This window comes from Cupriavidus oxalaticus, from assembly GCF_004768545.1.
In the GTDB taxonomy this organism is placed as follows: Bacteria; Pseudomonadota; Gammaproteobacteria; order Burkholderiales; family Burkholderiaceae; genus Cupriavidus; species Cupriavidus oxalaticus_A.
In genome coordinates this window covers 171520-228195 of sequence record NZ_CP038636.1, presented here as the reverse complement: position 1 = coordinate 228195, position 56676 = coordinate 171520, and the positions used below count along the sequence as shown (strand labels likewise).

Sequence of the window (56676 nt, the reverse complement as noted above, 5' to 3'; positions counted from 1 at the left end):
GAATGACAGGGGTCGGAAGGGCGCACTACGGTAAAGGCCCCCCCGCCACTAATGGCAGCAATACTGTTCAAAGGTGTACTTTGCGTGCCAGCAAAGGCCAATATCGAGAGGCAACAGAGATGAAAAATGCGACGAGCAAATCCAAACCGACGGCAAAGCGCGCGCCCTGCGGCCCCTTGTTAGGGGTGAAAGTCCTCGATATATCGACAGTCGTGGCAGCGCCATTTGCTGCCGGACTACTGGCCGACTATGGGGCCGACGTCATCAAGGTTGAAGTGCCCGGCGCAGGAGACCATATCCGCCACATGCCACCTCACAAGGAAGGCATCTCGTTGTGGTCGAAGGTCACTAACCGGAATAAAAAGGGAATCACACTTGACCTTCGCACTGAAGAAGGCAAGGAAATTTTCGAACACTTGCTGGCAAGTCAGGATGTCCTGGTGGAGAACTTTCGACCTGACACGCTCGAGCGCTGGGGTTTTGGCAAAGACCGCCTTTTCGAAATCAATCCACATCTGATAATTCTCCGCATCACTGGATTCGGCCAGACGGGCCCATATCGCGGCCGACCGGGTTTCGCGCGAATCTTTGAGTCGATGTCTGGTTTCGCCTATCTCTGTGGGCGGCCGGATGGACCGCCTATGTTCTCCGGATATCCCGTTTCAGATGCGCTAGCTGGTGTGTTTGGAGCGCTTTCGGTCTCGGCTGCTCTAGTACACCGAAATGCAGCACCTGGGCGACCGGGCCAGGAAATCGATCTATCGGCAACAGAAGCAATGTTTCGAGCACTGGATTTTCTGGCAGTTGAGTACGACCAACTCGGTGTCGTCCGCGAACGTACCGGCAACCTCAATGCCTACTCATCGCCGAGCGATGTGTATTCCACGCGGGATGGAAAGTGGATTGCGCTCGCAGTCAGCGCGCCACCGGTGTTTGCCAGGTTTGCAAAGGCGCTGAATCGACAAGACCTCCTTGTAGACCCACGGTTCAATACGAACGTAGCGCGTTTGGAGAATCGCGGAGAAATTGAAACGATCGTTCGCCAATGGTTTATTGAGCGAACTGAAGTAGAGATTTCTTCCATCCTAACGGAGCATGACGTGAGCTTTAGTCGAGTGAATTCCATAGAAGATGTCTTTAACGACGTGCATTTCAAGGCTAGGGAAGCCATCGTGTCTGTCGAAGACTCGGATTTTGGAAGTATTCATATGCAAAATGTAGTGCCGCGCTTCTCAGCTACGCCCGGATGTGTCTGGCGAAGCGGCCCGGGTCAAGGCGAGCACAATGATGAAATCCTCACTCAACAGGTAGGCTTGACGCCCGACAAAATTGCAGAATTGAAGATGAAAAATGTGATTTAGGGCAATGCTGATTAAGTCCTCCAGTTCGTGAGAGTAAGCGTTATCTGAAGAATCACGAGCGCGAAGAGATGAACATGAAGCAGATGACGTTGGCGGCGGGTGCAGATCAAGGGGCAGGATTCGAGCAATACCGCAAGCCAACGCGACGCGAGGCCTTTCTGGCGACGATGGAGACGATCGTGCCGTGGGCAGCATTGTGCGCCGTGATCGAGCCGTACTATCCGAAGGCGGGCAACGGCCGGCCGCCTATTGGCCTGGAACGGATGCTGCGCATCCACTTTTTGCAGCACTGGTTCAACTTGGCGGATCTGGCCTGCGAGGAGGCGCTATATGACAGCGCCAGCCTGCGCCGCTTCGTCGGGATTGACTTGGGTCGTGAACCGGTGCCGGATGCCACCACGCTGCTGAAGTTTCGCCGCCTGCTGGAGAAGCACCAGCTTGCCGAGAGGCTGTTTGCTGAGGTTGGCCGAGTCCTGCAGGCAAGTGGCGTGAAGCTGAAGACCGGCACCATTGTGGATGCCACGATCATCGGCGCACCCAGCTCGACGAAGAACAAGGAGAAGGCACGCGACCCCGAGATGCATCAGACCCGGAAAGGACAGCAGTGGTTTTTTGGAATGAAGCTGCACATCGGCGTGGACAGCCAGAGTGGGTTGGCCCATTCGGCAGTCGTGACGCCGGCTAATGTCCACGACAAACATGCGCTGCCCCGGCTATTACATGGGCAGGAGCAGCGAGTCTATGGCGATAGCGCCTACGCCAGTCAGCAGGCGCTGATCGCGTCCAAGGCGCCCCGCGCCAAGGACTTCACCAATCAGCGTACCCGCAAGAACGGGCAGATTGACGAAGTGCAACGTGGGAAGAACCGCAACAAATCGAAGATCCGTGCTCGGGTCGAGCATGTCTTCGCCGTAGTCAAACGCCTGTGGGGCTTCACCAAAGTACGCTACCGTGGCTTGAAGAAGAATGCGGGCCGGGCCTTCACGGCCCTGGCGCTGGCCAATCTGTACCTCAGCCGAGGGCATTTGATGGGAGCAGTCCGTCCGTAAAGGGCGAATGTGGGGCAAGTGCTCCGCCAACACGCCCCATTTGGGGATGCGGTAGGAAAATTCTCGTCATCAGAGCCGAGTTTTTCGCCCGCACACGTTCTTATCAGTCTGAACGCACCAATTCACGCGGCTTGTTCAGCATAGCCTTAGGTGCCAGGAACCAGCGAGATGTCTGAGGAAAGCCGAATAGTATGAATAGACCACAGTGGCAAAGGAGTGGCGCAGAACCGGACTATCGATTTACCCTTGCAAACGAACGCACGTTTCTCGCTTGGGTTCGCACCGCCCTCGCTGTCTTGGCCGGGGGCATTGTACTCGACCAGTTCTCCGCTCACATGGAGCCGAAACCCGTCTTAGGAGTAGTCGCGATCGCGCTGTCGTTGTTGGCGGCTGGAATGGGAGGATTTGCATACTTCCGCTGGCAGGGGAACGAAATTGCGATGCGTCATCGCAGTCCGCTTCCTTCTTCTGTAGGCATTCCTCTGCTTAGCGTAGCGATTAGCTGCGTCGCGATTTTGCTCACCGTCGGACTGCTGGCGAAGCTACAGTGAACGGCGATCCTGGAGTTCAACCGGAGCGCACAGGACTGGCATGGAGGCGTACAGCGCTTTCCATGTTGCTAAATGGCGCCCTGCTCGTACGTTCTGCGGTGCAAGCCCAATCAGTGGCACTACGGTGTGTGTCTGCGCTGGTGGTTATGGGTGCATTGTTTATGTATGCGGTGAGCTGGTATCGCGATCGCTCGCTCATGCGTGTGGCGGTCCCACGTTCACCGCATGCCGCGGTCATGCTCACCGTCATCAGCACTGTCTTGCTTGCTTGCTTCGCAGCCGTCATCACCATCGAAAGCCGATAGTTGAATCTCACGTAATTCCGGGGACGCTTTAGGCGGGATAGTGCATCGCCCGCTTTCACTGTGGCAATCGCTTGAAGTTCGCAAAAGGCTTAGCTGTGCTGCACATCGAAGCCGGGAAGATGAAGCCGATCGCCGCGGCCACACACAAGCGCGTGTTCGCGCGCATCATCCGGCAGGATTTCGCCAGATCGAGAAAGGTCGTCACCGAGTCGGCGTGCGGATCGACTGAGGTCACTGAGAAGTTTCTGCAACTGCTGCGCGTGACCACCCGCGCAGCGGCTTGTGTTCCCATTTGCAGGATCACTGGGAACCGCGCCGTTTTCACCTGCAATCACCGGATGACAACCACATTGATTGGCGTGCCAGTCGAGACGACGGCGCATGAAACCCGTGTGCGCCTTACCCCGGATTATCCAGGGATCCTGTGAAGCAAGGAAAGATCGTCGTCCAGTCCGCAGCCAAGGTTGATTGAGACCCCGGGCATTCTGGCCTCTCATGGAGAGCATTTACCTTCAAACGGAGACAACAATGCGGAACGAATCGTTGGTTAACAGACTCCCCCTCGACGTCAGCGCACTCGCGCGTTGCATAGCAACCACAGCATTGCTAACGGCTTGCGGAGGTGGCGACAACGCACCGAGCGGGACAGAGCAGGACGCAGCAGCACGTGTTCGAGTCCAACCGCTTCTAACCTACACGCGGGCGGACTCCTACGAGTCCATCGCACAGCCGGACATTCTTGTGCCCATGCGTGACGGCTTTCAACTTACATGCGACCTGTACCGCCCTGGCGCAAATGGCGTGCCGGCGCTAGGCCGCTTTCCGGGCCTGCTTATCAACTTCACCGCCTACGGACGCAAGCTCGCGAGTGCGGGTAACGATCTCCGTGATTTTGCACGGAAGGGTTATGCCAGTTCTATGGTGCAACACTCGTGGCGCCCAAGGAACTAACGGGGGCAGCCCGACCGGTCCTGAGAGCAAGGCGGACGTGGATATGTTCTCGACACAGGAGGCACGAGATGGGTACGACGTGATCGAGTGGATTGCTGCGCAGAACTGGTCAACCGGGAAGGTGGGACAGATCGGATCGAGCTATGGAGGCATCATGTCTTTGGCTGTGGCCGGTCAAATGCCACCACATCTGGCCGCTTCGATTCCTGTCATGGGGGTTCGCGATCAATACCAATGGGCTTATCCGGGGGGTATCCAGGACGTCCGCGGTGGCTCTACTCTTCCCGTTATCGCTAATTGCTCTTCCGCAGCGGGCGAACCGACTTGCTCTGCGCGAATGACCGCAGCGTTTACCTCGCACCCGAATTTTGATGACTACTGGGCAGCTCGCGCGGTAGATGTTGCCTCCATCAAGGTCCCGATGCTGTTCGTACAGGGACTGCAAGACTTTATGATGGCCTACTATGACAACCGCAATGCGGTAATCGGGGATAGATCAAATGTTGCTACAGTGATCGGACCCTGGCCACATAGCGTCCCTGAACAGACGTCCCCGGAACTCAAGAACGTGTATTTGGCTTGGTTCGATCGCTGGGTTGCCGACATGCCGAACGTGCCGGAGACACCTAAGGTGGCATTGAAAGGGTTGCAGGGTCAAGATTGGGATGGCTTCGCTGCCTGGCCCCCAAAATCGAGTGAGCCGAAGACTTTCTACCTTACCAATAGTGGTCTTGAGCAGAACGCTCCATCGGCTGGCACGCTCCAATATGCGATTGATACGAGCGGAAACACCACTGGGTTGACGCTTGCCACAACGTTTTCCAGCGCTACAACCCTTGCAGGGCCCGTTGAGATCAGCTTGCCGCTCAGTTTTACTGCTTCAGATGCAAATGTGATCGCCAACATTTACGCGCGTCGCAATGGAGAGCAAATAAACCTCGGTTGGGCGGCGTACAAGAAGGCAAGTCACCTTGAATCTGACGCGGGCCCATCTCCTCGCGTGCCAGGTCGAACATACCTTTATAAGATCAGCGTTCCTAGCAAGTTTTACGCTTTTCAGCCAGGCGATAGCATGGTTCTTTCAGTCGTAAGCTCGGACAAGATTGTCGCCTCGGACTCACCCGCCGGCACAGTCACTGTGACGCTCGGTAAAGACGCATATGTTCGTGCCCCAATGGTTGTAGCGCGTTAGGTAGAGCCTTCCGGGCCGGCTAAGGTGATGCGCGAACGTCAAGTCTAATTGTATGGACGCACTACCCGAAACGACATTGATGTGACCTTGCCCTGTTTGACGAATCCCAGAGCCGCGGACGTGACGCAGCCTTGCCTTGTTGAGCGGCGGCCCAGTTCTCAAACGGCATAGCCTTGCTAAAGGTTCAGTGGGCGCTCAGCTTCGGGCAGAGCCTTCAGCCCTAATCCCGTGAGGGATGCGTACGCCAGCCGAGGCTGCATACTCAGAATAAACGCTTTGTACCACTGTTATGCCGTACCCACCTGGGCCGGACAGGTGATGATCGCCGGCCTCGGCCACCAACAGAGCAGCCACGTTGACAATTCGCCGCACCGTAGCGGATTCAGTAAGTACGTGCACCGGCTTGGCTGCGCCAAGCAGGATGGGACCGATGGCAACATTGTTGCCGGCAGCGGCCTTTAGGAAATTGTATGAAATGTTAGCCGCGTCGATGTTCGGCAGGATGAGTACGACCTCCAGGTTGATGCCGCCAAACGTCGGCTCCAGTGCGGCGATCACTTCCACCAGCTTTTCAGGGTCACTCTCGTTGAGCTCGATGTCAAAGACATCGACTCTCCGGGGGTTGCTTGCCCTTGTGAGGAGATCGAGAGTAGGCAAGGGATAGGTCGCGTTGGTTCAGCAATTGCTTCGTCGGCGAGACGGTCAGTTTGCCCGGCGAAGGATACTCGTGATATTCAAGCGCGGCTTCGCGCAAGCTCGGTGCAGCAGTCCTGGTGTTCATGTGGAGTTCCGGCAGTGCTTCGTTCCGGCGGCGTTGGCGGCCGGGACCCAGCTACTAGTGGTTGGTACGTGGTGCAGTGCGGGCTCGTTGACCTCACCTGGAGGGTCGCACGGGGCCCTATGGCAGCTCCAGTACATCGGAGCCGCGTGGCGATCAAGAATGTTGGAAAAGGACGGGACGGCACCAGACCAGGTGCCCCGGCCGGTGGGGAGCGCAATGCAGTCACTCCGGCTGAATGCCAGCGTCCGTGATGACTTTCGTCCACCGATTAACTTCTTCGTTGAAGAACTTCTTATGGCCTGCCGGTGAGAGACGGTCGTCGGTGACAACCGTGATGCCCAATGCCTCTTCACGTTTGATTAACGCCGGATCCTTCAGCGCTGCGCGCAGGGCCTTGTTGATTTTCTCGAGTACGGCTGCCGGGGTACCGCGAGGCGCATACAAACCGTGCCAGACGGTGAAGTTGAATCCCGGCAAGCCGGCTTCGTTGAGGGGCGGAATGCCCGCCAACGCCGGCACCGTCGAGCGTTGGGCACTTGTCACCCCAAACGCCTTGACCTTCTTGGCTTCGATCTGTGGCGTACTGTTGGTGGCCTGCTCGCACATCAGATCGATTTGCCCACCCATGATGTCGGACATCGCGGGCGCCGTTCCCTTGTACGGGACAAAGGTCATGTCGCTTTTCAGCGTGCTTTGCAGCAGCAGGCTACAGAGGTGCGACGCAGAGCCCACGCCCGCGTTGGCCAGGTTCAGCTTTCCGCCATTCGCCGCAATAAACTTCTTGAGTTCGGGCATGTTGTTCGGCGGCAGGGCGTTCTTGCCGATCAGTGTCGACGGAGCCTCGTTGATCAGCCCCAGGAATTCCAGGTCCGAGGTCTTGTAGCCGAGCTTCTTGTACAACGCGGGAGCTGTCGCCAGGCCGATATGGTGGACCAGCAGCGTATAGCCATCCGGGGTCGCCCGGGCGACACGAGCCGTACCGATGGTACCGCCTGCACCAGCGGTATTCTCGACGACAACCGTGGTGCCGAGTGTTTTCCGCAGCGATTCGGCGACGTCTCGTGCGATCTTGTCGCTCGGGCCTCCAGCCACGAACGGGACAACCAAGGTGACAGGCTTCTCCGGATATTCGGCACGGGCGTAGCCGGACGTGACGAAGAGGCCGCTGAAAATGCATAGGGTTGCGGCGCGGGCGGCCGCTTGCTTGATCCACATGGTTGTCTCCGTTTATGTTTTTGAATTGCTGCGGCTTAAGCCGACAGCTGCCGCATCACGCTATACAGGTCTGACTTGCCTTCGAAGCCAATACCGGGCAGGTCGGGCATCGTGAGGTAGCCCTTCTCGACCTTGACGCCATCGGGGAAGCCGCCAAACGGCTGGAACAGGTCGGGATAGCTTTCATTGCCCCCCAGGCCCAAGCCCGCTGCGATATTCAGTGACATCTGGTGGCCGCCATGCGGAATGCAGCGGGTGGCCGACCAGCCGTGCTGCTTGAGCATGTCAAGCGTGCGCAGGTATTCGACCAGGCCATAGCTGAGCGCGCAGTCAAATTGCAGGTAGTCGCGATCCGGGCGCATGCCGCCGTAGCGAATCAGGTTGCGGGCGTCCTGCATCGAGAACAGGTCTTCGCCGGTGGCCATCGGCTTGTCATAGTAGTTGCGCAGCGTCGCTTGCAGCTCGAAGTCCAACGGATCGCCCGGCTCCTCGTACCAGAACAGATCGTATTGGGAAAGCGCCTTGGCGTACTGGATGGCGGTGTCGAGGTCGAAGCGCCCATTGGCATCGACGGCGAGCTTCTGACCATCCTGCAGCACGCTCAGAATCGAGTCGATGCGTCGCAGATCCTCGTCCAGCGACGCGCCGCCGATCTTCTTCTTGACCACGGTGTAGCCGCGGTCGATGTAGCTGCGCATCTCGTCCTTCAGCTTGCCGTGATCCTGGCCGGGATAGTAGTAACCGCCGGCGGCGTAGACGAACACCTTGCGGTCCGCCTGCCCGTTGCCATAGCGGTCGGCCAGCAACTGGAACAAGGGCTTGCCTTCGATCTTGGCGACAGCATCCCAGACCGCCATGTCGATGGTGCCGATGGCCACCGATCGCTCGCCATGGCCGCCCGGCTTCTCGTTCTTGAACATGGTGTCCCAGATCTTGTGCGGATCCAGGTTGTTGCCGGTGGCGTCGACCAGCGACTCCGGATCGGCTTCCAGGATGCGCGGAATGAACCGCTCACGCATCAGGGTGCCTTGGCCATAGCGACCGTTGGAGTTGAAGCCGTAGCCGACCACGGGCTTGCCGTCGCGGATCACGTCGGTGACCACGGCGACGAGGCTCAGCGTCATCTTGCTGAAATCGATGTAGGCATTGCGGATGGGCGAGTTGATCGGGAAGGTCTTCTCGCGGATTTCTACGACTCTCACAGTGTGTCTCCTGACTCACATTACTTGAACGCTGGGCGCGTCGGAGTACGTAGCTTAGGTGCGGAATGGTGTACTACAATTGAATCACTTTCATTTCATTATTCGCTCAAAGTGAAGACTGAAATCGCGTCCGAACTGGAGTTCTTCGTCCTGATCGCCCGGCACGGCTCGTTAGCGGCCGCAGCGCGCGAACTGGATCTGACGCCCCCCGCAGCGACAAAGCGGCTGGCACTGATGGAAAGCCGCCTTGGTGTCCGTCTGGTGAATCGCACCACGCGGCGCATCAGCCTGACGAACGAAGGCGAGACCTACCTGGCATATGCCCAGAGGATCCTGGCGGACCTCCGGGAGATGGAGAGCGTTGTGGCAAGCAGCGGAGCCGAACCGCGCGGACTGCTCCGCGTCAATGCAACACTCGGCTTCGGACGGACCACCATTGCTCCTCTGGTGTCCGAGTTTGCAAAGCGCTATTCACAGGTGGAGGTGCAACTCGAAGTCACGGATCGCCCCGTAGACCTGGTTGACAGTGGTGTCGACCTGGCGATCCGGTTCGGAACGCTGCCGGATAACCGGCTGAGCGCAAGGCGGATCATGTCGAACCGTCGTTTCCTATGCGCTTCGCCGGTCTACCTGGACAAATTCGGGTCACCGCAGTCATTGTCCGAGCTTCACAAGCATCGCTGCATCATTCACCGACAGAACGACGAAGCCCACACCATCTGGCGCTTCGAGCAGGCGGGGCATCACGAAAGCGTTAAGGTCACCGGGGCGCTATCCAGCAACGACGGGGATATCGTTCTCGGCTGGGCGCTCGACGGGCACGGCATCCTGATCCGTTCCGAGTGGGACTTGGCAAAGTATCTGGAGAGCGGCCGATTGCGAGTCGTCTTACCGCAATTCAAACTGCCATCTGCGGATCTCTTTGTCTACTACTCGCAGCGCCGCAATCAGACAGCACGCGCGCGTGCCTTCATTGACTTTTTAGTAGAGACGTTTCAGAAGTCGCTTGAAAAGAAGGGATAGGGGCGACAGAAGGCGGCCGCCCAGAATTCTGCGGCCGCTACCGGCCGTACTGCAGACACTCGGAGTACGCCCGCCCGACGACCGTTACGGGTCGTCTAGAGACAGCAGGCGTAATTTCGAGATCGTGAAACTATTGATGGAGACTCATGCGCCGCTGTCACCTGCGAAGTCCAGCCTCCATCCCCTTCCCTTGGATTTTCCCGTGGGCTAAGAAACGTCTTTCGCGCACAGCGGCCGTCGCTTACCTGAGGTCCGGCCGGGATTCGCAGAAATTCCGCCACATCTCTGGCAACCCTTTGATTTATCGAGAGAATGCACCCTTCCCTGCGCCCCGGATAACCTCGTGACTCCGCCCCCGGCCAGAGAGAGAGCTCAAATTTCTATGTGCGCCATGCAGCACGAATCAGCAAAGATGAGGTTGAAGTCGGGAGCGCTTGGCCTGTCGATCTGTCATCAAAGGCGGGCAAATTCCACATCCTGGGGTAATCGTCCTTTTGCAGCAGAATGATACGGTCAGGCTTAAAAAGACGTTCTAGAACAATGACTTAGCGATTCTTCGTTTCGCGCTGCACCGTCCTTTCTTTGCCGATTGGTACGCGGTTGGCAGCCAGTATGCCTGGCCAGCCTGCGAAACTGCTGTCGTAGCTGCCGCTGCGAAGGTGCTGCCGTATTTCGGTCTCGAGACACTGCTGTGTGCCAATCTGTGGCAGATTTTGCTCTGCGGCGTTCGATGGCAGTTATGCCATAGCCTGTCGGGTTGTTGCGCCACTGCCTTGGATCAGCGAGTCAATGTAGCGCTCGACACCGAAGCTGAGGATCCCCCGGAAGTTGATGTGCCCGGAATGCCCCGGCCCCATGCGGCGCAGCCAAGCGTCCTCGATATTCGTGCCCCCCTTGCGAAGTCGCTCGACGACATCGTTCATGCGGTTGGTATTCCACGCCAGAACGATGTTGGTCAGAAGCGCGTGCGCCCCCGAGATCGCCGTCATCTCATCGCCTCGCCGGCCGCGTTCGTGTGGCACCCGGCCAGCATGGATCGCGCGCTGCAACTGGTGCACCGACTCCCCTTGGCTGAGCAACGTATGGATTTCGCGGCGGAAGTCTTCAATGGTCACGTAGTCGCACAGGAAGATGCTACGCAACAGCCGGCCGAGATGCTCGGCAGCTTTGTGTGCCTTGTTGGTCCGGGCAGCGCCGCCCAACCGTTGCATGGCGAGCTCAGCGCTAATGCGGCCGATACGGATCGATGCCAGCACCCGTAGGAAATTGTCCCAACCCAGGCGTATGGCTCTCAAGGACAATCGCTTCGTGGTGACACGCTCGATACCTTCTGGCACTTTAAACTCTGCCGGCAGATACAGTTTGCGCTCCGACAGATCGCGCAGCCGCGGGCATAGATCGAAACTCAAGCCCTTGGCCCAGGCCATCGCGGCGTTCGTGTAGCCGTGCGTGTCCACTGCCAGTAACGACAGGCGGATACGGTCCTCGCTGCGGTTGTGCTGCTCTACGCCCTCGATGGCCACCCCAGCCTGACGCTCGTTCAAGACAATCGGTTGGTCATAGACGATGCCCCACTTGTCGAGCACGTGGGTGTAGATGCCGGTCGCGTAGGTGCGTCGACGTGGATCAACACGGGCGATCCACAGATGTCGTGAAACGTCTAGTGACATCATGTCGGCCGATGCCTTCTTTCCGGTGCCCCAGTGCGTGGCTAATGGGATCTTTCCTTGAAATTCAGCCACCACCTCGTTGGCCCGGCGCAAACGACCATGGGTCTCCAGCGCCCGCATGGCAAGTGACACCTGGGCGGTGTCGATACCGGGAATCATCGCAGCAATGCCCATGGCATCGATCTCGGTGCCATGGGCGAGCAAGGCCGCGTAGGTCGACAGCAGTTCGGCCACGGACTTCGCCCGGTGCCCAAGCAGCACCTCGCTGAAATTGGTCGAGGCGTCGACCTCCAGCAATAGGTCTGGGAACTGCACTTCGCCGATTGTCTTGTAGATCAAGTCGCGCGTGCGGCGCGGCTCATCGTCCTGCTCCAGCGCCACAATCGCCGGCAGGTGAAGCATGCCATCGTCTCCAATTTCGATCTTGCCTTTAGCGGAGGCCTCGGCCACCGCAGCCACACCAGCACGAAGCGTATCCAGTAGCTGTTCGATGAAGGTATCAGCCGCGGCTGGCAGGCCCAATAGCCCGAGATACTTGACACGGTCGCGCTCCCACTCCTTGGCAGGGATGAGCATTTGGTCGGCATCACGAAAGCGCATCGAGTGGTCAATCCATACGCTGCCCCGACGCAGGCTATTTCGTAGCGACATCATCGTGCAGGCAGAGAAGGCCTGATAGCGGCGCTTTGGGTCAGGATCATGGACGAGGTCATGCCACGCTGTGCCAACGCCGGTCTCCGTAAAGTCTTCTGGAAGAGCATTGAGCTTCCTGGTCTGCAGGTCGCGCCACGCCTTGAGGTTCGCAAAGCCGGCATCGTCCTCCCTGCTGCCGAATTCCAGGCCTTCCAGTCCCGACAGCAGAGCGTGAATCCGCTGATGGTCACCGGTCAGCGCCGCGCGCACGTGTGACGCAAAGCTCGAATGCGCCGCGTCGGTGACGATGGCCAGGTGCTCCAGGGCTTCATCCACTCGCTGCTCGGTCGGCTTGCTCTTGTCTTGCAGGACGGCCTTGGCCTTGAGCGCCTGCTGCCTGTCTTCCACAGCGGAACGGGTGTGCGTCGACTGCGCCGTGCTGGCCGCGCGTCGGAACAGATCCTGGCTGCGTCGGCTGACCACTGCGAGCATTTGCGCCTCGTAGGCGGAAAATGCATGCTGTGCCATGTCGGTGATCTGGCGCTGGCCGGGAATGAGGCGGCAGCGATCGTAGAGCCATCGCTGAGCGGTGGTGACAAGCTCATCCACGTCTGCCGCAGCGGCAGCTTGTACGCGGAGCATCTCTTGCAAAGCGGTCTGGCTGGTGACATCAAACGGCTTGATGCCAAGGTGCTCCTTGACCCATTGCTGATGCTCGTACAACGTCGGACGTCGTTGGTACAGTGACTTCAGGCTGGCAATCGACAGCAACGGCGCGGAGAAAGCTTCGCACACGTACTGAAGGAGATTGCGCGGAACGACAGCAAACCGGTCCAACGGCCGACCGAAGGCCCGGAGGCAAACGAGCTGCAGGCCGACGGCGGCGAATCTGTCGGCCCGAAACCGCTCCCATATTGCCGCGATGTCAGCACTGGTGAGCTGAAAGAACTGCTGCAGGTCAAACTCTGTCAAGCGGGCAGGCAACTCTTCCCTGCCAACGTAGCGATACGCAAATGCCGACATCTACCACTTTTCGGGGTGTCGTTCGGGTCAAAACTGTACGACAAGTGCTCGGATGGCCGCAATAACGTCAACGAATGGGCAGGGGACTCGGGGCTGATTGTGATAACCGTATCAATCGGCAAGAAAAGGACGATTCCCCCCTTCCGCCCTGCGTCAACAGACTTAGTAGTGGCCAAAAATGCCGGACGCGCCTTGTCGCAAACAGCCCGGCTTCACTCGGGGACGGCGCTTGTCGGCCAGCAAGCGACTTTGGTCATCGCGCACCGAGTCATTCGAATGTCCGCTCCTCTAGTGACAAGGGACTTTGGCCCGCCAACGACGCACCTCACTTTCATCGGCCGAGCGGCTGTCCCGGCTTATCTGATTGAGAATGGTGAGCAGCGTCCTTTCTAGGCAGCACAGATCTTTGCCACCTTCGTTAGAAGGGCGGAAGCACTCTCGCTTCACCTTGGGCTGGCCGGCCCGCCTGGGGAGCACGTTCGCGTCCTTCAGCCCTTTAATGGAGGCCACCGGGCATTCAGCAGGCAGCACGGGGATCTTGTGAGTCGGCAACCCAATCCCTTGCGCACGGCACTCCGGACCACGGTTATGGACTAGGTGAAGGCGCTGAAGTCCGGCGTCGTGATTGACGATGTCGCCCACCAAAATCTCACTTCATCGGGACCGTCTGGTACGGCCCAACGTAGAGACAGCGTCTGTTGGTTTCCCACCCACATCACGGTAGTCGAATCGTCGCCTATCGCTCCCTGTGGGCCCAATCCGGTGGCGACGTACGCACACCAAGACACTGGCACGCGCCATGCAATACGACTAGTGAGCAAGGGACACGGCAACCGCGACATCCAATGCTCACTAACTCGACCTGAGCAAAGGAGCTTCATCATGACTACCCAAACCAATGAACGCGCGACCATTGTCATTCATGACCTGCCGGCCATCGAAGTCCTAGATTGCGTCGAAATGTCCGCCATCAAGGGCGGCCAGATCGACCAGCGCCTCGCAGACTACATCCAGAACGTCTATCAGTACACGCATGACTGGGCAGGTGGGGCCCGCCCAGTCCCGAAGTACTGACGGCAGCGCCTTGCCGGCCGACTTCTTGCCATCGTGCGTTGGTCGACCGGCATCCTATTGGCGATGTCGGCGCCGGCAGCGCCTATCAGCAAATGTGCATCAGCCCGGCGGGGTGATGCCGCCGTAGCCCATGCGCGGTCCTTCGGCGGCTATTCCGTAACTTTTTGTTTTCGAGTCGCCCCTGGCGACCGGCCTGGTTTCTGGCGGCTCCTATCCTGTCAACGGACATTAATCTCAGCGCTGTCAAATGACAGAGAAGGGTCGTAAACAGCCCTGCGACACTAATCGATGCAGCTTGTGTGGCGAGACGCCAACGAAGAACTCGGACTCTCATAGCCCTCCTCCCATACCGTTCGGCCCCTCACTCCAGCCGATCAATCAACGCCTGGGTGCCACCGGAGAAAGCGGATATCCCTTGCGAAACGTCACCCCAAAGTTCCGCACAAGCGTAGCTGCCAGTAGCAGCATCTTCCCTCCACTGGCACGCAACGCCGCGAAACAAAAAAAGCTTCCCTCCCGCTTTGCCCAATAGATCTGCTTCGAGTTAGCGAACCAGACTTTGACGTCCTCCACCAAAGTGGCCCGCTTGCCCCAAGCCGGACCTCGCCGCCAGTAGCGCGGCCTCGACTGCACCCCCGTGTGCTCCATGTGCGCGAAAATGCATGTCGTGAAACCATAGTTTCACACTGAATTTTGTTTGACACCAAAGTTTCATTCTCCTATATTTCTGAAACCAAAGTTTCATCCGGACCCAATCATGACCTCATCGTTGCATGACAAGATCCTCGTGCTGCATGACCAACTCACCGAAAGCGAGCGCCGCCTGGCCGCCGTCACCCTCGAGTGCATCGGCAACCTTGCGGCCTACTCGGCGACCGAGTTGGCGCAAAAGGCTGGCGTTTCCAAGGCGACGGCCGGTCGGTTCTTTCGCCGCCTTGGCTACGAGAATTTCAACGAGGTCCGGTCCCTCCAGCGCGACGAAGCCGACCGCGGCTCACCGCTGTATGAATTAGCCGGCGTCCAAGCACCAGCGGACGAGCAGGCGCCGCTGGCGCGCCACCTCGCCAACGACATGCAGAACCTTGCCCACACATTTGACCGCCTGAATCCGGCCGACGTCGAGCGCGCCGTCGCGATATTCGCCAACGCGCGGCGGGTCTTCATCGCCGGCTTCCGCAACGGCCGCGTGCTCGCGCAATACGCGTGGGCTCTACTAACGCAGTTGCGGCCAGGCGTGACACTAGCGCCGGGCGCTGGCCTGAACCTCGCCGAAGACTTGGCCGACCTGGGCCCTGGCGACGTACTGCTGGTGATGGACTTCCGCCGACGTGTGACGTTGCTGTGGCCGATGGTCGCCCACGCCAACCGTGTCGGCGCCAAGGTCGTGATCCTGACCGACCCCAGCGCGACGGATCTGCCGGCGCGCTCCGACGTCGTGCTCCGCTGCGTCAACCACGGCGCGGCGGTATTCGACTCCTACGTCGCCGCTGTCAGCCTGATCAACCACCTTTGCACAACCCTCGCGCTGGTCCTCGGCGACACGGCGCGCGAGAGGCTCGAAGAAATCGAGTCACTCCATGACCACTACGGCGACCTCCATCGCTAGATCCCAACCAAGGAACCAAGGAGACTGTCTTGAATCATCCACTGCCCAACTTGAAGCTGCAGAGCATCCTGAATCCGGCCGCCACGCCCAGCGCGACCTACGGGGCCCGCCAGCAAGCCGTGCTCGGCGGTGAAGCCTTCGCCCGCGCCGCCGTGCAGATCCGCCGCTGGCCGGGCTACGCGCCGACGCCACTGGTCGCGCTGGACGGCCTCGCGGGTGCCGCCGGGGTCGCCCAAATCCTCTACAAGGACGAAGGCGGCCGCTTCGGGCTGGGCAGCTTCAAGGCACTGGGCGGTGCCTACGCTGTCAGCCGCCTGCTGGTGCGCGAGATCGCCAGCCGCCTAGGCGTGAGCGACGTGTCGGTAGACGATCTCCTGTCGGGCCGCTATGCCGACGTGGTGCGCGACATTACCGTGACCTGCGCCACCGACGGCAACCACGGCCGCTCGGTCGCCTGGGGCGCGCAGCGCTTCGGTTGCCAGTGCGTGATCTATATTCACGCCACCGTAAGCGAAGGCCGCAAGGCGGCCATCGAGCAATACGGCGCGCTGGTGGTCCGCACCGCCGGCAACTACGACGACTCGGTGCGCCAGGCGGCCGACGACGCGGCGCGGCTGGGCCGCTTCGTGGTGTCCGACACTTCCTACGAAGGCTATATGGAGGTCCCGAAGGACGTGATGCAGGGCTACGCGGTGATGGCCGACGAGGCGCTGCATCAGTTGCCGGACGGCCAGCTTCCGACCCACGTCTTCCTGCAGGGCGGCGTGGGTGGGCTCGCCGCCGCCGTGTGCGCGCACTTCTGGGAAGTGCTCGGCGACAAGCGTCCGCGCTTCATCGTGGTCGAGCCGGACAAGGCCGCCTGCCTGTATGAAAGTGCGCGCGCCGGCAAGCCGGTGGCGGTCCACGGCGACCTCGACACGGTGATGGCCGGCCTCGCCTGCGGCGAAGTCTCGCTGCTGGCGTGGGAAGTCCTGCATCCCGGCGCGCATGCCTTCCTGACCATCGATGATGCCTCCGCGCTCGACAGCGTGCGCCTCCTGGCCGACAGCCGCTATGGCGATACGCCCATCGTGGCCGGCGAATCGGCAGTCGCGGGGCTGGCCGGCTGCCTCGGTGCGATGGCCGATCCCGCCGTGCGCGAACAACTCGGCCTGACTGCTGCCAGCCGGGTGCTGGTGTTCGGCAGCGAAGGCGCGACCGACGTGGCACTGTACGAGCGCATCGTCGGCCGCCTGCCGGAAGACGTGAGGAAAGCAGCGTGAATGCTACCCTCGACCTTGAACAGACGGCGCGCATCGACCTGCCCCGCCTGCTGCGCCGGATCGCCGCACTCGGCGAAGTGGGTGCCATCGACGGCGGCGGCGTCTGCAGGCTCGCTCTGACCGACGAGGACGGTGCCGGGCGCGATCTCGTGGTGTCGTGGATGCGCGAGCTGGGCTTGTCGGTCAGCATCGACGGCATCGGCAACGTGGTCGGCGTACGTGCCGGCCGCGAAGACCTCCCGCCCGTGATGACCGGCTCGCACATCGACACCGTCCGCACCGGCGGCCGCTACGACGGCAATCTCGGTGTGCTCGCTGGCCTGGAGGTCATGGCGGCGCTCGGCGACGCCGGCATTGTCACGCGTCGTCCGCTGGCAGTGGCCTTTTTCACCAATGAGGAAGGCGCGCGCTTCGCCCCCGACATGATGGGCAGCCTGGTGTTCCAGGGCGACCTTCCGCTGCGGCAGGCGCTGGATACGCGCGGCATCGACGGCACCACGGTCGGCGAGAACCTCGCCCGGATCGGCTATGCCGGACCGGCGCCGGTGGGCCGCAACCGCGTCCATGCCTTCGTGGAACTGCACGTGGAGCAGGGACCGGTGCTGGAGCATGAGGACATCACCATCGGCGCGGTCACCGGCGTGCAAGGCATCCACTGGACCGAGTTCACCGTCGAAGGCACGTCCAACCATGCCGGCACCACGCCAATGCGGCTGCGCCACGACGCCGGCCTCGTCGCCGCGCGGATCGCCTGCTTCGTGCGGGACCTGTCGCGCGAGCTTGGCAGCGCGCAGCTCGCGACGGTCGGACAGGTGCAGTTTTTCCCGAATCTGGTCAATGTGATTCCGAATCGCGCGGTGTTCACCGTCGACCTGCGCAATACCGACGGCGCGTCGCTCGCCGACGCCGTGCAGCGCACGCAGGCCTACGCGCAGGACACGGCGAAGGCCGAGGGCGTGCGCCTCACCCACCGCACGCTGGCTGACTTCGCGCCGGTGGCGTTCGACGAGGGCATGGTCGCCCGCGTCGAGGCCATCGCGCGCCGCCGCGGCCACAGCGTGCGGCGCATGCCGAGCGGCGCCGGCCATGACGCACAGATGCTCGCCCGCATGTGCCCCGCCGGCATGATATTCGTGCCGAGCGTGGGCGGCCTGTCGCACAACGTCGCCGAACTGACCTACGACCACGACATCCAGGCCGGCGCCAACGTGCTCCTCGACCTGATGCTCGAGCTGGCCGCATGACACTTACCGCATAATTGGAGACACCCTATCATGTCCCGCTTCGTCCACGTCGCCGCAGCCCAGCTCGGCCCCATCCAGCGCAGCGATTCGCGCCGCGACGTCGTCGCCCGCTTGCTCGCCCACCTGCACCACGGCCACGAGATGGGCTGCCACCTCGTGGTGTTCCCCGAGCTGGCGCTGACCACGTTCTTCCCGCGCTGGTACATGGAAGATCCCGAGGAACTCAACGCGTTCTACGAGCGCGAGATGCCCGGCCCCGAGACCCGCGTCCTGTTCGAGACCGCCGCGCGGCTCGGCATCGGCTTCTACCTCGGCTACGCGGAACTGGCAGTCGAGGGCGGCGTCGAGCGCCGCTACAACACCGCCATCCTCGTCGGCCGCGACGGCAAGATCGCCGGCAAATACCGCAAGGTGCATCTGCCCGGCCACGACCAGCATGAGCCGTGGCGCGCCTTCCAGCACCTCGAGAAGCGCTACTTCGAGCCGGGCGACGACTTCGGCGTCTGGCAGGCGTTTGGCGGCGTGATGGGCATGGCGCTGTGCAACGACCGCCGCTGGTCCGAGACCTACCGCGTGATGGGCCTGCAGGGCGCCGAAATGATCCTGCTCGGCTACAACACGCCCGTGCACAACCCGCCCGCGCCGGAGCACGACGACCTGTCGATGTTCCACAACCACCTGGTGATGCAGGCCGGCGCCTACCAGAACGGCACCTGGGTGGTCGGCGTGGCGAAGGCCGGCAAGGAGGAAGGCTGCGAGATGATCGGCGGCACCTGCATCATCGCGCCGTCCGGCGAGATCGTCGCGGCCTGCTCGACCAAGGGCGACGAGCTGGCCATCGCGCGCTGCGACCTTGACCTGTGCCAGTCGTACAAGACCACGACGTTCAACTTCGACCGGCACCGCCGGCCGGAGGCCTACGGCCGCATCACCAGCCAGCGGGGCGCCACGCCGCCGCAAGCCGTGGCCGCGTAGCCGGCACCTTTCCCGCCCCCTTCCCGAATCCATAAAAAATAACGTGATGCAGGCGCTTCCGGGCGCCGGCAGGGGGCGTTGTTGTCTCACCAAATCCAAAGGAGGAACATAGTGAGCGATTCCCTGCACTCTGCGCAGCCGCTGCGCACCCCGGCCACAATCCCGAACACCGGGACGTCGGACACGATGGAAGCGCACGACCACGCGCTGTACCGCAAGGTGGCCTGGCGACTGCTGCCTTTCCTGATGGCCTGCTACGTGGCAGCCTTCCTTGACCGCGTCAACGTCGGCTTCGCCAAGCTCCAGATGCTGGACCAGTTGAAGTTCAGCGATACCGTGTACGGTCTCGGCGCCGGCATCTTCTTCATCGGCTACTTCCTGTTCGAAGTCCCGAGCAACGTTCTCATGCACCGCATCGGGGCGAAGAAGACGCTGGCGCGCATCATGATCTTGTGGGCCTGCATCTCGGCCTGCATGGCGCTGACGAAAACGCCGACGCAGTTCTACATTCTGCGCTTCCTGCTCGGCGCCGCCGAGGCCGGCTTCTATCCCGGCATCATCCTGTACCTCACCTACTGGTTCCCTTCGCACCGTCGCGGGGCGGTCATTGCGGTATTCATGACCGCGGTGCCAATGGCCGGCATCCTCGGCGGGCCCCTGTCCGGCTGGATCATGGAGAGCATGCACAACCACTACGGCTTTGCCGGCTGGCAATGGATGTTCCTGCTCGAGGCGATTCCATCGATCGTGCTAGGGCTTGCCGTGGTGTGGTATCTCGACGACCGCATCGCCGACGCGCAGTGGCTGAGCGCGGCCGAGAAAAACCGCCTTGCGCAAAACGTTGCGGCAGAAAAAGCGGCCAAGGTCGAGCACGTGTCGCTACTGAAGCTGTTCCGGGATCGCCGCGTGATCCACATGGCGCTGATCTGCTACTGCACGGTCTCCAGCCTGTCGGGCCTGGCGTTCTGGATTCCGTCGGTGATCCGCTCGACGGGCGTTGTCTCGCTGCTGGACGTGGGACTGCTGACGGCGATCCCGAACGCGTTCGCGGTGGTGTCGATGATCCTGGTGTGCCGTCATTCGGACCGGACGCGCGAGCGGCGCTGGCACATGGTGGTGCCGTTCCTCGTCGGCGGCACCGGGCTGGCGCTCAGCACGCTGTTCAGCCACAACCCCATGCTCGCGGTGGCGATGCTGTCGGTGGCAGCGGCGGGCTGCATGGTCTGCTCGCCGTTGTTCTGGAGCCTGCCGACCGCATTTCTCGAAGGCCGCAGCGCGGCAGCCGGCATCGCGGCGATCAACTCCTTCGCCGGCCTCGCTGCCTTCGCCAGCCCCTACGCGATCGGCTGGATCAAGGACCTGACCGGCTCGACCGACTGGGGTATGTACTTCCTCGCCTCCTTCACCGTGATCGGCGCAATGCTGGTGCTTCGTGTGCCGGCCACGCTGGTCAACCGCTGACGACAAGAGAAATTCGACATGATTGATCAAGCAAGCAATCTCAGTGACGTCGCCGCGCTGGCGCGCGAAATGGTACGCATTCCCAGCCTCTCGGGTCAGGAGGGTGACCTCGCCGCCCTGCTGATGCGCCGCATGTCCGAAGCCGGCTTCACATCGGTAACGATGGATCGCAACGGCAGCGTGCTCGGGCTGATCGGCCCCGACGACGCAGACGTGATGCTGCTGTTCGACGGCCATATGGACGTCGTGCCGGTCACAGGCCAGTGGCACTTCGACCCGTTCAGCGGCACCATCCACGACGGTCGCCTGCACGGGCGCGGAAGCACCGATATGAAGGGCGGCATCGCCGCGGCAATCTGCGGCGTCGCGGCGGCAGCGCGAGAACGGCCGCTGCGCAAGCGCATCGCGGTTTCCGCGAGCGTGCTGGAGGAAGTCATCGAAGGGCATGCGCTGGCATCGGTGCTAGGCCGGTGCAATCCCGCGGCGGTGGTCATCTGCGAACCGTCGAAACTGCAGGTCAAGACGGGACAAAAGGGCCGGCTTGAGATCCAGTTGACCTTCCACGGCAAACCGGCGCATGCGGCGACGCCCCACCTCGGTGTCAATCCGCTGAATACCGCCGCGCGCGCGCTAACCGTGCTGGAAGGACTGCAACTGCCGACCGACCCGGTGCTTGGCGCTGCGCTGCTCGTGCCGACGGACATCGTCTCGTCGCCCTATCCGTCGATCTCGATGATCCCGACGTCCACCACCATTCGCTTCGACCGCCGGACTCTCGACGGCGAGACGCGGGAAGACGTCCTCGGTCAGATCGACGCCTGCCTGCGTGCCGCCGGTCTGCACAACTTCTCGCTGGCCGTGTCAGACGATGAGGTGCGAACCTTTACCGGCGAATCGGCGCGACCGAACCGCTGGCTACCGGCATGGCAGCAGCCGGACAGCGCCCCGCTCGTGCAAGCCGCCGTCCGCGCAATCGCGCAGGCCGGCCGCTCACCGCAGGTCGGGAGCTGGGCATTCTGCACGAACGGCTCCGAATCCGCCGGCCGCCGCCATATTCCGACCATCGGCCTAGGGCCGGGATGCGAGGAGGATGCGCATACCATCGATGAATCGATCGCCCTGGAACAACTGGAGGGGGCGCGGGAGATCTATCGCAACCTGGTGTTGGAAATGGCCTGACGAGACAACGCCGGCCAGGTACGTCGACTGGCCGGTCAGTCCCATGGCTTAGTGGTCGTGGAAGTACGCAGACGTCGCGCCCCATTTTCCCGGCGATGGGATCCCGGACCGCATGACGTCCTGAGCCAAATCCTTGCCGCCTGCAAGGCCGAACGCGCGGTGACGGCAAGGCTTCCGGCTCCACGCGCCTCATTGCCGCGCGGCACCCCGGGGGCGTTGGCAGGCATGGAAACCATCGCCTGGGCATTCTCCGCGCCGGCCAGTACGCCGCACGCGATCAATCAGCGGCAAAGTGCCGCCATTGAGCAGGCCCTGGCTTTGCCCAACATCAGAGAGCACATTGCCCGCCTGGGGAGCGAGCCAGCATATGTGCCTCCGCAGCAAGCCACGGAGTTCGTGCGGGCTCAGCTGGAGCTATAAACAGCGAAAATTCGTGACGCGGGCATCGGTCCGGGCAGGTCGCTGCCCTCGCCACCGTTGAGCGTCCCCCCCCACGCCGCTGACTCGGACATGCACTGTCGCCACTTCTTCGTCATGCCTGCAATCTGCGGTGTCCGAGCGGGTGCGGAGTTACGATCCTGATCCCTGATCGGCACGCCGCTGCTCGACAGATCCCTGCGCACGGGATTTGTAGTGCGCTTGCAGGCCAGCATCGGCCCGTCGCCCTATCAAGAGTCCGGCAGACTCGGCCCGCTGAGGCGCTGGCCAATTCGATTTGGCCCTCGCACCATTACTTCACTTCTCGTCGGGGCTCTTGTATGGCTGACGTTTCCCAAACACTTGCGCGACCAACGGCACTGTAGTGATGACCGCTACAGCGAGCAGCGTCCAGCCGATGGCGCGGCGTTGTTCCGGATTCATTCGGTCGCTGAGCAACAGTGCGAGGCCCGCACCGCCTGCCGCCCGTGTTCCGGCAATCAATCCAATTTCTGGAATGGTTAGTGATACTTGTTTCATCCGTGCCTCCTGGCGGGTTGGACAGATTCGAAGTAGTTTTGCGGCGCGTGCGGCAGGCGTTCTGTGCGCAAGCCGACACAGAAGGCATCCTGGCGGTTGCGCAACTCGGCGGTCGCGTTCAGTTGGAAGCCAAGTGGGCCCACCTTCTAGAACTTCAGGGACAGCTTTCTGAAGCCACGGACGACCGAAATGGCATCGGTCAGCGATTACCCAACGAAGTGCAGACTTGAGCTACCTTCGCAAGAAAGGAGATCACCATGGCATCACTGCACTCCCCCCACAAGGCGGGAAGCTACGTGCTGGAAGAATGAAGAACTTGGACCTCTCGATGCTAGACGTTCTACGCAAGGTAGATAGAACCTTCGAGATTCGGGATGATCAACGCTTTACCGCAGTGAACGCAAAAGGCTTTGAGGTGAACATCCTGCGCCGTGAGGCCGCAGATGTTGGCCCCAACGCCGGTCCACGCGATGCAGGTTGGAGGGCGCTAGGTGGTGTCGGGGTAAGAGCAGACGGTCGACGGCCCGACACGACGACTGGCGTGGAAGGGGCGCGCCAGGTAGAACCTGTGCCTCCGGCGCGACCGCAGCTGGCTCGGAAGTGAAGGGACTATCTCCGAATTCTATGGGTCAGGTTCGTCGCCCGGTAGTTAGCGCCCGGCGGGCGCTAGCGATCGCTTAGCGTGCAAAATTTTCCGTTTTCTGAAGCGACCCCATGACCTGCGTATCGCTGGCCTGTCGTGCCGTTCATCAAGCTGGTTCGACGGGGTGCCGCTCGTGCACGTCGGCAAGCACCGCCTTGAAGACGATCTCAATAAGCTGCTCCGGAAAGGCCAGCCTCGATACACCGATCAGATTGCTGGCGCACTGAGGCCGCGCCATGGCGTAGGCTTCTTTGCGCACCTTGCCCGCTACTGCAAACGCCTCATCGACATCGAGGACATAGAGCGTCTCTTCCACCACGTGGTCGAGCGTGGCTCCGAACTGTGCGAGGATCGTTGCAGCGTTTGCATAGGTCACCCGCATCTGCTCCGCCATCATCGAGAAGTCGGCTGGCTTGCCGGTTCCATCGAGCGCAGCAGGCGCGATCATGACGCCCTTGTCGTCGTGGCTGAGCTGGCCGGACACATAGATCATGTTTCCGATCTTGATTGCCTGTGCATAGCCGTAGTCGTCTTCCGCCGGCACACCGTGATAGGCAGCCTCTTTGCCATTCAACGCCGTCGTGTTGGTCATATCTGATCTCCTGTTGAATAAGCCGGCCCGGATGTCCGGGCCATTTGTTCACCTCATGACTTCTGAGCGTTGGGCCATGAGCCCTGGACAGATGCCAGAAGGAGAGAAAGCGATGCAGCCAGCAGAACGAGATCCTTAAGAAGGAACTGGCCAGGCATAGCTGAAATGGCCGGAAATCCACCCGCCGTCGCTTCTGCTACGCCGGGGGTAGTCAAGAAAAACGTGAGCGTGATCAGATAGGTCGCAGCCGACATCGCCGCTCCCAATGCGGAGAAAATGGGCTGGAAGGCTCCGAGAATCAGAGCCGCTGCGGTCGACAGCTCAAGTACACCTAGAACGTAACTTGTCCCTTGAACTCCGAATAGGGCGTGCAACCAGCTCATGATGGGGCTGTTGGCGATGAACGGAGCGATGCCGTTGGCTTCGTAAGCGGTGAATTTCATTCCACCGAACCAAAGAAAGATGACGACCAGCGCCCATCTGAGTAGGGCCTGAAGAGAGAGCGATCCAACGCTCTTTTCAGCGATTTGTAGACGAAACTGATTTGCACGAGTGGTCATTGGGGTTTCCCATTCAAGTTGTTCATCGGGTGGTTAGGAGCCTCCACTGTAGGCCCACCAGATATCGATCTCGAGACTACCTTTGCTCAATAAAATGCCCACAAGGATCAAAATAACGAGGCAATCCATCCCAAAAACGGCGGCACAGCGCAGCACGCCGCAAATCGTCTCGTCGAGATCGAGGTTCAGGTACTTGCAGATATAGGCAAGCGCTTCGTGGATTGTCTGCCCGAACGAAACGCAACGACAACGACATTCCAGTTCGCCACGGCTCTGGGATAGTCGCTACTGTGCGTGCATGTCGGACCGCGCGTCATTGCTAAAGCCAGACGCGAACGAGCTCCGCTCGAAGGAATGGCCTGCCTTGCGCCGGCGCGTCTAGCGCCTCATCGAAGCTGCACACGGAAAGCGAAGCGCATTACTCGGCTTCGCGCGCCAGGCGGCGCCATTGCCCCGGCGTCATCCCCATCTTGTCGGTGAACACACGCCGGAATGCCGATACGGATCGATACCCGACTAAGTCGGCCACGGCCTCAGTGGTCATCGCCGGCTTCTTCAGCTCGTTGGCGGCCAGGCTCATCCGGATATCGGTCAGCAGTTCGTTGGCCGAGCGCCCCAGATTGGCCTGAAAGTGCCGCATGAAGGTGGCGCGTGACATGCTGCACAAGTCGGCCAGATCAGACAGGTTCCAGGGTCGCGCCGGATCGGCGAACATGGCTGAAATGGCCGGGGCCAGTCGTGGATGGCCGGCAAGCGCCAACAAGCCTGCCGGGGCCTGTTCGGATTCGCTCGCCGCGCGCAGTACCAGTGTGAACAGCGCGAAGCTAAGCGCGTTGAGCATGGCGTATCCGCCCGGTTTGTCGCCGGTGGACTCCATGCGCATCAGACCCACGAGACTGGCCAGGTGGTTCGAAGCGGACACGATGCCCTCTTCACCACGGCGGTCCATGGCCTGTACCACGAGAGTCGTGGGTAGATAATCGCGAATCAGCCGATCATGGGGCGGCCCGATGAAAAATCGCCCGCACAACATGTCCAGATGCTCGCCCTGGCCATCATTCTCGCTGAGCGTCCATCCTGCAGAACCTTGACGATTGTAGGTAAGACTCGGCGCATGTCCGCTGCCATCGTGCAGCACGTGCGCCGACCCGTGAGGCAACAGCACGATATCTCCACCCACTAGCTCCCTGACCTTCCCCGTCTCCGGATCCTCAATAATGGCCCGGCCCTTGAGCACGACGTGGTAGGGAATCTCGTGCGCCGCGGACTGATCCCAGGCCACACGCCATGGCGCACCGTAGACGCAGCGGACCTCCAGCCGGCCAGTGATGTTGATCATTTGCAGGAGATGGCTCAGCCAATCGACTTGGGACATAGGACCTCGGGAACTTGAAACGCTCAAGCGTCTTATTGCGGTTGCACACCGGTTGTACGCACCACATGGCCCCAGTGCAAGAGCTGATCGGACACGTTGCGCACCGGCCGGGCTGCTCGATTGCAACCATCTATCGCGACCTAGCCCGGATCACGAACGATATCGATGCGCCGAACGATACCTGAGGACAGTACCCGCTCAGCGGGTTAGGCTAATAGCTTTCGGTACTGGATGAAACCGGAGCGATCAGCGATGCGGTCGTAAAGCTGCATGCCGTTATGGTTGGATTCGTGTGTCAGCCAGTGCACACAGGACGCCCCGCGACGTTTCGCTTCCGCATAGACATGCTCGATCAGCGAGCGACCGATGCCGCCGCCACGCGCATTGTCAGCAACAAACAGGTCTTGAAGATAGCAGTAGTCGCCCGTCGTCCAGGCAGATCGATGGTAGATCGAATGCACCAGCCCCAATGGTTGTTCGCCCACCATGGCAAGCGCTGCATGCATCGGTTCGCCTGGGTCCAAGAAGCGCCTCCAGGTATTGAGCGTCACGGACTCGGAGATATCCACTTCGTAAAATCGCTGATAGCCTTTCCACAGCGGAAGCCACATATCAAAATCGTAGTTATCAATGGCTTTGATCTCGACTGATTGCATAGAATATTCCAGAAATAAAAGATGTGCATTCATGCACTGGCCGTCATCTCTGGCGGGCAGTAGTCGCTGCGTGAATGTTGCGCCCGTCTTTGGCCCGTGCATACTGGTAAGTACCGTTCGCTGCAACGGCGTCTACGCAGCTCGTGGGGCCGCAGAAACCTTCCCTCTCCGGGCTTCTGGCTAGGCCGCCGTCACTTCCAGCCCGCGCTGCACCGCCGGACGCGCGAGGCCGCGATCGAGCCACATCTGCACATGAAGAAAGCGGTCGAAGCCAACAATCTCGCGCGCTTCGTAAAAGCCGATCAGGTTACGCACCCAACCAAGCAGCGAAATGTCGGCGATGCTATAGTCAGCGCCCATCACCCAGTCGCGGCCCGCGAGCCGTTCGTCGAGGACACCGAGCAGCCGCGCGGATTCGTTTGCGTAGCGGTCGCGCGGGCGCTTGTCCTCATAGGCTTTGCCGGCGAATTTGTTGAAGAAGCCAACCTGGCCGAACATCGGTCCGACACCGCCCATCTGCCACATCAGCCACTGGATCGTTTCGTAGCGCGTGCCGGGATCGGTGGAGAGGAACCGCCCCGTCTTGTCGGCGAGATAGATCAGGATCGCTCCCGATTCGAACAAGGCCAGCGGCCGTCCGCTCGGACCGTGAGGATCGTAGATCGCAGGAATCTTGCCATTGGGGTTGAGCGCGAGGAAGGCCGAATCGTGGTTCTCATTCGCCATGATGTCGATGCGGTGCGCCTCATAGGCGAGGCCTGTCTCCTCCAGCATGATGCCGACCTTCACTCCGTTGGGCGTCGGTAAGGAAAAGAGCTGGAGCCGATCGGGGTACTGCACCGGCCAGCGCGTGAAAATTGGATGATTGAGTGTCACTTTCTTCCTCCTAGACTCGTCGGTACATACGAAGAGCCTGGACACGTTTCCAAGATTCTTTCTTGGGTGCATCCAGGCTCTGGCGTTACGCTCGCATCAGATGACACCTTCCAGGACCCTCGGAGAGGGTCGATGCGGCCGGATAAAGTTCAGATCGAGCCAGCCGGCGTGACGGCAGGAAAGTCCTTCTCGGGGTCGAACACGTTGTTGAAAAAATTCGTCAGGGAGTACATGGCCACCAGCGCGACGATCTCCATGACGTTCGCATCCGTGTAGCCGGCATCGCGGACGGCTTTCAGATCGGCATCGCTGACGTTGCCCCGGGCCTCGATGACTTTGCGCGCAAACTGGAGGGCGGCGTCGCGCTTCGGGTCGCTGGCGTGACCCTTCCGAGCGAGAATGATTTCCTCGGCCGACAGCTTGGCCATATGCTCGGCCGTAAAGCTGTGAACTGTCAGGCAGTAGTTGCAGCCATTCACTTCGGAGACAGCGAGGCCGATGCCGTCACGCGTCTTCACGTCGAGCGCCTTGCTCAAGGAGCCGAGCAGAGTGGCCCATGCGTTGAACGCAATCGGGCTCTGCGCGAAGCTCGCCATCATGTTTGGGGTGAACCCGATGTTCTTGGTGAACGCATCGAGAGTCGGTTTCGAATCGGCCGGTACCTGTTCCGGCTTTAGAGCTACAGTTCTTGCCATCATAATCTCCGTGAGTTACACGTTTTGCTAATTGGGGAAAGTCCATGTGGGAACCATTCCTCGGCTTACTTCGTACCCAAGTCTTGGGTCGAAGCTGGTCATGCCTTCAAGTAGGAGGTACCTTGCGGCCGCCTCTCACTTGAAGGTCGCTTAGTCGTTCGGCGCGATCACTACCGCCGGGACGCACCTATACCAAATCCAACACATCGTCCACCGGACGGCGCGGCTTCTGCGCCCAGTTTCCCGGGCGCTCTGCCCCGATGGACAACAGCATGACTGGCACTTCGTTTGCAGCCAGTCCGAACTCGCGGTGCACCGCTTCGGCATCGAAACCGATCATCGGCGTCGAACCCAGGCCCAGCGAGCGGGCCGCATAGATCATCGCCGCCGCGCCGAAGGTGCCAGTGCGTACGGCCTCGTCGCGCTGGCGCTGCGGGTAGTGCATGTACAGATCGCGTGCGGGGATTTCCCATTCAGCCACCATCGTTTCCGGCATAACGCCTGCTTCAACCAACGGAGCCAGGCGCTCCGGTATTACGCTGGAATCGGCCAATTGGCCGCAGACGATGAAGGTAACGGCGGCATCGGTGATCGCAGGTTGATTCCAGGCGATCGGACTCAGCCGAGCCTTGGCTTCACGTGTGCGCACGGCGATGAAGCGCCAGTTCTGCAAGTGGAAGGATGTCGGCGCGGCGGTGCCGATTCGCACCAGCTCGCGGATTTGGTCGTCATTCAAGATGGCGGCAGGGTCGTAATACTTGGCGGCGCTGCGGCTCAAGATACATTCGATGACAGCATTGGTTTTGGTAGTTTCGTTGGGCATAGCGGTGGCGCCGGTGGCGGACTCGATGGCGGGAATAGCGATACGGCTCATGGTGCGACCCTTTCATCAGGTGGTTAGGAGCCTCCACTTTAGGCGTACCCGATACCGATTTCGAGACTATCTTTGGTCAATAAAATGCCCAAAAGGATCAAAACAACGAGGCGCCCCATCCTCCACTTTCGGCGCGGCAATGAAGAGCGACGTTTGCGGTACGGTTCCCGGATGGGGTCATGCAGCAGCGGTACTCGCACATGACGTACCAGGCCGGCACCCCGCGGTGATTGGCACCGCCGAAGCCCGGTACGCCACCGATTTCCTCGACGACCTGGAGTCTTTCACCGTGCCCGAGCTGGGCATCCAATGGTGACGAGGACTAGAGTGCGCCGGTGGAAGTCACTGGGCGTGAGTCGGCACGCTAAGGTTACGAGCCGGGGCAATTGGACATCGTCAGCACAGTCAACGGCTGGTACATCGGGAACATTCTGTTTGGCGGCGTAATTGGCTTGCTGGCCGTTGACCCGGCTACAGGTGCTATGTATTCGTTCCCGGATTCCGTCAACGCGACGTTGCATGTTTCGGAGAAGACGGTCGCTGGTTCACCGCAATCCTTGACCATCGTCTCGACGGAAAGCATGACGCCCGAAGCCATGAAGAATGCCCGCTAGGTCGTTGCGCCGAAGTAAATCGCTTCGCGCTGTTGTCCGGTAATGCCGGCACCAGGTGGCGGCGTTTTTTTGGAAATAGGGAGGATCACCGGTGGGGCCTGCTGCACGGGGACATAAGTGCAGAAGCGCTCCGCCCGAATGCGCAGAGGCAGACTCGGATCGAAGGGCTGTTCGGGGTCGGCAAGAGCCACTGACAACCGGGTTGAATCCTTGCAACGAGAAGTGCGCAAAACGGCGCCTGCATTGCAGTCCAGCTATTTCCGGTTCCTCACAGCAACACTTGGTGGTGCCCGGGAATTCGTCAGGACTTGTCAGGGGACTCCGTCGCCGCTCGCGGGTCTGAGAACGGCAATTTTACGACCTGGTCCTGACGCGAAATGTGTGAGGTCCCCCTACTTTGGAAACAACCGGTTCTTAGGCGTAATAACTGCGCGTTATCGTGCCTCTAAACCGCTGACGCGGTAGGGGTAGTCGGCCGGCGCCGGCAGCTCCGATATTACGCTGGAGACCGGTTTCCCCCTCGAGTGGGACGATGGCAGCGCAGTTCCTGCTGCCTTAGTCACTTCGAGAGAAGACCATCATGACGGCATTACGTCGGCGCATGACCGAGGACATGCGCGTGCGCAACCTCGCAGCCAATACCCAGCGCATCTACCTTCATTACGTTCGTGCGTTTGCCCAGCATTTCGGGCGTTCGTCTGAGCTTCTGGGCCCGGAGGAAGTCCACGCCTGGCAGTTGCTTCTAGTGGAATCCCAGCGATCCCGCAGCACGCTCGTGGTGGCCACCTCCGCGTTGCGCTTCCTCTACCATGTCACGCTTAAACGAGACTGGGCCATTGAGGAGATCGCCGCATCGAAGAGGCCTCGCATGCTGCCGGTCATTCTCAGTCCGGATGAGGTGATGCGGTTTCTCGAGTCCATCCCCAGCGTCAAGCACCGCGCCATCCTGATGACGGCTTATGCGGCGGGCCTGCGGATCTCGGAAGCGCTCAGTCTGAGGGTCTGCGACATCGACAGCCAACGGATGGTGCTGCGTGTCGCGCAAGGCAAAGGGCAGGTCGACCGCTACGTCATGCTTTCACCGCGCCTGCTGGAGATCCTGCGCAGCGTATTGGCCGTCCGCAACATTGGCTGTACCCGGCAGCGTTCCGGGCCAGCACATCACCCCCGGTACCGTGAGGCGCGCGTGCGGTGATGCCCGCCGCCGTGCCGGCATCACCAAGCCCATTACGCCACACGCATTGCGGCATGCGTTCGCGACGCACCTGCTCGAGTCCGGTACCGACGTGCGCACCATCCAACTGTTGCTTGGCCATCGCAACTTAGCCACGACCTCGCGCTACCTGAAGGTTGCCACCAGCACCGTGTGCGCGACCACCAGCTCCTTCGACCGCCTCCCTCAACCACCGGCCTCGCCCATTTCGCCCGAGCCACCGCCCGCACGCGACTGACCGCGCTCATGCCGGCCCCGCTGGAGCTGGCGGACATCCTGCGCCGCCACGGTCCGTCGTATCGTCAACTGCACGCCGACTCGCTTGGTCGCGAGCCGCAGCGTGTCATGCGCGCCATCGAGCAATGCCGTACCGCGGCCTTGGGCGGTCATGTCGAGCAGTGTGATAGCTGCGGCCATCAGCGTATTGCCTATAACTCATGTCGTAATCGGCACTGTCCGAAGTGCCAGTCGCTCGCCCGCGCGCAGTGGCTTGACGACCGCCAGGCGGACCTCCTGCCTGTGCCGTACTTCCATGTCGTCTTTACCGTGCCCGAACCAATCGCGGCAATCGCCTTCCAGAACAAGCGCGTGGTCTATGACATCCTGTTTCAGGCCACCGCCGACACCCTGCGGACCGTCGACGCGGATTCCCGCCACTTGGGTGCCACGCTCGGCTTCATCGCGATCCTGCACACCTGGGGACAGACGCTGGTAACTGCGTCGTCCCCGGCGGGGGTCTCTCGCTGGACGGTAAGCGCTGGGTCGCCTGCCGACCCGGGTTCTTCCTGCCCGTCCGGGTGCTCTCGCGCCTATTCCGGCGATTGTTTCTCGCGCGCCTGCAACATGCCTCCGACGCCGGAAGGCTGCGATTCTTCTCAACGCTAGCGCACTTGGCCAAGCGGGACTCCTTCCTCGGCCATCTTGTCGGCCCGCGCCACGCAGAGTGGGTCGTCTATGCTAAGGAGCCGTTCGGCGGCCCCCGGCAGGTCCTGGACTATCTGGGCCGCTACATGCATCGCGTAGCGATCTCCAACAACCGGCTACTTGAGCTTACCGAGGAGCACGTCACGTTCCGCTGGAAGGACTATCGCCACCCCGGCGAGCCGCACGCGATGTCCTTACCCGCCCACGAATTCATCCGACGCTTCCTGATGCACGTGCTGCCGCGAGGATTCCAGCGGATCCGCCACTACGGCCTGCTCAGCAATCGCTCACGCGAGCGTGGGCTGGCCGATTGTCGCCGGTTGCTCGAGGCCCCGTCCTTGCGCGAGGTTCGCCTTCTCCCGCAGTCTGACTACCGCGACCGCTACGAGAAGCTGACCGGCCGGTCGTTGTACGACTGTCCCGTCTGCGCGCGGGGGCGCATGTTTTGTATCGAGCGCCTGTTGCCAACCGCTTTGCCACGCGCACCGCCGAGGAGGGTTGCATGACCCCTCACGCGCGTGCCGTCAATCACTGCGTTCGCTCCCTTTGGCGCGACACAGCAGACAGGTTCGTGCCACAGGCCTCCAAGCGTCGCCGGCTCCGCCTAGGGTCAGCCGCCGATCCCACGCAATGGCATCCATTGCCCACTCAGGTGCGAAGCGAAACTCCCAATCCGCACTGTCGCTGGCATCCGACCCGCAGGCGCAACGCGATTCAATGCCCATAGCTCCGACGGCCCGTGGAGCGGTTTAGCTCAAATATTTTCTTGCACAGCGAAGACGGGACGCGCAACTGTGCCCATGCTGACCATTGCGCCGTCTCCGCTGCGCAAAAAACTCTCTGGCTTATCGCTGTGTCCCGGCACGCGGGCCCCCTGCTCCGCTCGCTTCAACGAGTCGCTTACTCCCTCAGGCTGGCGGATTCGCAACGGCGGTAGCCGGCTGCAGATTCAGCCGGTCAACGCAACCGCTTGATGGCTTGATGGAATCGTTCAGCCGGTGTATCGAAGCTTAGTGTCTTGCGCGGGCGCCGTCTCTCTGCATCGCTCCCGCCACAAAGCGCTCGGCGAATGGCCGCCGGCGTCTGAGTGTTCGTCAGTTGATCACAATCCCTGCTTCGTAACCTTGAGACCACGACGAGTTGCCTAGTACAACATCTCTTAAATAGCTTTAATAATCATCCGGCTGCAAGTACGGATGCAGGAGCGTGACGACCTGCGATTCCATCAAGCTGTTGCATCGACCGGTTGAATCCGCACTCGGTCAGAGACGGCCGCGCCGGCCAGGAGCCGTCATTCACCGCCATGGTCGCTGGCCCCGCCGCCGGAACGCCCGAAACGCCCGGTGCGCCAGGGGCTGCCTTGCTTTGCTGCCGGTGGGCGCCGCAAACCGCAAGGGCTCTTCACGCGTGCGGCCAGAAAAGTGACAGCCCTGCACGTCCGGTCGGCTATCATGCCAATCCTCTCCGAAGTGGCTCCCTATGATTTCCGTCCGTAATGTTACGCTGCGTCGCGGCGTCAATGTCGTACTCGACCGCGCGTCCGTCACCTTCAACCCCGGCGAAAAGATTGGTCTTGTCGGCCGCAATGGCGCCGGGAAGTCGTCCTTTTTCGGCCTTCTCAACGGCACTTTGCACGAAGACAGCGGCGAGTTCTCGATTCCCGCAGCATGGAAGATGGGCCAGGTCGCGCAGGAGATGCCGGAGACCGAGCAGGGCGCGACCGACTTTGTAGTCGAGGGTGATACCGTGCTGTTGGCCGCGCAGGCCGAAGTCGCCGCCGCCGAGGCCAGCGACGACGGCATGCGCATGGCGCACGCCTACATGGCCCTGCACGACGCCGGCGCACACGATGCCCCCGCGCGTGCCCAGGCGCTGATCCTGGGCCTTGGCTTCAGTGCTGCGCAGCTTGACCAGCCGGTCAACAGTTTCTCCGGCGGCTGGCGCATGCGGCTACAACTGGCGCGCGCGCTCATGTGCCCGTCCGACCTGCTGCTGCTCGACGAACCGACCAACCACCTCGACCTCGACGCGCTGGTCTGGCTGGAAGCCTGGCTCAAGCGCTACCAGGGAACCATGGTAGTGATAAGCCACGACCGCGAATTCCTTGACGCGGTGACGCAGGTGACGGTGCACGTCGACAACGCCAAGCTGGTGCGCTATGGCGGCAACTACAGCAAGTTCGAAGACATGCGCGCCGAGCAGCTCGTCTTGCAGCAGGCCGCGATGGCCAAGCAGGCGGACAAGATCGCCCACCTGCAGAAATTCATCGACCGTTTCAAGGCCAAGGCCTCGAAGGCGAAGCAGGCGCAGAGCCGGGTCAAGGCGCTCGAACGCATGGAGAAGATCGCACCGGTGCTTGCCGACGCAGAGTTCAACTTCGAGTTCAAGGAGCCGCTCAACGTCCCGAATCCGCTGTTGTCGATGCTGGACGCGACCTTCGGCTACCCGGCGCCGGCCGACGCACTGCCGGGCACGCCGCCCACGGTCATCGTGCGGGACATCAACCGTTCCGTGATGGCGGGGCAGCGCATCGGCATTCTCGGTGCCAACGGCCAGGGCAAGTCCACGCTGGTGAAGACGGTTGCGCACGCGCTGGCGCCGATTGCCGGCGAGATCAGCGAAGGCAAGGGCCTGAATATCGGCTACTTCGCACAGCAGGAACTCGACGTGCTGCGCCCGCTAGACACGCCGCTGGAACACATGATCCGCCTTGCCAGGGACACGCCGGCGCACATGCGCGCCCCCGGCCAGAGTGGCACCGAACAATCCCTTCGCACCTTCCTCGGCACCTTCAACTTCAGTGGCGACATGGTCCATCAGGCGGTTGGCACGATGAGCGGTGGCGAAAAGGCGCGGCTCGTGTTGTGCATGATCGTGTGGCAGCGCCCCAACCTGCTGCTGCTCGACGAGCCGACCAACCACCTCGACCTGTCCACACGCGAAGCGCTGGGCATGGCGCTCAACGAGTTTGAAGGCACCGTGATGCTGGTCAGCCACGACCGGGCGCTGCTGCGCGCCGTATGTGACGAGTTCTGGCTCGTCACCAAGGGCGGCGTCGAGCCCTTCGACGGCGATCTGGACGATTACCAGCAGTTCCTGCGCGACGAAGCCCGCCGCATGCGCGAGGAGGCTGCCGCAGCGTAGAAGGTCATCGCCTGAAATGGGGGGCCCAGGCGTGAGCTTTACAGGTTTTAGCGCTCCGCCATTGGGCGCTTCGTGACTGATGAGGCGGATCGCGCAAAGGAGGGGCGCCGCGGCCGGCAGCTCGCTCGACTCGCTTCCGCGGAATAGGTAGCGCATCGCGCTCGCACGCACCCGACCAACCGTATCTGCGGCCCTGCGCTCCCGCTACTATGCTAGTCACCATCGACCGGCACGGGAGCGAGCGTGGCCAACCCGGATCTTCTCGATAGCGGCCACATGACCGCGCACGTCGTTGCTGCACAAGCAAGCCCGTGCGACGAACTCGTCATTCGCACGCAGCCCACCGCGGTCGACCGCCCGTGCCGGCGCAAGCGCCTGGCACTTGCCGCGACGATCATCGGCTCAAGCATGGCGTTCATCGACGGCTCCGTCGTCAATGTCGCGCTACCCGCCATTCAGAGCGAACTCGGCGCGAGCGTCGCGGCAATGCAGTGGATCGTTAACGCCTACCTGCTCTTTCTCGGGTCCCTGGTGCTGGTGGGCGGATCGATGGGCGACAAGCTCGGCCGCCGCACCGTGTTCATTGCGGGCATCGGGGTCTTCACGCTGGCGTCGGCGGTGTTGGATAGTCCTTCTCGAAGGGGGCATTGATCAGCGCGTCGTAGCGCGAAGTCTGAGCCGACGACGCACTGGACCAGAAGAGTACGGCCACCGCGGCGGCGAATCGCGTGAAGATCTGAAGGGGGGGCTTCATGACTGCTACTCCTTGCTGAGGTTTTTGCTTTCTTGTCTGGGCACAGGCCAGCGGATACGACGGCCGACTCTCACTCCGCGTGAGTCTCGGGCAGTCCCGGTGGCATGGGGAAGTGAATCTTTTGGAGCTGCGAGTTAAGAAAAGTGCGCAATTGGCCATCGGCCTTGAACAGGGCCAGTGGGCCGGCTTCCATGAAGTCAGCCGACCCGATATCGGTCGCGATCCTTACCCCGGATCCAGTTCGGCAGACGCCCCAGCCCGTTCCAGGTCTTGCCGGTTTCGGGGTCACGGAAACGCACCAGATCCGACAGATCGGGGCCGAAAAGCTGGTCCGGCGTGATGCCGTATGCCCGAATGGTGCGCCGCATCTGTAGAAGCAAGCCGCGCAACTCCTCGCGGCGCAATGGCCCGGGCTGAGCTTCCGGCGCTCGAATCCCTGCTTTGGCTTCGCGGTAGTTCCCAGTCATCCGTCGTACCCCGAGGTCGCCGTCCTTGCAGCTAAAATAGCCACCACGTCGTGTGTGCGCTATCCGAAAAGCGAAAACCCGAGGAGTGTCTGGCGTGCAACTGCCGCTCACCTACCTGAGGCACACCTACTCCGGCTTCGAGCCGTCGCAGGCGTTCGACGTCATCTACGGTGGACGTTTCGAACACCGGTTGCTGTCCGCCCAACGCGCAACCATGGAGCACCAGCGACTCGTGGTCGGCAATGTCCGGTATTGCCAATAAGGGAATCTGCTTCGGTGCGCCTTGCGCAGGGCGGGCGCTTTCTGCTGACGCGCCTTGCAGACGATGCTATGGCGCTGGCGAGATCGCTGGAGCCATTTGGGGGAATCGGACCGAATCTCGCCGACGCCATGTCGGGAGCCCTGCTGGCAGGCTATGTGGATTCATTATTTAACGTCGGCATTCGTCCGGGAAAGACGACTGCGGCGGAACGGCATTACCACCTGATTCTTGCCTGCGAACGACTCGTCATGACTGGCGAGGAACCAAACGTCGCGATCGCGCAGATCGCCCAACGCAGTGGCTACAGCCTGCGCGGCCTCGAACTGATCTTCCGGCGAAGCGTGGGAATGACCCCCAGCCGGTGGTTCTTGAATGTCCGGCTGAATGGTGCGCTGCGCGACTTGATTACCCCAATGCAAACCAGTTCGGTCTCAGAAATTGCCATGAAGTGGGGATTTGAGTGTCCCAGCAATTGCCCTTGCGGCTCATCGAACAACGCATGCCGTATTCCGCCAGCCTGCGTTGGAAGTCCTGACCGGCATACTGGCTGCCGCGATCCGAATGATGCATGGCCCCCGGCGTCGGCTTGCGTCGGAACCAGGCCATCGTCAGCGCGTCGGTCACGATCTCTGCGCTCATGCGCGGCTTGATCGACCAGCCGACAACCCCCCGATTGAACAGGTCCAGGACGACTGCCAGGTACAGCCACCCCTCATCGGTCCAGATGTACGTGATGTCCGATGTGAAGACCTGGTTCGGCGCCGTCGGCGCGAAGTTGCGCTCCAGCAGGTTCGGCGCGACCGGCAACCTGTACTTGGAGTCCGTCGTGACTCGATAACGGCGTTTGTGGCGTGCCCGGATACCATTCTCGCGCATGAGGCGCTCGACTCGCGCTTTGCTGGCCGGAAAGCCTCGCGAGCGGATTTCCTCGGTCATGCGCGGCGAGCCATAGGCGCCCTTGACCCGTCAAACTTTGGGGGGCCACACTTTTGGTACTTGACACGGTCCATACATGTTGTCTAGCGGTTTATTCCAGTGGGTCAATCATTAAAGCTGATACTTCCTGCTTCTGCGCCCTTTGGTATCAACGGCCCTATTCCTCCTCGACCTTCGTCTCGATGCGTCCCTCACGGATTGCGGCGATGAAGGCGCGGAAGTCGCTTCGGTTCTGCGAGCTGTATTCGGTGGCGAACTCGCAGATCGCGTCGTCAAAGGTCTGGCCTGATCCCATGTACCCAGCAATCATCGCGGCATCGCCGGACCGTGCGTGCGCGCGGGCCAGCGCGTGGGCGCACATGCGGCCATACTGCCTCAGCATGCCGGTATCCCAGTCCTCAATGACGGCAGACATCTTCATGTCGCGCAACTGGCGGATGTAGAAGTCACGGCCGTTCTTGCCGCGGGTCCACCCCAGGAAAACGTCGCTGGCAGACTGCATCAACCGCTGACCGACGATCACGCGCTGCCCGTGATTTGGATACACGCTCTTGCCGGCATACGGCTCCAGCACCGACGCCCGCGCCTCCTTCACCTGCAGGAACAGCGGATCGTTGTCTGCGGCCATGAACAGGCCCACGCCGCACATCGTGCCGACGCTGCCGACGCCGACCACCTTGATGGCCAGGTCGAAGAAGTGAAAGCGGTCGAACAATACCCGTGTATGGTCTGCCAGGCTCTCTCGGTATGATGCGATGGCTTCATCGTAGCCCGACGTCAGCCCGGGGGCGAGTTCTACTGACGGATGGAAGATCAGCGGCGGCTCGTCCTTGATCCTAAGCCTCTCGCCCTCTTCCGAGACGAGCTTGGGATACAGGTGATCGGGCACGGACTTGCGCCGTTCTATCTCAATGCGCTGGGCCAGTCGTTTGCGCGCCGCCGCGACGACGTCGGGGTCGCCTGAGCGGTCTTCGTACTTCTGCAGGTCGATGCGGTCGTACCAGACGTCCAGCGCGCGCATCCAGCCGTAGTTGTGTATCCGCTCGCGGTACTCGCGCACGACGTCGGTCACCACCCGGGCCGCGTCACTCTTTGGCAGCGCCAGATGGTCCGCCGCGATGACGATGCTCGCCGCCAGCCGCTTCAGGTCCCACTCGAAGGGTGCCGGCAGCGTCTCGTCCAGATCGTTGATGTCGAAGATCACGTTGCGCTCCGGCGTGGCGAAGCCGCCGAAGTTCATCAGGTGCGCGTCCCCGCAGGCCTGTACCCGGATTCCGCTGTTGGGTGTGGTGGCCAGATCCGCCGCCATGATCGCCGCCGCACCCCGGTAGAAGGCGAAGGGCGAGGCAGACATGCGGCCGAATCGGATGGGCACTAGTTGCATGATCCGACCTGAATTCGACTCTTTCAGCAGCGTCACCGGATCTCGGCGGTCGGGCGCCGGGGTCCATCCGGCTTGTGAGGTACGTGGCACTGCGTCGCGCAGCAGCCTCCCCTTTGCCGCCCGTTCGTCGGCGGTCAGGTAGGATCCTGCGGCATACCCTTCGCTCTCCGTTCCTCGACTATGTTTGTCTGCCTTGTTCATGGCTGGTCCTTTCCCTGCATCCGCTGCACCTGCTGTATCGATTGATCGATTTTTGCTGTCGCCCTGCACATTTGCCCTGCTTCCGCAGCCGGCGCAATGGCGTCCGGTGACCGCACCCATGCCGGCCCGGAAACATCGACCGCGTCCGCCCCGTCAGGTGGCGCTCGAGACGATCCAACTGCTTCTCCATTCCTTCGGTGCGGAGCATGTCGCGCGTGGGGGCATGTGCACCGACAAGTCGCAGCACGGCACCGGCCGCCTGCTGTTCCTTGTGCCGGGCCAGAAGCATGCGCGCGCCCGCCAAGTCGACGACGGGACTGAGGGAGAGATCGCAATTCACCAGCCGAACCGGGCCGGCACCGGTCCGGACGCGCGACCGCATGGCTTGGCGCACGAGCTCTACCGGAAAGGGGCTGGTTCGCGGGGTGACGCTCCATGTCGGTGAAGATGCCCGGACCCCGAATGCAGCCCAACTGGCCATGCGCGGATGGGCGACGCGGCGGATCAGCAGCAGCATCGACATCAGGACCGCCACGATGACCCCCTTCAGGATTCCCAGCGGTAGCATGGTGGCGAACGCGATCATCGACACCATGTACTCTGGCTCGGATCCGCACGAGAATGAAATTGCCGAGAAGGCGGCCACTTTCCGGTCCAGAAGGAGCGAGGAATACACTTCATTCTCTTGGTCCCGCAGAGTCCATACTAGCCGGCCGGTCGTACGCTACAAAAAACGTCTTCCGATCCGGTGTGTGGTAGCCCACATTCCACTTGCAGCAGCTGCCGGGAGTCGGCTTGTTGGCAAAGGGCGATATTGCTAGGCTGCTCTTGTCCTACCTGCCCGACAGCATGCCGTGACTTGAAAGTCCACCTTGCGACTCGCGCTACAGATGAGGGAGGCGGAGATGGCAAGTGACAAGGAACTGGGTTTCGCGCTGACCCGCCGGGAGTTTTTGCGCACAGCGGGAATGGGAGCCGTGGCGTTGAGCGTCGGCTCGAGCGACAACACGTGGGCGGCAGCGCGTGACACCAGCAACTCGGCGCAACACAAGGATGGTCGCACACCTGGCCCGTTTAATATCCTGTTCATCCTTGTCGATCAGGAGCGCCATTTCCGGCCGGGAGAATTGCCAGCGGGCTATAGCTTGCCTGCGCACGAACGCCTCATGAAGCAAGGTACGACGTTCGTCAACCATCGGATTAACTCTTGCGTCTGTACGCCATCCCGTTCCGTAATTTACTCGGGGCAGCACATCCAGCATACGCGAATGTTCGACAACACCAACTTCCCCTGGATAAGTAGCATGTCGACCGAGATGCGGACGCTCGGCGACATGCTACGCGATGCAGGCTACTACACCGCTTACAAAGGCAAGTGGCATCTCACCAAGGAATTCGAGACAGTCAACAAGCTTGGTACGCCGACCAGGATCTTTACGGCCGAAATGGAGGCCTATGGCTTCTCCGATTACATCGGTATTGGCGACATCATCGCCCACACCAGCGGCGGTTACCTGCATGACGGCGTAATATCTGCAATGGGCATGAGCTGGTTGCGCGGAAAGGGGCGCGAGCTGGCGGCACAGGGAAAGCCGTGGTTCCTCGCTGTCAATCTCGTCAACCCTCATGACGTGATGTTCTACGATACCGACGCTCCCGGCACCCAGGTTCAGGCAATGCGCGGTCTCGCGCACGTAGCCCGCGACCCGGCCGACCCGCTGTACGCCAGGCAGTGGGGCTTCTCGCTCCCGGAAAGCCGGGTGCAGGCCCTCGACGCACCGGGGCGGCCCCCAGCCCACCGCGATTTCCTGCGCTCGCACGATGCCTTGGTCGGGGCGATTCCCAACGAGGACGCACGCTGGCGCCGGCGGCATAACTATTACCTGAATTGCATGCGCGATGTTGACCGCAATATTGCAGCCATTCTGGCCGAGCTTGATGCGGGAGGCCTTACCGACAAGACCATCGTAATTCTGACGTCCGACCACGGCGATATGGACGGCGCCCATCAGCTCCACGCCAAGGGAGCCGTCTCATATCGGGAACAGAACAATGTTCCCTTGATCATTGCGCACCCGGCTTACCCCGGTGGCAAGCAATGTCGCGCCGTAACGTCACACCTGGATATTGCGCCGACGCTGGTCGCAATGACCGGCGTTGCCCCCGATAGACGCGCTTCCATCGTCAAGGGGCTGGCCGGGAAGGATTTTTCGGGAGTGCTTGGCGCCCCTGAGAAAGCCGATCCGAATACCGTTCGCGACGGTGCGCTGTTCTGCTACAACATGCTCGCCTACATCGATGGCGACTTTCTCTTCAAAGCCGTGGACCACATCCAGAAAGGCGGAAAACCGGACCAACTAAAGAGTGCCGGCATCCGACCCGATTTGATGAAGCGAGGCGCCGTGCGTTCCATCCATGATGGACGGTATAGTTTCGCTCGCTACTTCTCGCCCAAGCAGCATAACCGACCCACGACACCGGAAGAACTCTATCGGTTCAATGATGTGGAGCTTTATGACCTGCAGACTGACCCGTTCGAAATGCATAATCTGGCTGCGGAACGCAGACACCTCGAGCTTGTCGTCGCAATGAACAATAAGCTGAATCGCCTGATAGACGTCGAGGTTGGTGAAGACCGTGGGCAGATGCTGCCAGGTGGTATCGACGCCGGGTGGGAAGTCTCGGCAGAGACGATGACCGGCGCATGACGTTGACGCGTTGATTTGTTAGTGGGATGGGCCACCGCGGCTCACTGCGCTTTCAACTGCAGTGCTAGCTTCCTGCTACGCTTCCATGCACCACGTCTCCCCGGATGTGTGGGCGAGCGTTTGCGGGCGTAATCCTGCAAGTTCCGGCTCACTGGGTTTCTCGCTCCCTTCGTCACAGAAATCCCCGCAGGCAGCGTGCGCTCATGTGGTATCGCAACAGCCCAGTGGACCGGAAAAATACGGTCTGCTGCTCGCCGCGATCGAGCCGTGCCGGATTTCCGACTATGCTGAATGGCTGGTAGTGGCCCGTTTCCTGAAAGCCAAGTTTGCGCATCGCAAAGAGAGAGAGAGAGAGAGAGAGAGAGAGAGAGAGAGACCTGCACGACCGTCCCGGAGAATCCATGAGACGTCTTTCGAAGCCGGCATCGGCGGTATTGGCGGTACTGGCGGCATCGCTCCTCATCTGCGGCTGCGCGAGCCGGCCAGTCAACCCGCCGCTGGCCCATGCCGACCCCAATACCGGCTATCGATTCACCACGCGCCCGCAGTATTCGGCCACTAGCGAAAACCTGGTGGTCCTGGCCTTTTCAGGTGGCGGCACTCGCGCCGCTGCTTTCTCCTATGGCGTGCTCGAATTCCTGCGGAACACGGAAGTCGTTGGACCAAGGGGCAACCGATCGCGCCTGCTTGACCATGTCGGCGTCATTACCGGCGTGTCTGGCGGCAGCTTTACCGCTCTTGCCTATGGGCTCTATGGCGAAAAGCTCTTCGACGATTACGAACAGCGATTCCTCAAGCGCGACGTTCAGGGAGAGATTACTTGGCGCACACTCAACCCTGCCTACTGGCCATCCTTGTGGTCGGGAGGCTGGGGCCGCTCTGAGCTTGCGGCCGATCTGTACGACGAGATACTGTTCAACGGTGCGACCTTTGGCGACCTGAATCGCGCGAACGGCCCGTTCATCATCGCCTCTGCCACCGACATTTCCACAGGCGCCCGCCTGGCCTTCACCCAGACCACCTTCGACGTACTGTGCTCGGACCTGAATGCAGTACGGCTTGCGCGTGCCGCGGCTGCCTCGTCGGCAGTCCCCGTCGTTCTGACGCCCGTGACGCTCAACAACTACGGGGGCAACTGTGGCTACGCTGCACCCGAATGGGTCAGGCCGTTTATCAATACGAACGATGCACCGCGGCCGGCTGCGCGTGCGACCCGCCACCTGAAAGAGGAGGCGGAACTGGAAAACAGTATCGAGCGGCCCTACATTCATCTCGTCGATGGCGGTGTCTCCGACAATCTGGGCATGCGCAGCGTGCTGGATTCCCTTGAGTTGATCGAAGCGCTGCATCTGGTCGGCCAGCCTAGCCCGCTCGACCGTACACGCAGGATCGTTGTTTTTGTCGTCAACTCGCTCTCCACGCCCAGGACAGCGTGGGACAAATCCGAGTCTCCGCCCGGTACGCTGGAAATACTGGTCAAAGCGACGGGCGTTCCGATTGACCACTATTCCTATGAGGCCACCGAGTTGTTGAAGGACAGCCAGGCGCGGTGGCATGCCATGCGCCAGGTCCGTCAGTCCTCCGCCTTCGCGGCGAACAAGGATGCTGCCATAGCCAAGACGCTGCGCACGCCGGACACGACCATCTACGCTATCGATGTATCGTTCGCGCAGTTGACAGACAAGACGGAGCTGGACTACCTGAACCAACTGCCCACCTCGTTCTCCCTGTCAGCCGAGGCCGTCGACCGGCTTCGGGCAGCCGCGGGCAAGATTATCTTGGCGTCGCCCGATTTCCAGCGGCTGCTAAGGGATGTCGGGGCCACGATTGTGCCCCCAAGCGAGCAAGGCGCCGGACAACCCTAATGACTGCGATGCGGCAACAATTGCGTCCACATCCAGATAATTTACTTCCTGCCGCTCGCCTGCGCCCTAGAGCGTCAGATGTTCTCGCCAGCGCATTTCGATGCTGCCGTTTCTTTCGAGCCCGGTGCGTCGACGGCCGGCTGAGGGGCTGGCGGCGCCAACAAACGTCCGCCCTGCCCATTAACGTAACCTTCCGGCAGCCGGCAAAAAATCGCTCTTCTGGCCTTATGTTGATAATAGGGCACATTTTGGCTGGACGTCGGCTGGGCCCGTTGGCCCCATGGGCTAGACCACGGCGAGGCGGCCAGATGCGCGACCGCAGCCCCTCCAGCCCAGCTCGAGTGCCCCGCCTTGGCACCGTGATCGCGCCTGAACGTGGCGTGGCGCATGCGGATACCACGGTCCCGCGCTCACCCCTTGGTTGTATCTCAATTGAGATGCATAATGCAGGTCCAAGCATAGGAGATTTCCATGGCGCATACTTCAATGTTGCACATCCGGGTGGACGACGACCTTAAAGCCCGGGCCACGCAAAACCTTGCCAGCGTCGGGCTAACCGTGTCCGACGCAGTTCGCATCCTGTTGACACGGATCGCCAAGGAGGGCGGGCTGCCGCCCGGTCTGACGACGGATCCCGAGACCTATGATGCTTGGTTCCGCGCAAAGGTCCAGCAAGCGCTGACCGACCCGGCCCCGCCGCTCCCGCATGACCAGGTCATGGACGACGTTCAGGCGCTGATCGACCGGAAACGCCGTGCGCGCGGTTGAATGGACGCGGTGGGCCAGGGCCGATCTTCTCGCCATCGTTGACTACATCTCGGATGATAATCCGGATGCGGCCCAGAGCCTGAAGGACGACCTCGAAGCGAAAGCGGCACGGCTGCCGGAACACCCCGAGCTCTACCGAGCCGGCCGCGTCGCGGGCACGCGCGAGATGGTCGTGGCGGCCAACTACCTGGTCGTGTACGCCGTGGATGCCACCTCCATCCGGATCCTGCGGGTACTCCATGCCGCGCAGCAATGGCCGTCGCCCGGTTGAGCCAGGCGAGGACTGACCAAAAAATGGGTGCGCCGCCCTGCCGCTACGCGCTTTCGGCTTCGCCCTCGGCGAACCCACCAGCCTTTTGCGTGACAGACCACCTGAAACATCCAAGCACTAACGCTGCCTGACGTCGCGTCCAGGACGCGCAAACACGGCGCGCCGGCTTCGACGCTGATCGTCGCGGCAGCTCGTCGACTGCCTTCTTGAGATTGCACCATCATGAGGCTCGCCGTATTCCTGCAGCAGCCAGGACCAGACCGTCGTCGATGCCAAAAGCGGCAGGCGGCGATATACCCCGCATCGTCGTCAGACGTGTACACGAAGCGGTTGGCGTCGTCGGTGCGGCGTGACCAGCCGAGCGCGATGGATCTGCGCGCTGCCTGGGAGAGCGCCGAGAGTCAGGCGGCCCGCAGCTCGCCTGACTCAACACAAAGTCTGGAGAACTCGCTAGTGGGCAGTTAATTGCATTTATAAGGACTTAATCCCATCAGTGCTCAAAGCGCTCGGGAACATCCCGGTCCGATGTTCGCAACAGGCATGCCGGGCAACGCGGCCGGCAACCGACGGTGAAGCACGCCACTCTCAATGCACGACGTCGGCTGTTCCGCCGCTGGCGCCCCGCAGGCATACCGGTGAGTCGCCAGGCATTCGCGGGGGATTTCAAGGGCGCCCTCCACCATCATGGCCTGCCCAGCCCAGGCACCACGGCCGCTGTGCGCGCTTCCCGTTCTAGTGCTGGCCGGGCATGGAACCCGGTAGGTTGCGGCCAGCTACCCCCGGGACGCGGTCCATCACTTGGGGCGGGGGCGGGTGCGACGAAGCAGCCGACGCCGCTTATTCGGGTTGAATGCCAGCTTGTTTCACCAGGCTCGCCCAACGATCCACCTCTTCGCGAAGCCGATCTCCGAGTTGAGCAGGTGACGATGCTTTGAGATCGATACCCTGGCTGTCGAGCCGTGCTTTGGTCTGCGGACTCACCAATGCCGAGCGGACTTCGCCCGCCAGCTTGCTCACGACGGTCGACGGTGTTCGCGCGGGTGCCACCAGGGCCCACCATTGGCTGACCTGCAATCCCGGAAGCTTGGCTTCTGCCGCAGTGGGAACGCCAGGAAGCGAAGACACACGCGCCGGACCAGTCACCATCAGCGCCGAGATCTTACTGCCACCAAGGAGGCTGCTGCCGCTTGCCAGGGTTGCGAAATGGCCTTTGACCAGTTGCGCAGACACATCGGTCAGCGCCGGCGCCGAGCCCCGATATGGCACGGCATCGACCGGGATCCCAGTCTGGGTTTCCAGCATCTTGGCGGCCAGATGGCTAATTGTGCCGTTCCCGCTTGTGGCAAGCTGCAGGGGCATTCCTGCCTTGCGTGAGTCCGCAAGGAACCGTTGGATGTCGCCTGCTCGATAGTGCGTGCTATCCACGAACAAGACAAGGGGTGCCTCGCCAAGCAATGAAACGGGCGCAAAGTCGCGCAACACATCGTATGAAATCTGGCGGAACACGGACGGTGCAACGGTATGCGCCAGTTCAATGACACCCAGCGTGTAGCCGTCAGGGGCCGACTTTGCCAACATGTCGGCGCCGATGCGGCCGGAAGCGCCCGCGCGATTGTCGACAACGACAGGCTGGCCCATCGTTTCGCTCATGCGTTGTGCCAACGCACGGGCCAGTGCATCGGTACTGCCACCGGCAGCCCAGGGCACGATCAATCGAATCGGCTTTTCAGGATAGGCGGCCAGGGCCGACGGCACGTGCGCCGAGAGGCAAAAAGTGATGGCAATAAATGGAGAACGCAAGCTCATGAGTGGCCCCGCAGGTTGTTTGGAAATCATGCTTGTCCCGGATCGCGTTCGCCGCGTGCAGTCAGCATCAGCATGACGGCTTCCGCTTTGTCGATGCGCCCGTCGGCACGCAGCGCTTGCGCGGCAGCCAGCCCCGCCCCCGCACACAGTTCGACCCAAAAACCGGCGGCAGCGAGCTGGCGGGTGCCCGCGCGTGCTGCAGCGTCATCGATGACCACCGCGCCACCTCCCGATTGCCTGACTGCGTGGACCTGCTGGGCAGTAACGGTTGACCCGGCGGTGGAAAATTGTTGGGTCGTGCCTGGGAAGTCGGACTGCTGCGACGCGCCCGCCAGCACGCGCGAAAGCCGTGGAAACGGCTCGATCGCCCAAAGGCGAGGCATCTTCGCGACGTGCCCCAGGGCGACGAGGTCCCGCAGCGCGCTATAGATGCCCCACAACAAATCCCCCCGCGCTGTTGGCACCATGACATGGTCGGGGCGGCATCCTTGAACCACCCACTCCAGTGCGACAGCGCGGTAACCTTCAACACCAAATACCGGGCTGCCCACTGCGGGCACGCTATAGTTGGTCAGCGCAAAGGCTCCCGCCTCCTTGACGCGGCGGCGGACATGTTCCCATCGCGCGTGACCGTTGTCGCAAATAACACGCCGTGCGCCGTAATAGCGCAAGGCCGCGTCAAACACGGATGGAAGCGCCTGGTAGGTCGCGACTTCGCAGGCCAGACCCGCGGCGGCGCAATAGGCCGCGGCCGAGACTGCGGCGTTGCCGCTTGACGCCAGTACCACCTCGCTCGCGCCAATATCGAGAGCCCGGCTTACGGCCTGCGCCGACATGCGATCCTTGTGCGATCCCGTAGGATTTGCGCCTTCATTCTTGAGCCAGATGGAGGCCACGTCTGCTAGCGAAGCAAGGGTTCGAACCGGCACGCATGGCGTGGCGCCCTCTCCCAGCGACACGCCTTCCAGGTAGGGCTGCCAATGCCCCCACATATAACTTCCGCTTTTTGGTGCAAAATCAAGGGCCTGGAGATGGTAGGCCACTTCGAGACTGCTTGGCCGGCCAGCGCTTGCGCAGGCCGTGCACCCTTCCGGCATGTCACTGACCGGATATTGGGCGTGACACGTAATGCATTGCAGGGCGTGCATCGCCGGGTTGACAAGCGGTTCGGTGAGATGCGGAGAGTGGCTGGCGCGCATGGTAGAAGCCCAGGTGATAGTGACCTGAGTCTATGCGAAGGCACCCTGGGGCAACGCGGGCGTTTCGATAATCAAGTTAAGTAAAACTTATAGGGTGGATATGGGAACAGCCGCCGACATCGTGATCAGCGCTCGGCAAATCGAGGTGTTTCGCATGGTGATGCGTCTGGGATCGGCGCGCCGGGCCGCCGAAGCGTTGCACATCAGCCAGCCCGCCGTGACACAGATCGTGCTACAACTGGAAAACGCAGCGCGGTTAAGACTGTTCGATCGAACCAAAGGCCGTATGGTGCCGACACCGGAGGCGGCGTCGCTGATGGACGAAGTCGAGCGCGTCTATGTCGGGCTTGACGCTGTGCAACGCAAGATCGATCAATTGCGTTCCCACGAAGACACGGTCCTGCGCGTGGGGGCCTTGCACGCCATGGCGTCCAGCGTGATACCGTCTTCGGTGGCCGATTTCATTCACAGCTATCCCCGCGTTCGTTGCCAGCTGGAGGTCGACAGCTCGCGGGGCTTGCGCGAACGCTTGCTTCAACGCGAACTCGATATCGCGTTCATGGGCGACGAGGCGGACACCAGTGGTCTGACTGCGTCCGAATTCTATTCAGTGCAGGCCGTTTGCGTCGCGCCCGCGACGCATCCTTTCGCGACGCGCGCAAAGGTCGGAATCGAGGATCTGATCGACGTACCGTTAATCGGCTTGGACGCTGCGGATCCTGCGCAACGCCGGCTGCAAGCGTGCTTTGCCGAGCTCGGCATCGAGCCGCGTTTCGTAGCAACCACACCTTATAGCCACACGCAGTGTTCCCTCGCCTTGGCCGGCGCTGGCCTCGCGATCACCAATCCATTGGTGGCCCGTATCTACGTCGCCCTCGGGCTGCGAAGCGTACCACTCTCCGCGCCCGTTCGGTTCCGGGCAATCCTTGCCTTTCATCCGACCCAAGGCCAATCCACTGCGGCCCAGCAGTTCGTAAGCCTGTGCCGTCAGCGCCTGGCTGCTCTGCAGTGATAACTGCGTAGCAACGCGGGGCGCTCATGCGGAGCGCCCCGTAGTTTGTTCTGATCAGGCGGCAATTACCTTTGAGCGCCTTCCTCGATCAAGCCATCGCGGTTAGTAATTCTCGCGCCATCCAGGAACACGTCTGGGCGATCGATGATTGCTCTGCCGCCATTGGTATAGATATCTTGCGTCCCAATCCTGGCGCCATCGGTATAGACATCACGCATGCCGATGCCAGCATGCGCGACACCGGCGCCGAAGGCGGCAACCGCCGACATCAGCAACAAGATTTGCTTTGACATTTTCCATCTCCTTTTCAGGCAACTACCTAGTGCCGTCCGATATGATCAGTGCGCTGCAACTCAAGCAGCCTGGGATAGCCTGATGACGATCCGCGACGGGTTTAGCCTCGAACAGGCTAATCGCCTGTCCTTGGTACGTAGTGTGCGCAACGGACCTCACGGCTTTGTCCGTTAAAGATCAAATTTTTGTCACGGCGCACCATGGCATGCGAGGTGCCACCGCATCGCGTTCCAGGAGCGATCAACGGGCTGCCATGCGACGTGGGCGTGGGACGGTGGCAAGAACGGACTTAAGCCTGCGCTAGCGGGGGCCGTCTGGCGCTCGGACATCGCGCGCGCGAGTGCGTCGGTCTCGCGCCGTGCGTCGCTGCGCTACCGGTCAGCGGACGCCACCTGCGTGCGGGTCAGGTGTTCGAGAACCGCCTTGCGCTCTATCTCTGCGGCGGCGCGCGCGGTAAAGATGCGGTACACGTAGTCCATCAGGACTTCTTCCTCATGCATCTTTCGAATGTTGAGGAAGGCCATGTGGCCGATGACCTTGCCCTGGCTGTCCTGAATCGGCAAACCGTAATAGCATTCGAAGCCCTGCTCCCGCGGAAACAGCTTGCCGATACCCTCTGGGTAGAACACAGGCAAGCCCTGCTCGAACACCGCCTCGCAAGGGGTGCCGGCCAGGTCGTACTCGACGTTGTCGCGGAACGCGTCCTTGAACCAGAAGGCCAGCGTGTGGACCCGCCGCGGTGGCCACCCTGTGCATTCCGTCACGAAAGCGCACGGGACATCGAGCGCGGCAGCGAAATGGCGGACAAGCGCGCGGAAGAATTCGTCGCCACAGGTGCCGGAAGTCCCCTCGACGATGTGCCTGAGTATGTCCTCGACACGCTTGATGCGCGTCACATCGGTATCCATGCCGATTAACCGCAATGGCTTGCCGTTGGCATGACGGATGGCGCTGCCCAGGGAATTGACCCACCGGTAGTGTCCGTCCTTGTGCATCAACCGGCACTGCTGTTGATAGCGCGGGCTCGCACCCTCGACGTGCCGCGCGATTGCCTGCTCAACGGCGACCCGATCGGCGGGATGAAGCCGTTCCGTCCAGGCCTGCAGGGTGTCTGGCAGTTCGTCGTCCTCAAAGCCGAGCATGGCCTTCCAGCGCTCGGAGAGATGGAATTCGTTGGACTGGAGATTCCATTCCCACATGCCATCGTCGGCGCTACGCATGGCCAGGGCGTAGCGCTCCTCGCTCGAGCGCAGCGCGACCTCCTGCTGCCGGCGCTGCTGCACGGACAACGCCAGTTCGGTTTGCGCGGCTTCGACGCACGCGCGCAAATCCGTAACGACCTGGCGAATCTGCTCGAACTCATCAGGGAACCTGTCCTGCCCGGCGCCCGCATTGCGTGAGGCCACGGAGGTGACGCAAGAGCGTAACAACGCGTCCAGCGGACGTCGCCAGAAGGCGTGAACGGCAAGCGCGAGGATGCCGAGCATAAGTGCCAAGCCGACCGCAACCACCAGCACAATGCCCGAACGCGTGCCGGGAGGGCCGGCTCCGGGCACCCAGCCGACCAGAAGATAAGCCACCAGCGCCAGGCTGATCAATGCCGGCGGCAGCAGCAGCTTTGCTTTCAGGCCCATCTTGGCTCTCTTTCTGTGGCGCCAACCGGTGCGGCCTGGCATCCACAACAAGTGCTTTTTGCTTGACAGCTTAAGCGGCCTCAGTGGAAACACGCGATGCCGGCCTCGTGACGCGTCGCCGCAAGCCCTACCTAACATAGTCCACGAATTCGTCACCAACCAGTGCGGCGGCATCGCCAGCGCCCTTTCCCCCTGCGATCGGCGGAGTTAATTGAGGGCGCCGTGAGGGTTTCGTGATCTTTGTCGGCGAGAGTGGTACGGAGGACAACCACGACCGACAGGACTTGCGATGCGATCCACCAGCCCCTTGCCTGACTTCGGCGCCGCCGTCCCGCCCAGGGCCGGGATCGGCCTGCGCGCACCACACTATCGCCAGGTCCTCGCGCAAACGCCGCGCACAGGGTGGTTCGAAGTCCATAGTGAGAACTACTTCGGTGACGGCGGCCAGCCCCTGCACTACCTCGCGCAGGTGCGTGCCGCCTACCCGCTAAGCCTGCATGGCGTAGGCCTGTGCCTGGGCGCGACGGATCGGCCTGATCGCGATCACCTGCGTCGTCTGGCGGCCCTGATCCGGCGCTTCGAGCCAGGGCTGGTATCCGAACACCTGAGCTGGGGCCGCATCGGTGATCGCTACCTCAATGACTTGCTGCCCCTCCCCTACACCGACGAATCGCTCGCGATCGTGTGCGCCCATGTGGCGGAAGTCCAGGATTACCTGCAACAGCCGTTGCTGGTGGAGAACATCACCAGCTACCTCCGATTCACTCACTCCACTATTGCCGAACCCGAATTCCTGGCGGCGCTGGCAGCGCGGACAGGATGTGGCATCCTGCTCGACGTCAATAACATCTACGTGAACGCGATGAACCACGGTAGCGATGCATTGAGCTATATCGATGCGATCCCTTTGGGCGTGGTGAGGGAGATCCACCTGGCTGGCTTTGACGTCATCGATGGCATGCTGATCGATACCCACGGCCAGAGCGTGGCCGAGCCCGTATGGCATCTCTACCGCCATGCGCTCGCCCGCTTTGGCCCGCTGCCCACGCTGATCGAGTGGGATACCGACATTCCCGCGCTCTCAGTGCTGCTGGACGAAGCCCGCAGGGCCGATCAGATGCTGGAGATTGAAGATGCCTTCATTGCATGAGATCCAGACCCGCTTTGCCCGGGCGCTGTTCGGGCAGGACCCGACAGCTCTCGCCGGCTATATCGTCGATGGGGCCATTGACGCGCAACGATGCCTCGACGTCTACGCGGGCAACGTACACCAGAACCTGTGCGAGGCCCTGCGCGCCGTATTCCCCGTGATTTCGTGCCTGGTGGGCCAGCCGTTCTTTGATGCCACGGCTGGCCGGTATATCCGGGCCTGCCCCTCCACCAGCGGTGATATCCAGCGCTTCGGCCAGAGCTTTCCAGATTTCCTCGCACAATTCGAGCCGGCTGCTGGCTTGCGCTACCTGCCTGATGTGGCCAGGCTGGAATGGCTCATGCATGAAGCCTTTCATGCTGCCGACGCGGCGCCGCTGACGCTCGATCGCCTCGCCACCCTAGGCACACTCGCCGAGGCCGAGGCGACGTGCCTGCAGCTGCGGCTGGCCCCGGCCTGCCGCTTGCTCGCGTCGCCGTTCCCCGTATTGCGCATCTGGCAGTCGAACCAGCCGGACGCCGAGGAGGACGCAGAGATCGACGCCGGCAGCGGCGGCGACTGGTTGCTGGTCAGGCGCAGCGGCTTTGCGGTTGAAGCGCAGTCATTGGAGGTTGGGGAATACGCCATGCTCGAAGCGCTGCATGGCGGTGCCGCGCTGGAGCCGGCTTATCGACAGGCGCTGCAAGTCGCGCCCGACTTCGCGCTGGCCGGCTTTCTTGAGCGTCGCATCCTGGACGCGACGATCCATGATTTTGAAATACGCGCCGCCTGACCTTATCCTCGTTCCAGGTCGATCGTGAAGGCAGTGCCCTGGCCGAGCGCGCTGCACACGCGGATCTCGCCGCCGTGCAACTGTACGATACGCCGGCTGATGGCGAGGCCCAGGCCGACATGGCTGCCATTATCGGACTCCGTACGCTCCACGCGATAGTAACGGTCAAAGACACCCTGCACCTGGCTCGCGTCGATGCCCTCGCCGGTGTCTCGCACGGTCAGTTCCACACGCTCCCCCACCGGCTGCACATCGATGCTGATCTTGCCGCCGGCAGGCGTATAGCGCATGGCATTCTCGATCAGGTTCTCCAGCACCCGCTCGATCATGCCGATGTCGGCGTTCACCGGAGGGCAGCCCGGACCCGACGTCGCCAGCAAAGCCAGCCCCCGCTTGTTTGCCGCCAGGGCGAACTTCTGCACCACGTCCTGCGCCAGTTCAGACAACGGGAAGCGTTCCAGCCGCGGCTGGACTTCTTGAGCTTCGAGCTTGGTCAGGTCAAACAGGTCCTGCACCAGCTTGCCAAGGCGCTCGCAGTGCCTGGTGGCCACCTGCAGGTAGCGGTTGCGGTCATCGGGCGTCATTTCTTCTGCCTTCAGCAGCAGCATTTCCAGGTAACCTTGCATCGACGCGAGCGGCGTACGCAGGTCGTGCGAAACATTGGCAAGCAGCTCGCGCCGTTGCTGATCCACTTGTCCCAACTGCGCAAGCTGGGTGACGATCCGCTCGGACATCTCCTCGAAGGCCGTGCTGAGTTTCTGGATCTCGTCGTCCGCACGGCTGCCCTGCGCCAGTCGCACCGGCGTGGAAAACCCGCCCGCGCGGAATGCCTCAATGGCGTCGGACAGCACGCGCAAACGCACCGTCAACAGCCGGAACACGATCAGCGCCGCCACAAGGCTGAAGGCAACCGTCCCGATGATGAGGTCGGTCGCCAGTTCGAGCAGGCGCTGCGTCTCGATCATCTTCTGTGAGGCAAGGATCATCAGCGCGCCAATGGTGATGAACACCACCATCAGCACGATTGCCACTCTCCCGTACAGGGTTCGGAACATGAGGCCCCCTGCCCCTTACGTGTTGCTGAACTTGTAGCCCACGCCCCATACGGTCTGGATGTACTCCGGCGCATTGGGATCGAGCTCGATCTTGGCGCGCAGCCGGTTGATATGTGAGCTGACAGTGTGCTCGTAGCCACTATGGCTATAGCCCCAGACCTGGTCCAGCAGTTGGGCACGGCTGAAAACGCGTCCCGGATTGCTGGCAAAGTACAGCAGCAGCTGGAATTCCTTGGCGGTGAGGCAGATAGGCGCGCCACGCACGTTCACTTCGCGCTTGTCGATATCAATGTGCAGGGCTTTGACCTGCACCGTTCTGGGACGATCCGATGGCGGATTGACCAGGGTGTCGACCAGACGGAAGATCGCCTTGACCCGTGCGGTCAGCTCGAGGACGCTGAACGGCTTGGTCAGGTAGTCGTCGGCGCCCATCTCCAGTCCCAGCACCCTGTCGAGTTCGGTGGAGCGTGCCGTGAGCATCAGGATCGGGGTATAGCGCGGCTCCGCGCGCAGGCGCCGGCAGATCTCCAGCCCGTCGGCACCCGGCAGCATCAGGTCAAGGATGACGAGGTCATAGGGATGGCTGAGCGCTTCGTCCAGTCCCGCCCGGCCGTGGTTGATCACCTTCACGTCGCAGGACAGGCCGCTCACCTGCAGGCGTACCAGCTCGGCGATATCCGCGTCGTCCTCGATCACCAGCACCTGGCGCGACATGGTGTCACCTCATCGTTGAAAACGTGCGGCATGTCGGCGAGACCGTCGCGGGCCTCCTGGCTTGCGGCCCGCGCGGCCCCGCGTGTCCGTCAGACGTCAGACACTAGATCATTCTAGAACGCATTTCGTGGATGGAAAGCCATCCGTCGGCGTGACGCCCGGCCTCGCCTGCTCTCCCGTCGTCCCCCGCCGCCCGCACCCACCCTCAACCGCTCTCGCCCGTGCCTCGTGACGAATATTTGAGATCTGAGGGAAACCAGCGTGAATTCGCCTTTCCATACTGCCATCCAGAGACAGGTATCCCTCCTGTCCTGAACCCAACCGAATACGGAGTGTGCATCATGAACAGCGATCAAATCATCCGCGGTGCCATTGCGGGCATGCTGGCGCTTGGTATTGCCGGCGCCACCTCCCAGGCCATGGCCGCGGCGGGCAGCCATGAAAAATGCGCCGGCATTGCCAAGGCCGGCAAGAACGACTGCGGCACCAGCAAGAGTTCCTGTGCTGCCACAGCGAAGGTCGATCGTGACGCGGAGGCCTGGATCCTCGTGCCCAAGGGCACTTGCGAAAAAATCTCCGGGGGCCGGCTGCAGACGTCCGAGTTCGCCAAGCCAGGTGGCAAGAGCGGCGAGCTCAGCCCGACCGCCAAGGCGGCCTCCCCGGCCTGAACGGCACCCGAGCCTGCAGCGGAATGCCGTGACGCGTCACCGCGTCACGGCTACCCCGGCCTGCCCCCGTCCTTGACCGCTTCGCAAGGTGGCCCAAAATGAAATGCACTACCCCCCTGTCGTCCGCGCCGCTGGATGTGGGCGGCAAAAAGTCTTCGCGCATCATTACCGCCGCACAGGCGGCAATCCGCCTGCTGCAAACCCTGGCTCCCGTGCTCGATCTCGGCATTCGTGTCCTGATCGGCCTGGTGTTCTTCCAGTCCGGGCTGACCAAGCTCGCCAGCTGGTCCACCACGCTTGCGCTGTTCGAAAGCGAGTACACCGTGCCGCTCCTGAACCCGGCCCTGGCCGCCTATCTTGGTACCGCCGCAGAGCTGAGCCTGCCGGTGCTGCTCGTGCTCGGGCTCGGCACGCGGGCCGCCGCGCTGGCCTTGTTCGTCTTCAACATCGTCGCAGTGATCTCGTATCCCGGATTGGGCGAAGTTGGCCTGAAGGACCACCAGTATTGGGGGCTCCTGCTGCTGGTCACGCTGCTGCATGGCCCCGGGCAGCTGTCGCTGGACCACCTGATCGACCGCTTCCTGCTGCGCGGCAAAGCCAGCCACTAGCTTCGACAGTCACACGCGCCGTCCCAGGGCGAACAAGGAACCGTCATGCTTGCAGAAAACAACATCGTCATTGTCGGTGGCGGATTCGCCGGCACCACGCAGGCCCAGGCGCTGGAGAAGCGGACACCGCACAACTCCTTCCCGAGCTGCCCGCCTCGCTTGGCCTGGCCGCGGCACGCCAAATGACCGCGCGCGGCATCCGGCTCAGGCTCGGCGCCCGTGCCGCCCGCTGCGAAGCCGACACCGTGGTGCTCGCAGACGGCGAAAGGATCGAGGGCGCGACGGTGATCTGCACGGTCGGCACCAAGCCGAATCCGCTGGTCGCCACGCTCGAGCGCAATCTCGCGTTGGCCACCCGGCGCGGACGCATCGAGACCAATCCGGATATGTCGGTGCGCGGCATGCCTGGACTGTGGGCCATCGGCGATTGCGCACGCGTGGCCAATGCCGCCACCGATCGGGATTCGCTGCCCACCGCGCAGTTCGCCGTGGCCCAGACGCGCCAGCTCGCGCATAACCTCGCCGCCTACCTCGAACAGCGTGCGTGTCAGCCGTTCTCGTATCAGAGCAAAGGCGCAATGGCCAGCATCGGGCATATGAAGGGCGTTGCCCAGGTCTATGGCTTCAGCTTCTCCGGCTTGCCGGCCTGGCTGGCCTGGCGTGCGCTATACCTGATGCGTATGCCGACCCTCGGCCGCAAGCTGCGTCTCTGGGCCCACATGGCAAAGCATAAAGCTTCCGGCGTACTGCGGGCGCCCCACCCTACCCCGACGCTAACCGGAGATCAACATGCTTAAAGGAAGATCCGCTATCGTTACCGGCTACAGCAGAGGTATCGTGCTTGGCGTTGCGCACGCCGTTGCCATCCACGGCGCGGGTACGGCGTGCGTTGTGCGCTATTCGCCGGCGCGCCGGCCTAAACCGGTTCGCGACATGGCGGAATTTGCAGCTACCGAGTTCGGCAAGGTTGACCTCATCGTCAATAACGCAGGCATCCAACAGACAATGCCGCCTCCATGACCGCCACGGAGCTCGCCATGGATGGTGGCTGGACACAGCACTAGAGACACGCCATGCCGACCGATTCTGGAGTGCAAGAGTCCGGCCAACCCAGCCAGGCCGTGAAGCCGGTCACGCTGGCGTTGCAGGGCGGAGGAGCCCATGGTGCCTTTGCCTGGGGCGTGCTGGATCGCCTGCTAGAAGACGGCCGGCTGGCGATCGAGGGCGTCAGCGCGACCAGTGCCGGCGCGATGAACGCCGCGGTACTC

Annotated in this window: 53 protein-coding genes and 6 pseudogenes (2 of these 59 cut by a window edge); 37 read left to right on the top strand and 22 right to left on the bottom strand. The window is 61.8% G+C overall.

All coding sequences use genetic code 11. The annotated features are described in order from the left end of the window. The 7 genes from E0W60_RS29100 to E0W60_RS29070 form a co-directional block, all read left to right on the top strand. On the top strand, positions 1–6 hold the 3' portion of the coding sequence (locus E0W60_RS29100; protein WP_135706474.1) for a Bug family tripartite tricarboxylate transporter substrate binding protein. 963 nt of this gene lie to the left of the window's left edge; 6 of the gene's 969 nt are visible here — the last part of the coding sequence; its start codon lies beyond the left edge, outside the window; it ends in the stop codon at positions 4–6. A 113-nt stretch (positions 7–119) separates the two neighbouring features. Then, positions 120–1361, top strand: coding sequence for a CaiB/BaiF CoA transferase family protein (locus E0W60_RS29095; RefSeq protein WP_135706473.1), 1242 nt, complete (start codon positions 120–122; stop codon positions 1359–1361). A gap of 74 nt (positions 1362–1435) precedes the next feature. Continuing rightward, positions 1436–2410: an IS5 family transposase gene (locus E0W60_RS29090; protein ID WP_135706472.1), complete on the top strand. Its 975-nt coding sequence runs from the start codon at positions 1436–1438 to the stop codon at positions 2408–2410. Positions 2411–2601: 191 nt separating this feature from the next. After that, a complete protein-coding gene (locus tag E0W60_RS29085; RefSeq protein WP_135706471.1) occupies positions 2602–2961 on the top strand; it encodes a YidH family protein in 360 nt (119 codons plus the stop codon). A 62-nt stretch (positions 2962–3023) separates the two neighbouring features. After that, positions 3024–3266 (top strand): hypothetical protein, encoded by a 243-nt coding sequence (locus E0W60_RS29080; RefSeq protein WP_240746107.1) that lies wholly within the window; start codon positions 3024–3026, stop codon positions 3264–3266. A 71-nt stretch (positions 3267–3337) separates the two neighbouring features. After that, entirely contained in the window at positions 3338–3694 is a 357-nt protein-coding gene (locus E0W60_RS29075) for a hypothetical protein (RefSeq protein WP_135706470.1), read from the top strand. 566 nt (positions 3695–4260) lie between these two features. Beyond that, the gene (locus E0W60_RS29070; protein ID WP_240746106.1) at positions 4261–5409 is read left to right on the top strand and encodes a CocE/NonD family hydrolase; all 1149 of its coding nucleotides are present in this window, start codon (positions 4261–4263) and stop codon (positions 5407–5409) included. Positions 5410–5739: 330 nt separating this feature from the next. Here E0W60_RS29070 and E0W60_RS38125 read toward each other — a convergent pair. The 3 genes and pseudogenes from E0W60_RS38125 to E0W60_RS29050 all read right to left on the bottom strand — a co-directional run. Further along, positions 5740–5919: pseudogene (locus E0W60_RS38125) on the bottom strand (phosphate acyltransferase); the annotation flags it as partial. Between the two features lie 493 nt (positions 5920–6412). After that, entirely contained in the window at positions 6413–7405 is a 993-nt protein-coding gene (locus tag E0W60_RS29055; RefSeq protein ID WP_205751684.1) for a tripartite tricarboxylate transporter substrate-binding protein, read from the bottom strand. Between the two features lie 35 nt (positions 7406–7440). Then, positions 7441–8607, bottom strand: coding sequence for a mandelate racemase/muconate lactonizing enzyme family protein (locus E0W60_RS29050; RefSeq protein WP_135706468.1), 1167 nt, complete (start codon positions 8605–8607; stop codon positions 7441–7443). Positions 8608–8718: 111 nt separating this feature from the next. On the opposite strand from E0W60_RS29050, the gene E0W60_RS29045 reads away from it, so the two are divergent. Continuing rightward, positions 8719–9630, top strand: a complete 912-nt coding sequence (locus E0W60_RS29045) for a LysR family transcriptional regulator (RefSeq protein WP_135706467.1) — start codon at positions 8719–8721, stop codon at positions 9628–9630. A gap of 737 nt (positions 9631–10367) precedes the next feature. On the opposite strand, the gene E0W60_RS29040 is transcribed toward E0W60_RS29045, so the two are convergent. Beyond that, complete coding sequence (locus tag E0W60_RS29040) at positions 10368–12956, bottom strand: Tn3 family transposase (protein WP_135706466.1); 2589 nt, start codon at positions 12954–12956, stop codon at positions 10368–10370. A gap of 882 nt (positions 12957–13838) precedes the next feature. On the opposite strand from E0W60_RS29040, the gene E0W60_RS29035 reads away from it, so the two are divergent. The 8 genes from E0W60_RS29035 to E0W60_RS38395 all read left to right on the top strand — a co-directional run bounded on the left by E0W60_RS29035 (position 13839) and on the right by E0W60_RS38395 (position 22177). Next, on the top strand, positions 13839–14030 hold the full coding sequence (locus E0W60_RS29035) for a hypothetical protein (protein ID WP_135706465.1): 192 nt from the start codon (positions 13839–13841) through the stop codon (positions 14028–14030). A 757-nt stretch (positions 14031–14787) separates the two neighbouring features. Then, positions 14788–15636: a MurR/RpiR family transcriptional regulator gene (locus E0W60_RS29030; protein ID WP_240746072.1), complete on the top strand. Its 849-nt coding sequence runs from the start codon at positions 14788–14790 to the stop codon at positions 15634–15636. A 29-nt stretch (positions 15637–15665) separates the two neighbouring features. Then, positions 15666–16898 (top strand): diaminopropionate ammonia-lyase, encoded by a 1233-nt coding sequence (locus E0W60_RS29025; protein WP_135706464.1) that lies wholly within the window; start codon positions 15666–15668, stop codon positions 16896–16898. After that, positions 16895–18142 (top strand): M20 family metallo-hydrolase, encoded by a 1248-nt coding sequence (locus E0W60_RS29020; protein ID WP_135706463.1) that lies wholly within the window; start codon positions 16895–16897, stop codon positions 18140–18142. Before E0W60_RS29025 ends, E0W60_RS29020 begins: the two co-directional genes overlap by 4 nt. Positions 18143–18172: 30 nt before the next feature. Next, positions 18173–19117, top strand: coding sequence for an N-carbamoyl-D-amino-acid hydrolase (locus E0W60_RS29015; protein ID WP_135706462.1), 945 nt, complete (start codon positions 18173–18175; stop codon positions 19115–19117). 186 nt (positions 19118–19303) lie between these two features. Continuing rightward, positions 19304–20578: an MFS transporter gene (locus tag E0W60_RS29010; RefSeq protein ID WP_240746105.1), complete on the top strand. Its 1275-nt coding sequence runs from the start codon at positions 19304–19306 to the stop codon at positions 20576–20578. Positions 20579–20596: 18 nt separating this feature from the next. Then, positions 20597–21757, top strand: coding sequence for a YgeY family selenium metabolism-linked hydrolase (locus tag E0W60_RS29005; protein WP_135706460.1), 1161 nt, complete (start codon positions 20597–20599; stop codon positions 21755–21757). Between the two features lie 51 nt (positions 21758–21808). Further along, positions 21809–22177: a tripartite tricarboxylate transporter substrate-binding protein gene (locus tag E0W60_RS38395; protein ID WP_431189926.1), complete on the top strand. Its 369-nt coding sequence runs from the start codon at positions 21809–21811 to the stop codon at positions 22175–22177. A 315-nt stretch (positions 22178–22492) separates the two neighbouring features. On the opposite strand, the gene E0W60_RS28995 is transcribed toward E0W60_RS38395, so the two are convergent. The 8 genes from E0W60_RS28995 to E0W60_RS28955 form a co-directional block, all read right to left on the bottom strand. After that, positions 22493–22714, bottom strand: a complete 222-nt coding sequence (locus tag E0W60_RS28995) for a hypothetical protein (RefSeq protein ID WP_135706458.1) — start codon at positions 22712–22714, stop codon at positions 22493–22495. Positions 22715–23463: 749 nt separating this feature from the next. Then, complete coding sequence (locus E0W60_RS28985) at positions 23464–23949, bottom strand: Rid family hydrolase (protein WP_011615322.1); 486 nt, start codon at positions 23947–23949, stop codon at positions 23464–23466. A 53-nt stretch (positions 23950–24002) separates the two neighbouring features. Beyond that, positions 24003–24509: a YkgB family protein gene (locus E0W60_RS28980; protein WP_135706456.1), complete on the bottom strand. Its 507-nt coding sequence runs from the start codon at positions 24507–24509 to the stop codon at positions 24003–24005. 418 nt (positions 24510–24927) lie between these two features. Then, a complete protein-coding gene (locus E0W60_RS28975) occupies positions 24928–25884 on the bottom strand; it encodes an AraC family transcriptional regulator (protein WP_135706455.1) in 957 nt (318 codons plus the stop codon). 206 nt (positions 25885–26090) lie between these two features. Further along, positions 26091–26540, bottom strand: coding sequence for a GNAT family N-acetyltransferase (locus E0W60_RS28970; protein WP_135706454.1), 450 nt, complete (start codon positions 26538–26540; stop codon positions 26091–26093). A 180-nt stretch (positions 26541–26720) separates the two neighbouring features. After that, complete coding sequence (locus E0W60_RS28965) at positions 26721–27416, bottom strand: glutathione S-transferase N-terminal domain-containing protein (RefSeq protein WP_135706453.1); 696 nt, start codon at positions 27414–27416, stop codon at positions 26721–26723. Between the two features lie 149 nt (positions 27417–27565). Next, a complete protein-coding gene (locus E0W60_RS28960) occupies positions 27566–28111 on the bottom strand; it encodes a carboxymuconolactone decarboxylase family protein (RefSeq protein WP_011615317.1) in 546 nt (181 codons plus the stop codon). Positions 28112–28298: 187 nt separating this feature from the next. Continuing rightward, entirely contained in the window at positions 28299–28934 is a 636-nt protein-coding gene (locus E0W60_RS28955; protein ID WP_041687771.1) for a nitroreductase family protein, read from the bottom strand. A 190-nt stretch (positions 28935–29124) separates the two neighbouring features. On the opposite strand from E0W60_RS28955, the gene E0W60_RS37110 reads away from it, so the two are divergent. The 6 genes and pseudogenes from E0W60_RS37110 to E0W60_RS28930 all read left to right on the top strand — a co-directional run. Then, positions 29125–29301, top strand: coding sequence for a hypothetical protein (locus tag E0W60_RS37110; protein WP_167884629.1), 177 nt, complete (start codon positions 29125–29127; stop codon positions 29299–29301). A gap of 70 nt (positions 29302–29371) precedes the next feature. Further along, a complete protein-coding gene (locus E0W60_RS28950) occupies positions 29372–29599 on the top strand; it encodes a hypothetical protein (RefSeq protein WP_135706452.1) in 228 nt (75 codons plus the stop codon). A 580-nt stretch (positions 29600–30179) separates the two neighbouring features. Continuing rightward, a pseudogene (locus E0W60_RS28945) lies at positions 30180–31050 on the top strand (site-specific integrase). Between the two features lie 8 nt (positions 31051–31058). Beyond that, a pseudogene (locus E0W60_RS28940) lies at positions 31059–32242 on the top strand (IS91 family transposase). A 973-nt stretch (positions 32243–33215) separates the two neighbouring features. Further along, positions 33216–34880 carry an ABC-F family ATP-binding cassette domain-containing protein gene (locus E0W60_RS28935; RefSeq protein ID WP_135706451.1) on the top strand — a complete coding sequence of 555 codons (1665 nt, stop codon included), beginning with the start codon at positions 33216–33218 and terminating at the stop codon, positions 34878–34880. A 276-nt stretch (positions 34881–35156) separates the two neighbouring features. Beyond that, positions 35157–35498, top strand: a pseudogene (locus E0W60_RS28930) (MFS transporter); the annotation flags it as partial. Between the two features lie 333 nt (positions 35499–35831). On the opposite strand, the gene E0W60_RS28925 reads toward E0W60_RS28930, so the two are convergent. Continuing rightward, positions 35832–36101, bottom strand: coding sequence for an H-NS histone family protein (locus tag E0W60_RS28925; protein WP_135706450.1), 270 nt, complete (start codon positions 36099–36101; stop codon positions 35832–35834). A gap of 94 nt (positions 36102–36195) precedes the next feature. On the opposite strand from E0W60_RS28925, the gene E0W60_RS37670 reads away from it, so the two are divergent. Both E0W60_RS37670 and E0W60_RS38215 read left to right on the top strand, forming a co-directional pair. After that, positions 36196–36363, top strand: a complete 168-nt coding sequence (locus tag E0W60_RS37670; protein ID WP_240746071.1) for a hypothetical protein — start codon at positions 36196–36198, stop codon at positions 36361–36363. A 68-nt stretch (positions 36364–36431) separates the two neighbouring features. Beyond that, positions 36432–36776, top strand: a pseudogene (locus E0W60_RS38215) (AraC family transcriptional regulator); the annotation flags it as partial. A gap of 49 nt (positions 36777–36825) precedes the next feature. On the opposite strand, the pseudogene E0W60_RS28915 reads toward E0W60_RS38215, so the two are convergent. The 3 genes and pseudogenes from E0W60_RS28915 to E0W60_RS28905 form a co-directional block, all read right to left on the bottom strand. Next, positions 36826–37326 (bottom strand): annotated as a pseudogene (locus E0W60_RS28915) (IS3 family transposase); the annotation flags it as partial. Between the two features lie 130 nt (positions 37327–37456). Beyond that, positions 37457–38884 (bottom strand): DUF2252 domain-containing protein, encoded by a 1428-nt coding sequence (locus tag E0W60_RS28910; RefSeq protein ID WP_135706449.1) that lies wholly within the window; start codon positions 38882–38884, stop codon positions 37457–37459. After that, entirely contained in the window at positions 38862–39560 is a 699-nt protein-coding gene (locus E0W60_RS28905) for a hypothetical protein (protein ID WP_135706448.1), read from the bottom strand. The genes E0W60_RS28910 and E0W60_RS28905 overlap by 23 nt, the downstream gene beginning before the upstream one ends. A gap of 229 nt (positions 39561–39789) precedes the next feature. Here E0W60_RS28905 and E0W60_RS28900 point away from each other — a divergent pair, with 229 nt between their 5' ends. The 4 genes from E0W60_RS28900 (at position 39790) to E0W60_RS28885 (ending at position 44496) form a co-directional block, all read left to right on the top strand. After that, entirely contained in the window at positions 39790–41592 is a 1803-nt protein-coding gene (locus tag E0W60_RS28900; protein WP_135706447.1) for a sulfatase-like hydrolase/transferase, read from the top strand. A gap of 401 nt (positions 41593–41993) precedes the next feature. Further along, positions 41994–43457 (top strand): patatin-like phospholipase family protein, encoded by a 1464-nt coding sequence (locus E0W60_RS28895; RefSeq protein WP_135706446.1) that lies wholly within the window; start codon positions 41994–41996, stop codon positions 43455–43457. A gap of 471 nt (positions 43458–43928) precedes the next feature. Further along, the gene (gene relB / locus E0W60_RS28890) at positions 43929–44225 is read left to right on the top strand and encodes a type II toxin-antitoxin system RelB family antitoxin (RefSeq protein ID WP_022540171.1); all 297 of its coding nucleotides are present in this window, start codon (positions 43929–43931) and stop codon (positions 44223–44225) included. Beyond that, the gene (locus E0W60_RS28885; protein WP_135706445.1) at positions 44212–44496 is read left to right on the top strand and encodes a type II toxin-antitoxin system RelE/ParE family toxin; all 285 of its coding nucleotides are present in this window, start codon (positions 44212–44214) and stop codon (positions 44494–44496) included. The genes relB and E0W60_RS28885 overlap by 14 nt, the downstream gene beginning before the upstream one ends. 837 nt (positions 44497–45333) lie before the next feature. Here E0W60_RS28885 and E0W60_RS28875 read toward each other — a convergent pair. Further along, entirely contained in the window at positions 45334–46302 is a 969-nt protein-coding gene (locus E0W60_RS28875) for a tripartite tricarboxylate transporter substrate binding protein (protein ID WP_135707072.1), read from the bottom strand. Positions 46303–46328: 26 nt separating this feature from the next. Further along, positions 46329–47501: a pyridoxal-phosphate dependent enzyme gene (locus tag E0W60_RS28870; RefSeq protein WP_135706444.1), complete on the bottom strand. Its 1173-nt coding sequence runs from the start codon at positions 47499–47501 to the stop codon at positions 46329–46331. Between the two features lie 154 nt (positions 47502–47655). On the opposite strand from E0W60_RS28870, the gene E0W60_RS28865 reads away from it, so the two are divergent. Further along, complete coding sequence (locus tag E0W60_RS28865; RefSeq protein WP_240746068.1) at positions 47656–48513, top strand: LysR family transcriptional regulator; 858 nt, start codon at positions 47656–47658, stop codon at positions 48511–48513. A gap of 65 nt (positions 48514–48578) precedes the next feature. On the opposite strand, the gene E0W60_RS28860 is transcribed toward E0W60_RS28865, so the two are convergent. Together E0W60_RS28860 and E0W60_RS28855 are read right to left on the bottom strand one after the other, a co-directional pair. Next, entirely contained in the window at positions 48579–48806 is a 228-nt protein-coding gene (locus E0W60_RS28860) for a hypothetical protein (RefSeq protein WP_135706442.1), read from the bottom strand. Positions 48807–49178: 372 nt separating this feature from the next. After that, positions 49179–50441 (bottom strand): PAS domain-containing protein, encoded by a 1263-nt coding sequence (locus E0W60_RS28855; RefSeq protein WP_135706441.1) that lies wholly within the window; start codon positions 50439–50441, stop codon positions 49179–49181. 289 nt (positions 50442–50730) lie between these two features. On the opposite strand from E0W60_RS28855, the gene bufB reads away from it, so the two are divergent. Both bufB and E0W60_RS28845 read left to right on the top strand, forming a co-directional pair. Next, on the top strand, positions 50731–51591 hold the full coding sequence (gene bufB / locus E0W60_RS28850; protein ID WP_135706440.1) for an MNIO family bufferin maturase: 861 nt from the start codon (positions 50731–50733) through the stop codon (positions 51589–51591). Continuing rightward, a complete protein-coding gene (locus E0W60_RS28845; protein WP_135707071.1) occupies positions 51575–52363 on the top strand; it encodes an HvfC/BufC N-terminal domain-containing protein in 789 nt (262 codons plus the stop codon). The genes bufB and E0W60_RS28845 overlap by 17 nt, the downstream gene beginning before the upstream one ends. A gap of 2 nt (positions 52364–52365) precedes the next feature. On the opposite strand, the gene E0W60_RS28840 is transcribed toward E0W60_RS28845, so the two are convergent. Continuing rightward, on the bottom strand, positions 52366–53379 hold the full coding sequence (locus E0W60_RS28840; protein ID WP_240746104.1) for a sensor histidine kinase: 1014 nt from the start codon (positions 53377–53379) through the stop codon (positions 52366–52368). Positions 53380–53433: 54 nt separating this feature from the next. Next, complete coding sequence (locus tag E0W60_RS28835; protein WP_133098093.1) at positions 53434–54132, bottom strand: response regulator transcription factor; 699 nt, start codon at positions 54130–54132, stop codon at positions 53434–53436. A gap of 341 nt (positions 54133–54473) precedes the next feature. On the opposite strand from E0W60_RS28835, the gene E0W60_RS28830 reads away from it, so the two are divergent. The 6 genes from E0W60_RS28830 to E0W60_RS28810 all read left to right on the top strand — a co-directional run. Beyond that, positions 54474–54800, top strand: coding sequence for a BufA1 family periplasmic bufferin-type metallophore (locus tag E0W60_RS28830; protein ID WP_133098092.1), 327 nt, complete (start codon positions 54474–54476; stop codon positions 54798–54800). 98 nt (positions 54801–54898) lie between these two features. Next, positions 54899–55408 (top strand): DoxX family protein, encoded by a 510-nt coding sequence (locus tag E0W60_RS28825; RefSeq protein WP_207951295.1) that lies wholly within the window; start codon positions 54899–54901, stop codon positions 55406–55408. Between the two features lie 45 nt (positions 55409–55453). Next, on the top strand, positions 55454–55594 hold the full coding sequence (locus E0W60_RS37105) for a hypothetical protein (protein WP_167884620.1): 141 nt from the start codon (positions 55454–55456) through the stop codon (positions 55592–55594). Next, a complete protein-coding gene (locus E0W60_RS28820) occupies positions 55591–56205 on the top strand; it encodes an NAD(P)/FAD-dependent oxidoreductase (protein WP_240746067.1) in 615 nt (204 codons plus the stop codon). Before E0W60_RS37105 ends, E0W60_RS28820 begins: the two co-directional genes overlap by 4 nt. Continuing rightward, positions 56198–56428, top strand: coding sequence for a hypothetical protein (locus E0W60_RS28815; RefSeq protein ID WP_135706438.1), 231 nt, complete (start codon positions 56198–56200; stop codon positions 56426–56428). The genes E0W60_RS28820 and E0W60_RS28815 overlap by 8 nt, the downstream gene beginning before the upstream one ends. A gap of 53 nt (positions 56429–56481) precedes the next feature. Beyond that, a protein-coding gene (locus E0W60_RS28810; RefSeq protein WP_135706437.1) for a patatin-like phospholipase family protein crosses the window boundary here: on the top strand, positions 56482–56676 show its 5' end (the start). The gene runs 867 nt beyond the window's last position; only the first 195 of its 1062 coding nucleotides appear in the window; its start codon is at positions 56482–56484; its stop codon lies off the right edge, out of view.

Excerpts from the sequence above, each read along its gene's own strand:
- E0W60_RS29095 (WP_135706473.1), top strand. The coding sequence starts at position 120 with ATGAAAAATGCGACGAGCAAATCCAAACCGACGGCAAAGCGCGCGCCC.
- E0W60_RS29090 (WP_135706472.1), top strand. The coding sequence starts at position 1,436 with ATGAAGCAGATGACGTTGGCGGCGGGTGCAGATCAAGGGGCAGGATTC.
- E0W60_RS29085 (WP_135706471.1), top strand. The coding sequence starts at position 2,602 with ATGAATAGACCACAGTGGCAAAGGAGTGGCGCAGAACCGGACTATCGA.
- E0W60_RS29080 (WP_240746107.1), top strand. The coding sequence starts at position 3,024 with ATGTTGCTAAATGGCGCCCTGCTCGTACGTTCTGCGGTGCAAGCCCAA.
- E0W60_RS29070 (WP_240746106.1), top strand. The coding sequence starts at position 4,261 with ATGTTCTCGACACAGGAGGCACGAGATGGGTACGACGTGATCGAGTGG.
- E0W60_RS29055 (WP_205751684.1), bottom strand. The coding sequence starts at position 7,405 with ATGTGGATCAAGCAAGCGGCCGCCCGCGCCGCAACCCTATGCATTTTC.
- E0W60_RS29040 (WP_135706466.1), bottom strand. The coding sequence starts at position 12,956 with ATGTCGGCATTTGCGTATCGCTACGTTGGCAGGGAAGAGTTGCCTGCC.
- E0W60_RS29035 (WP_135706465.1), top strand. The coding sequence starts at position 13,839 with ATGACTACCCAAACCAATGAACGCGCGACCATTGTCATTCATGACCTG.
- E0W60_RS29030 (WP_240746072.1), top strand. The coding sequence starts at position 14,788 with ATGACCTCATCGTTGCATGACAAGATCCTCGTGCTGCATGACCAACTC.
- E0W60_RS29015 (WP_135706462.1), top strand. The coding sequence starts at position 18,173 with ATGTCCCGCTTCGTCCACGTCGCCGCAGCCCAGCTCGGCCCCATCCAG.
- E0W60_RS29010 (WP_240746105.1), top strand. The coding sequence starts at position 19,304 with ATGGAAGCGCACGACCACGCGCTGTACCGCAAGGTGGCCTGGCGACTG.
- E0W60_RS29005 (WP_135706460.1), top strand. The coding sequence starts at position 20,597 with ATGATTGATCAAGCAAGCAATCTCAGTGACGTCGCCGCGCTGGCGCGC.
- E0W60_RS28995 (WP_135706458.1), bottom strand. The coding sequence starts at position 22,714 with ATGAAACAAGTATCACTAACCATTCCAGAAATTGGATTGATTGCCGGA.
- E0W60_RS28985 (WP_011615322.1), bottom strand. The coding sequence starts at position 23,949 with ATGACCAACACGACGGCGTTGAATGGCAAAGAGGCTGCCTATCACGGT.
- E0W60_RS28980 (WP_135706456.1), bottom strand. The coding sequence starts at position 24,509 with ATGACCACTCGTGCAAATCAGTTTCGTCTACAAATCGCTGAAAAGAGC.
- E0W60_RS28975 (WP_135706455.1), bottom strand. The coding sequence starts at position 25,884 with ATGTCCCAAGTCGATTGGCTGAGCCATCTCCTGCAAATGATCAACATC.
- E0W60_RS28970 (WP_135706454.1), bottom strand. The coding sequence starts at position 26,540 with ATGCAATCAGTCGAGATCAAAGCCATTGATAACTACGATTTTGATATG.
- E0W60_RS28960 (WP_011615317.1), bottom strand. The coding sequence starts at position 28,111 with ATGGCAAGAACTGTAGCTCTAAAGCCGGAACAGGTACCGGCCGATTCG.
- E0W60_RS28955 (WP_041687771.1), bottom strand. The coding sequence starts at position 28,934 with ATGCCCAACGAAACTACCAAAACCAATGCTGTCATCGAATGTATCTTG.
- E0W60_RS37110 (WP_167884629.1), top strand. The coding sequence starts at position 29,125 with ATGAAGAGCGACGTTTGCGGTACGGTTCCCGGATGGGGTCATGCAGCA.
- E0W60_RS28935 (WP_135706451.1), top strand. The coding sequence starts at position 33,216 with ATGATTTCCGTCCGTAATGTTACGCTGCGTCGCGGCGTCAATGTCGTA.
- E0W60_RS28925 (WP_135706450.1), bottom strand. The coding sequence starts at position 36,101 with ATGACTGGGAACTACCGCGAAGCCAAAGCAGGGATTCGAGCGCCGGAA.
- E0W60_RS28910 (WP_135706449.1), bottom strand. The coding sequence starts at position 38,884 with ATGAACAAGGCAGACAAACATAGTCGAGGAACGGAGAGCGAAGGGTAT.
- E0W60_RS28900 (WP_135706447.1), top strand. The coding sequence starts at position 39,790 with ATGGCAAGTGACAAGGAACTGGGTTTCGCGCTGACCCGCCGGGAGTTT.
- E0W60_RS28895 (WP_135706446.1), top strand. The coding sequence starts at position 41,994 with ATGAGACGTCTTTCGAAGCCGGCATCGGCGGTATTGGCGGTACTGGCG.
- relB (WP_022540171.1), top strand. The coding sequence starts at position 43,929 with ATGGCGCATACTTCAATGTTGCACATCCGGGTGGACGACGACCTTAAA.
- E0W60_RS28875 (WP_135707072.1), bottom strand. The coding sequence starts at position 46,302 with ATGAGCTTGCGTTCTCCATTTATTGCCATCACTTTTTGCCTCTCGGCG.
- E0W60_RS28870 (WP_135706444.1), bottom strand. The coding sequence starts at position 47,501 with ATGCGCGCCAGCCACTCTCCGCATCTCACCGAACCGCTTGTCAACCCG.
- E0W60_RS28865 (WP_240746068.1), top strand. The coding sequence starts at position 47,656 with ATGGTGATGCGTCTGGGATCGGCGCGCCGGGCCGCCGAAGCGTTGCAC.
- E0W60_RS28860 (WP_135706442.1), bottom strand. The coding sequence starts at position 48,806 with ATGTCAAAGCAAATCTTGTTGCTGATGTCGGCGGTTGCCGCCTTCGGC.
- E0W60_RS28855 (WP_135706441.1), bottom strand. The coding sequence starts at position 50,441 with ATGGGCCTGAAAGCAAAGCTGCTGCTGCCGCCGGCATTGATCAGCCTG.
- bufB (WP_135706440.1), top strand. The coding sequence starts at position 50,731 with ATGCGATCCACCAGCCCCTTGCCTGACTTCGGCGCCGCCGTCCCGCCC.
- E0W60_RS28845 (WP_135707071.1), top strand. The coding sequence starts at position 51,575 with ATGCCTTCATTGCATGAGATCCAGACCCGCTTTGCCCGGGCGCTGTTC.
- E0W60_RS28840 (WP_240746104.1), bottom strand. The coding sequence starts at position 53,379 with ATGGTGGTGTTCATCACCATTGGCGCGCTGATGATCCTTGCCTCACAG.
- E0W60_RS28835 (WP_133098093.1), bottom strand. The coding sequence starts at position 54,132 with ATGTCGCGCCAGGTGCTGGTGATCGAGGACGACGCGGATATCGCCGAG.
- E0W60_RS28830 (WP_133098092.1), top strand. The coding sequence starts at position 54,474 with ATGAACAGCGATCAAATCATCCGCGGTGCCATTGCGGGCATGCTGGCG.
- E0W60_RS28825 (WP_207951295.1), top strand. The coding sequence starts at position 54,899 with ATGAAATGCACTACCCCCCTGTCGTCCGCGCCGCTGGATGTGGGCGGC.
- E0W60_RS37105 (WP_167884620.1), top strand. The coding sequence starts at position 55,454 with ATGCTTGCAGAAAACAACATCGTCATTGTCGGTGGCGGATTCGCCGGC.
- E0W60_RS28820 (WP_240746067.1), top strand. The coding sequence starts at position 55,591 with ATGACCGCGCGCGGCATCCGGCTCAGGCTCGGCGCCCGTGCCGCCCGC.
- E0W60_RS28815 (WP_135706438.1), top strand. The coding sequence starts at position 56,198 with ATGCTTAAAGGAAGATCCGCTATCGTTACCGGCTACAGCAGAGGTATC.